At 43.3% G+C, this 53,452-nt stretch carries 44 protein-coding genes; 15 read left to right on the top strand and 29 right to left on the bottom strand.

The window, feature by feature from the left end; all coding sequences use genetic code 11:
• Positions 1-174 precede the first annotated feature (174 nt).
• Entirely contained in the window at positions 175-1,935 is a 1,761-nt protein-coding gene (locus L4C32_RS10300; protein WP_428196792.1) for a formate--tetrahydrofolate ligase, read from the top strand.
• Between the two features lie 91 nt (positions 1,936-2,026).
• On the top strand, positions 2,027-2,527 hold the full coding sequence (locus L4C32_RS10295) for a YfbU family protein (protein WP_428196791.1): 501 nt from the start codon (positions 2,027-2,029) through the stop codon (positions 2,525-2,527).
• 119 nt (positions 2,528-2,646) lie between these two features.
• Here the strand turns inward: L4C32_RS10295 and pyk are convergent, their stop codons facing one another.
• Complete coding sequence (gene pyk, locus L4C32_RS10290) at positions 2,647-4,122, bottom strand: pyruvate kinase (RefSeq protein ID WP_428196790.1); 1,476 nt, start codon at positions 4,120-4,122, stop codon at positions 2,647-2,649.
• A gap of 144 nt (positions 4,123-4,266) precedes the next feature.
• The gene (locus L4C32_RS10285) at positions 4,267-5,607 is read right to left on the bottom strand and encodes an MFS transporter (RefSeq protein ID WP_428196789.1); all 1,341 of its coding nucleotides are present in this window, start codon (positions 5,605-5,607) and stop codon (positions 4,267-4,269) included.
• Between the two features lie 300 nt (positions 5,608-5,907).
• Here L4C32_RS10285 and L4C32_RS10280 point away from each other — a divergent pair, with 300 nt between their 5' ends.
• From L4C32_RS10280 to L4C32_RS10250, 7 genes are all read left to right on the top strand, one after another.
• Complete coding sequence (locus tag L4C32_RS10280) at positions 5,908-7,194, top strand: ABC transporter substrate-binding protein (protein ID WP_428196788.1); 1,287 nt, start codon at positions 5,908-5,910, stop codon at positions 7,192-7,194.
• Complete coding sequence (locus tag L4C32_RS10275) at positions 7,191-9,566, top strand: ATP-binding protein (protein WP_428196787.1); 2,376 nt, start codon at positions 7,191-7,193, stop codon at positions 9,564-9,566. The genes L4C32_RS10280 and L4C32_RS10275 overlap by 4 nt, the downstream gene beginning before the upstream one ends.
• A complete protein-coding gene (locus L4C32_RS10270; RefSeq protein WP_428196786.1) occupies positions 9,553-10,815 on the top strand; it encodes a sigma-54-dependent transcriptional regulator in 1,263 nt (420 codons plus the stop codon). Before L4C32_RS10275 ends, L4C32_RS10270 begins: the two co-directional genes overlap by 14 nt.
• Before the next feature lie 93 nt (positions 10,816-10,908).
• A complete protein-coding gene (gene rlmA, locus L4C32_RS10265; protein WP_428196785.1) occupies positions 10,909-11,748 on the top strand; it encodes a 23S rRNA (guanine(745)-N(1))-methyltransferase in 840 nt (279 codons plus the stop codon).
• Positions 11,749-11,800: 52 nt separating this feature from the next.
• On the top strand, positions 11,801-12,763 hold the full coding sequence (locus tag L4C32_RS10260; protein ID WP_428196784.1) for a ChaN family lipoprotein: 963 nt from the start codon (positions 11,801-11,803) through the stop codon (positions 12,761-12,763).
• A gap of 77 nt (positions 12,764-12,840) precedes the next feature.
• A complete protein-coding gene (locus L4C32_RS10255) occupies positions 12,841-13,314 on the top strand; it encodes a phosphate-starvation-inducible PsiE family protein (protein WP_428196783.1) in 474 nt (157 codons plus the stop codon).
• 74 nt (positions 13,315-13,388) lie between these two features.
• Positions 13,389-13,733, top strand: a complete 345-nt coding sequence (locus tag L4C32_RS10250) for a YajD family HNH nuclease (protein ID WP_428196782.1) — start codon at positions 13,389-13,391, stop codon at positions 13,731-13,733.
• 1 nt (position 13,734) lies between these two features.
• On the opposite strand, the gene clcA is transcribed toward L4C32_RS10250, so the two are convergent.
• The 5 genes from clcA to yfbV all read right to left on the bottom strand — a co-directional run bounded on the left by clcA (position 13,735) and on the right by yfbV (position 18,862).
• Positions 13,735-15,144 carry a H(+)/Cl(-) exchange transporter ClcA gene (clcA, locus tag L4C32_RS10245; RefSeq protein WP_428196781.1) on the bottom strand — a complete coding sequence of 470 codons (1,410 nt, stop codon included), beginning with the start codon at positions 15,142-15,144 and terminating at the stop codon, positions 13,735-13,737.
• Positions 15,145-15,340: 196 nt separating this feature from the next.
• Positions 15,341-16,135 carry an ABC transporter ATP-binding protein gene (locus L4C32_RS10240; protein ID WP_428196780.1) on the bottom strand — a complete coding sequence of 265 codons (795 nt, stop codon included), beginning with the start codon at positions 16,133-16,135 and terminating at the stop codon, positions 15,341-15,343.
• 16 nt (positions 16,136-16,151) lie between these two features.
• A complete protein-coding gene (locus L4C32_RS10235) occupies positions 16,152-17,051 on the bottom strand; it encodes an ABC transporter permease (protein ID WP_428196779.1) in 900 nt (299 codons plus the stop codon).
• A gap of 100 nt (positions 17,052-17,151) precedes the next feature.
• Complete coding sequence (locus tag L4C32_RS10230; RefSeq protein ID WP_428196778.1) at positions 17,152-18,120, bottom strand: ABC transporter substrate binding protein; 969 nt, start codon at positions 18,118-18,120, stop codon at positions 17,152-17,154.
• Between the two features lie 292 nt (positions 18,121-18,412).
• Positions 18,413-18,862: a terminus macrodomain insulation protein YfbV gene (yfbV, locus tag L4C32_RS10225; RefSeq protein ID WP_428196777.1), complete on the bottom strand. Its 450-nt coding sequence runs from the start codon at positions 18,860-18,862 to the stop codon at positions 18,413-18,415.
• Between the two features lie 325 nt (positions 18,863-19,187).
• Here yfbV and L4C32_RS10220 point away from each other — a divergent pair, with 325 nt between their 5' ends.
• Entirely contained in the window at positions 19,188-20,384 is a 1,197-nt protein-coding gene (locus L4C32_RS10220) for an acetate kinase (protein WP_428196776.1), read from the top strand.
• A gap of 58 nt (positions 20,385-20,442) precedes the next feature.
• A complete protein-coding gene (gene pta, locus L4C32_RS10215; RefSeq protein WP_428196775.1) occupies positions 20,443-22,605 on the top strand; it encodes a phosphate acetyltransferase in 2,163 nt (720 codons plus the stop codon).
• Between the two features lie 76 nt (positions 22,606-22,681).
• Here the strand turns inward: pta and recR are convergent, their stop codons facing one another.
• The 7 genes from recR to L4C32_RS10180 form a co-directional block, all read right to left on the bottom strand.
• Positions 22,682-23,281, bottom strand: coding sequence for a recombination mediator RecR (gene recR / locus L4C32_RS10210; RefSeq protein ID WP_428196774.1), 600 nt, complete (start codon positions 23,279-23,281; stop codon positions 22,682-22,684).
• Between the two features lie 3 nt (positions 23,282-23,284).
• Positions 23,285-23,617 carry a YbaB/EbfC family nucleoid-associated protein gene (locus L4C32_RS10205; protein ID WP_428196773.1) on the bottom strand — a complete coding sequence of 111 codons (333 nt, stop codon included), beginning with the start codon at positions 23,615-23,617 and terminating at the stop codon, positions 23,285-23,287.
• An 87-nt stretch (positions 23,618-23,704) separates the two neighbouring features.
• Positions 23,705-25,873, bottom strand: coding sequence for a DNA polymerase III subunit gamma/tau (gene dnaX / locus L4C32_RS10200; RefSeq protein WP_428196772.1), 2,169 nt, complete (start codon positions 25,871-25,873; stop codon positions 23,705-23,707).
• Between the two features lie 105 nt (positions 25,874-25,978).
• Positions 25,979-26,524, bottom strand: a complete 546-nt coding sequence (apt, locus tag L4C32_RS10195; RefSeq protein ID WP_428196771.1) for an adenine phosphoribosyltransferase — start codon at positions 26,522-26,524, stop codon at positions 25,979-25,981.
• Between the two features lie 50 nt (positions 26,525-26,574).
• Complete coding sequence (locus L4C32_RS10190) at positions 26,575-26,982, bottom strand: YbaN family protein (RefSeq protein ID WP_428196770.1); 408 nt, start codon at positions 26,980-26,982, stop codon at positions 26,575-26,577.
• Positions 26,983-27,007: 25 nt separating this feature from the next.
• The gene (locus L4C32_RS10185; RefSeq protein WP_428196769.1) at positions 27,008-27,148 is read right to left on the bottom strand and encodes a hypothetical protein; all 141 of its coding nucleotides are present in this window, start codon (positions 27,146-27,148) and stop codon (positions 27,008-27,010) included.
• 135 nt (positions 27,149-27,283) lie between these two features.
• Entirely contained in the window at positions 27,284-28,429 is a 1,146-nt protein-coding gene (locus L4C32_RS10180; RefSeq protein WP_428196768.1) for a response regulator, read from the bottom strand.
• A gap of 225 nt (positions 28,430-28,654) precedes the next feature.
• Between L4C32_RS10180 and L4C32_RS10175 the strand changes: the two genes are divergently transcribed.
• A complete protein-coding gene (locus L4C32_RS10175) occupies positions 28,655-29,518 on the top strand; it encodes a LysR family transcriptional regulator (RefSeq protein WP_428196795.1) in 864 nt (287 codons plus the stop codon).
• Here the strand turns inward: L4C32_RS10175 and L4C32_RS10170 are convergent.
• The 10 genes from L4C32_RS10170 to L4C32_RS10125 all read right to left on the bottom strand — a co-directional run bounded on the left by L4C32_RS10170 (position 29,505) and on the right by L4C32_RS10125 (position 42,528).
• Positions 29,505-30,707 (bottom strand): MFS transporter, encoded by a 1,203-nt coding sequence (locus tag L4C32_RS10170; protein ID WP_428196767.1) that lies wholly within the window; start codon positions 30,705-30,707, stop codon positions 29,505-29,507. The genes L4C32_RS10175 and L4C32_RS10170 overlap by 14 nt on opposite strands.
• Before the next feature lie 92 nt (positions 30,708-30,799).
• Positions 30,800-32,314, bottom strand: a complete 1,515-nt coding sequence (gene purF / locus L4C32_RS10165; RefSeq protein WP_428196766.1) for an amidophosphoribosyltransferase — start codon at positions 32,312-32,314, stop codon at positions 30,800-30,802.
• Between the two features lie 37 nt (positions 32,315-32,351).
• Positions 32,352-32,840, bottom strand: a complete 489-nt coding sequence (locus L4C32_RS10160) for a CvpA family protein (RefSeq protein ID WP_428196765.1) — start codon at positions 32,838-32,840, stop codon at positions 32,352-32,354.
• 63 nt (positions 32,841-32,903) lie between these two features.
• Positions 32,904-33,437: an SPOR domain-containing protein gene (locus tag L4C32_RS10155; RefSeq protein ID WP_428196764.1), complete on the bottom strand. Its 534-nt coding sequence runs from the start codon at positions 33,435-33,437 to the stop codon at positions 32,904-32,906.
• Positions 33,427-34,707 (bottom strand): bifunctional tetrahydrofolate synthase/dihydrofolate synthase, encoded by a 1,281-nt coding sequence (gene folC / locus L4C32_RS10150; RefSeq protein ID WP_428196763.1) that lies wholly within the window; start codon positions 34,705-34,707, stop codon positions 33,427-33,429. Before folC ends, L4C32_RS10155 begins: the two co-directional genes overlap by 11 nt.
• A 13-nt stretch (positions 34,708-34,720) precedes the next feature.
• Entirely contained in the window at positions 34,721-35,611 is an 891-nt protein-coding gene (accD, locus tag L4C32_RS10145) for an acetyl-CoA carboxylase, carboxyltransferase subunit beta (RefSeq protein WP_428196762.1), read from the bottom strand.
• 140 nt (positions 35,612-35,751) lie between these two features.
• Positions 35,752-36,555: a tRNA pseudouridine(38-40) synthase TruA gene (gene truA, locus L4C32_RS10140; protein ID WP_428196794.1), complete on the bottom strand. Its 804-nt coding sequence runs from the start codon at positions 36,553-36,555 to the stop codon at positions 35,752-35,754.
• A gap of 85 nt (positions 36,556-36,640) precedes the next feature.
• Entirely contained in the window at positions 36,641-40,228 is a 3,588-nt protein-coding gene (locus L4C32_RS10135) for a FimV/HubP family polar landmark protein (RefSeq protein ID WP_428196761.1), read from the bottom strand.
• 157 nt (positions 40,229-40,385) lie between these two features.
• Positions 40,386-41,399: an aspartate-semialdehyde dehydrogenase gene (locus L4C32_RS10130; protein ID WP_428196760.1), complete on the bottom strand. Its 1,014-nt coding sequence runs from the start codon at positions 41,397-41,399 to the stop codon at positions 40,386-40,388.
• Complete coding sequence (locus L4C32_RS10125; RefSeq protein WP_428196793.1) at positions 41,383-42,528, bottom strand: 4-phosphoerythronate dehydrogenase; 1,146 nt, start codon at positions 42,526-42,528, stop codon at positions 41,383-41,385. The genes L4C32_RS10130 and L4C32_RS10125 overlap by 17 nt, the downstream gene beginning before the upstream one ends.
• 110 nt (positions 42,529-42,638) lie before the next feature.
• Here L4C32_RS10125 and L4C32_RS10120 point away from each other — a divergent pair, with 110 nt between their 5' ends.
• Entirely contained in the window at positions 42,639-43,658 is a 1,020-nt protein-coding gene (locus L4C32_RS10120; RefSeq protein WP_428196759.1) for an acyltransferase, read from the top strand.
• Positions 43,659-43,721: 63 nt separating this feature from the next.
• Here the strand turns inward: L4C32_RS10120 and fabB are convergent, their stop codons facing one another.
• Complete coding sequence (gene fabB / locus L4C32_RS10115) at positions 43,722-44,933, bottom strand: beta-ketoacyl-ACP synthase I (protein ID WP_428196758.1); 1,212 nt, start codon at positions 44,931-44,933, stop codon at positions 43,722-43,724.
• 128 nt (positions 44,934-45,061) lie between these two features.
• Between fabB and mnmC the strand changes: the two genes are divergently transcribed.
• Positions 45,062-47,080 carry a bifunctional tRNA (5-methylaminomethyl-2-thiouridine)(34)-methyltransferase MnmC2/FAD-dependent 5-carboxymethylaminomethyl-2-thiouridine(34) oxidoreductase MnmC1 gene (gene mnmC / locus L4C32_RS10110; protein ID WP_428196757.1) on the top strand — a complete coding sequence of 673 codons (2,019 nt, stop codon included), beginning with the start codon at positions 45,062-45,064 and terminating at the stop codon, positions 47,078-47,080.
• 56 nt (positions 47,081-47,136) lie between these two features.
• Here the strand turns inward: mnmC and exaC are convergent, their stop codons facing one another.
• Positions 47,137-48,657 (bottom strand): acetaldehyde dehydrogenase ExaC, encoded by a 1,521-nt coding sequence (gene exaC / locus L4C32_RS10105; protein WP_428196756.1) that lies wholly within the window; start codon positions 48,655-48,657, stop codon positions 47,137-47,139.
• A 217-nt stretch (positions 48,658-48,874) separates the two neighbouring features.
• On the opposite strand from exaC, the gene L4C32_RS10100 reads away from it, so the two are divergent.
• Positions 48,875-50,671: a sigma-54-dependent Fis family transcriptional regulator gene (locus L4C32_RS10100; protein WP_428196755.1), complete on the top strand. Its 1,797-nt coding sequence runs from the start codon at positions 48,875-48,877 to the stop codon at positions 50,669-50,671.
• A 3-nt stretch (positions 50,672-50,674) separates the two neighbouring features.
• On the opposite strand, the gene nanQ is transcribed toward L4C32_RS10100, so the two are convergent.
• The 3 genes from nanQ to L4C32_RS10085 all read right to left on the bottom strand — a co-directional run bounded on the left by nanQ (position 50,675) and on the right by L4C32_RS10085 (position 53,451).
• The gene (nanQ, locus tag L4C32_RS10095; protein ID WP_428196754.1) at positions 50,675-51,142 is read right to left on the bottom strand and encodes an N-acetylneuraminate anomerase; all 468 of its coding nucleotides are present in this window, start codon (positions 51,140-51,142) and stop codon (positions 50,675-50,677) included.
• Between the two features lie 133 nt (positions 51,143-51,275).
• Positions 51,276-51,602, bottom strand: coding sequence for an EF-hand domain-containing protein (locus L4C32_RS10090; RefSeq protein ID WP_428196753.1), 327 nt, complete (start codon positions 51,600-51,602; stop codon positions 51,276-51,278).
• Between the two features lie 88 nt (positions 51,603-51,690).
• Complete coding sequence (locus L4C32_RS10085) at positions 51,691-53,451, bottom strand: methyl-accepting chemotaxis protein (RefSeq protein ID WP_428196752.1); 1,761 nt, start codon at positions 53,449-53,451, stop codon at positions 51,691-51,693.
• Position 53,452: the final 1 nt, after the last annotated feature.

Raw genomic sequence — 53,452 nt, 5'->3', positions numbered from 1 at the left:
GCTGTATCTTATACTCTACGCGCTGAAAATTGGATGATAAAATATACCGAGCAACATACTAATTATAGCGGTTTTTTTATATTTATTAACAAAAATTATCATAAAACACTCAACAAAACTGCTAATACCGCATAAAATATACCAATACTCTCTCCTCTTTTCTTTAAGGATACTATGGTGTTTATTAGCGATCTCGACATTAGTCAAAATACCCCACTCTCCAGGGTTGAAAAAATTGCATTAAACGCAGGTTTATCAGCAGATGAATTCACCCCGCAAGGCAAATTCAAAGCAAAGGTGAGTCTTGACGTGATAGATCGCTTAAAGCATAAAAAAAACGGAAAACTTGTATTGGTCACCGCGATCACTCCAACTCCTCTCGGTGAAGGAAAAACCGTCACCACGATTGGTCTAGCGCAAGGTTTAGCTAAGCAGAAACAGTCCGCCATAGCCTGCATACGTCAACCCTCAATGGGACCGGTATTTGGAATTAAAGGAGGTGCAGCCGGTGGAGGGTATAGCCAAGTTGCTCCTATGGAAGAGCTCAACTTACACTTAACAGGGGATATTCATGCTGTCACCTCTGCTCATAACCTTGCTTCCGCGGCGATAGATGCCCGTATCTATCACGAACAAAAACATGGTTATGACGCTTTCAGTGCAAAGACTGGGCTCAACGCCTTACAAATCGATACGAAGCAGGTAACTTGGCGGCGGGTGATAGATCACAATGACCGGGCGCTTAGAATGGTTACCGTTGGTAAAAATGCCCCTTCAAAAACCATCAATGGATATGAGCGAGAAGAGGGTTATGATATTACCGCCGCTTCAGAGCTTATGGCCATTCTTTCTCTGGCCACCGACCTTCAAGATCTGCGCAAACGAATCGGCAAAATAGTCATCGGTTTCAATCTCGATGGGCAGCCAGTTACTACTGAAGATCTCCAAGTCGCCGGTGCGATGACCGTCATCATGAAGTCAGCAATCGAACCCACACTAATGCAAACGTTAGAGGGCGTTCCTACTCTCATTCATTCGGGTCCTTTCGCTAATATTGCTCATGGTAACTCTTCAATTATTGCTGATAAAGTTGCCCTTAAGCTTGCCGACTATACCGTGACGGAAGGTGGCTTTGGTTCAGATATGGGTTTTGAAAAAGCCTGTAACATTAAAGCCCAATATGCTGGTTCTGGACCAGATTGTGCGGTATTAGTTGCCACTCTAAGAGGTTTAAAAGCCAACTCAGGAAAGTACGATTTAGCTCCAGGTCAACCCTTCCCAACATCAATTTCCGACCCCGATGAAGCCGCTCTGATCGCAGGGTTTGAAAATTTAAAATGGCACATTGATAATGTTCATAAATATGGTGTTCCCGTCGTAGTGGCGATTAACCGATTCCCGCAGGATTCTAGTGAAGAGCTTGAACAACTTAACGCCATGATCAACGACATTGATGCACCTTACTCCATCAACGTCGCTACCAGTGATGCCTTTTGTAAAGGGGGGGAAGGCGCGATAGACTTGGCTAACCAAGTCATTACGGCGTGTGAGCAGCCATCAAATTTCAAACCCATCTATCAGCTTGATCAGAGCTTGGAAGAAAAAATCATGGCAATATCAGAAATTGGTTATGGCGCAACGAACGTAACACTTTCTGAACAAGCCACTGCTCAACTCAACAAGTTCACAGCATTGGGCTTTTCTCATTTGGCATTATGCATGGCAAAAACCCCCCTCTCCATCACCTCCGATCCTTCAGTTAAAGGAGCACCCACAGATTTCACACTGCCAATTAGAGAGTTGAAGCTGTGTGCAGGCGCTGGATTCATCTATGCATTATGTGGGGAGGTCATGACGATGCCAGGGTTATCTGAAAAACCCGCCTTTATGAATTTGGATATAGACCAACAAGGAAATATAATTGGCCTATCCTAACAAATAGCTAGATACCTGTATCAAGATCAATTAATTTACATATGATTTACTGCTAATCTACCAGCAGATTTAGTTTTTAAGAGGTTACACAATGGAAATGACAAGCGCACAGCGTCTAATTTTATCAAATCAATACTACTTAATGTCACAAATGGACCCTAACAACGCTGATAAATACACGCGCTTACAGACAATTGTTGAACGCGGATATGGCCTTCAAATTCGAGAGCTTGATAAAGATTTTGGTTCTGTTACTGAAGCTGAATGTCGTGAAATCATCGACATTATGGAGATGTACCATGCCATGCAGGAGTCAAATAACCTGCTTAGCGATGATGATAAAAACAGTGTTGACCAACGTCGTTTAAACTTCTTAGGTTTTGATATTGCTACCGAAGCTCAACAAGTAAACTACGTGCGTTTTCTTAAGAATTCTGAAGGTTTATACCCTCAGTTTGATAGCAGTGATCATCAATTTAACAGCCAAGTTCCAATGCTTGATAAATACCGTCGTATGCTAGCAACATGGCGCGAATGTCCTCGACAGTATCATTTATGTCCAACGGAATTATTGCAGATCTTTAACGCTTAACACGTTTGAATCAGTATATTTAAAATCCTTGCTATTTATAGTGAGGATTTTTTATGTCTGTAAAAAAAGACCTACTGATTAGGTAGGCCAAACTCACAGGAGAACGGGTTTTTACAAAATTAAGCGGATACTTTTTCCTCTAAAACAACTTCAGATTCCAGTGTCACCAAACGGCACACATTGACATCTCCTACCCCTTCTAAAGACTCACACTGAGTGATGACCATATTCTTTACTTTGCATTTTTGTGCATCAGGTAAAAGATGTTTAATCACCTCAACTGACAGCTGTTCAGAGTTACACTGCTTGTGCTCAAAATAGACAGGTTTTACCCCTCTTAAAATTGATAGCTGCCTGAGCAGTACCGTTCTGTCAGAGAGTGCCCAAATCATAGATTGACTCTGGCATCGAGACATAATGAGCGGAGTATTTCCTTGCTCTGTCACGATCGCCACACCAAAGTCTGAACTTTCGCGTGCTGCAGAGATCATGGACGATAAGGCAAAACGTTTTTCAGGGTCCGTGCAGAGGTGCTGTAAACAGTCCCAACACTTTTTTACGCAGGGCGATTGCTCTTCAGCCCCCGTGGCGATACGCACCATCGCTTCAACCGCTTCGACTGGATAATCTCCAGCAGCAGATTCAGCAGATAACATCACGGCATCAGTCCCATCCATCACGGCATTAGCAACATCCAGCACTTCCGCTCGAGTTGGCAAAGGATTCTCAATCATGGACTCCATCATCTGAGTCGCGGTGATCACCGGTTTACCAAAATGACGTGAACGGGCAATAAGCTGCTTCTGAACAAATGGCAATCTTGCATCACCAATTTCTACCCCAAGATCGCCACGAGCAACCATGATGACATCTGACGCTTGCACCATCTCATCAATACTGTGTTCATTTTCTACCACTTCCGCACGTTCGACTTTCGCGACAATTTGTGCATTACAGCCCGCTTCAACCGCTTTACGACGTGCATAGTGAATGTCTTCAGCATTACGCGGGAACGAAATTGCTAAAAAGTCCGCATTTAACGCTGAAGCAATAGAGATATCGCTGATGTCTTTTTCCGTTAACGCCGGTGCCGATAAACCGCCGCCTAATAGATTGATGCCTTTTCTGTTTGACAGTTTGCCACTGTTCAAGACCAGGGTTTTTACCTTTTGTCGCTCTGTATCAACATTAGTGACTTCTAACTGAATACGTCCATCATCCAGTAATAGTGTATTGCCAACTCCTAGGTCATTGATTAACTGAGGGTAATCTAATCCAACACACTCTTTAGTGCCTTCATTGGCATCAAGTGTTGCATCTAGACTGAATTCTTGGCCTTTTTCTAGTTCTACAACACCGGTTTTAAAACAAGAGATACGAATCTTAGGGCCTTGTAGGTCAACTAAAACACCGACATGTTGATTCATTGAGCGTGAAATTGAGCGAACCAATGCAGCTTTTGCAATGTGCTCTTGTGCCGTACCGTGTGAGAAATTTAAACGTACAACATTAACGCCAGCTTGGATTAACTTTCTGATCATTGTTTCGCTTTGACTTGCGGGACCAAGAGTGGCCACTATTTTAGTTTTACACATAGATTCTTCCTATTATGAAAAGAGAGTTAAAAATGGTAATAAAAATGCTATGTAAGATATTTGCAGGTCAATCAAATGTTGAAAATTGTAGAGAGAGTTCAGAATATTCTGAGGGTACTGAACCTCTCTCTACGGGGGGAGCTGTTATTCTAACGTGGTAACTTTTTTAGCATTCCATACAGTTAATGCTAATATCAGAGACAATACTGCTGCACCTAACCAGAAATACTGAGCACTACTGAAGTCATACACTTCAACACCATCAACGACTTGAACATCAATTAATGACGCAGAAATCAATTCCTGAGCAGACGCTGCCATGTATGAACATAGACCAATGAATCCTTTCACCGCACCTACAGCTTTTTGAGGCATAAGGTCACATGCCGTTAGCCCTGCTAGGAAAACCACTAGGCCGCCAATAGCGAAACCAATCATGGTTAGTGCAACAGCATCTACCATTCGGCTAGATGGCCCAAAGAACATTAAGCACATACCAGCGATGTTGATGATACCGTAGATCAATGTTGGGATATGGCGATTAGATTTGAACAATTTATCAGACATCATTCCCGACAAAATTGCCCCAGCTAAACCAGCGATTGGGTAAGCAGACATTGCAAAACCTGCGTCTAATAAGTCGTAACCTTTTGACTCTTGCAGATACAAAACAGCCCATGATGACATTGCATAGCGAGAGATATACATCATGGCACATGCCGCTGCGATTAACCAAAGTGTAGGTTGCTTAAGGATAAACAATTGTGCTTTGCGAGTTTCAGCAGGCGAAGCTTTTACCTTATCTTCAACTTCTTCACCAAAAGCCGTTGCTGCATCAGGAAGTCCATATGTTTGTGGTCGATCTTTTAGAGCAACAAGCATACATAGCGCAGCTGCAACCGCTGCAATACCAGCACCGATGAAACCAGCGCGCCAACCAAAGTAGCTCACCAGTGATGCAGTAAGAATCCAAGTGATCGCCTCGCCAATGTTGCGTGAACCAGCCCATATCGAGTAGCGGCTACCACGCTGTTTGGGAGAGAACCACTGATATAGTGATACACACGAAGGAGCTGAACCGACTGATTGGAACCAACCGTTTAGTGCCCAGAGAATAACGAAGAATGCACTGGCTGTGTTCATCCCCATAGCTATTGCAGTTACCCCTGACAAAAGAAGGGAAATGGACATAAAGCGGCCGATATTGGCGTAGTCAGAAAGTAACCCGTTAGAGAACTTACCTATTGCATACGTAAAAAAGAAGGCCGAACCCATAATGCCGAGTTCTGCTAGTGTTACAATATCAGCATCAAGCATGGGTTTTTTAACCACACCTAAACTTAAACGAACTACGTAAAAAACCGCGTAACCAAAAACAAGCCCTAAAAACACTTGCCATTGGTAGGATTTAAATTTCTTTTGTATCTGTTCCGTCGAACCTTCCATGACAGGTAGGTCTTCCCGAGTTTTGAAGAATCCAAACATACTTCACCCTATTTCATTTTTAATTAAAATCTCGCTAACGTGCGATAATTTGTTGTCGGGGGCTATCTTCAGTGAAAAGGGGGATTGTGACAAAAGGACCATTTCGAGACAATTTTGACTCAAGCGTGGATAATTAGGTGTCAAAAGTGGCCGTTTTATTCAAATGCTAAGATTAAGATAGTGATAAAGTACCTTTTAGATTTTTTCGCTGTGTCATATTTGACTCACTTATAAAAACTGTTTTTATTTATCTATTTATCAACATTTGACTGAACGCACAAAACAGCCTTGGAATGAGACATGAGACCATTACTCTTTTTTGTTATCGCTATTTTCACCTCTCTAATACTGCCATTCACTTCCTTTACAGTAAGTGCAAAAAATGACAGCAATACATTGGTGATACTCACCACACTGTCAGAGAAACCTCTCCAGCCAATCTTAGATGGGTTCAAACAAAAATATAGCAGCGCGAAAGTAAAAGTGATTCATCGTCGTACCTCCACCAGCATCAAGCTGCTTAATCAAGGTTATATCGATGATATTGATGTCGTTATCTCCACATCCCCTTTTTTAATGAATAAGCTCAATGAATTACAGTTACTCAAAGCGGTTCCATCTAAATACAACCCACCCGCTTGGTTAGCTGCACATATTATGGTAGATGACAATCGAGCTGTCGCAGTTGGGTATTCCGGTGCAGTGATTCTCTGGAACAAAGATTATTTAGCGATGAACAAGCTGCCTCAACCTACCCGATGGGAAGATTTAGCCAAACCAGATTTCTTCCAACACATTACGATGAGTACTCCAACCCGCTCAGGAACCACTCAAATGATGATTGAGAGTATTCTTCAGCATTATGGTTGGGATGAGGGCTGGCGTTTGCTGCTTAATATCGGGGCCAACTTAGCCACCATCTCTTCACGCAGCTTTGGGGTCAGCGAATCTATTTCAAGGGGCATTGTTGGTGCTGGTCCCGTGATTGATAGTTACGCGCTCAATTTAACCAACTTATCATTCTTGAGTTATTCATACCTATCAAATGTGGCGCTGATGCCCTCCTTAGTTGGCGTGCTCAATACCCAAGATCAAAATAGACTGACGACACAGTTTCTTGATTACTTTCTGTCTAATAGCGTACAGAGTACAATTTCCAGTAATAGCTTTGCCAAACAACCTATCAATGACCCTAAACTCGCAAAAAATGTTCATTTCATCTTAGATAAAGAAGTAATGACTCGAAGAGAACAGTTGATCAATACCTTATTTGATTTGGCAATTACTCAGCAATTGCCACAACTGCAAGATACTTGGTTAAGCATTATAAAAGCGCAAAAGAGATACCAAGGTAGACCTGATATTCAACAGCAAATTGAGCAAGCGAAAAGTATTCTTTTTCATTTTCCCATTAATGAGGATGAAGCATTAAGTGCTCATCAAAAAACAGTTCGTTACGAAGGCGACCCTAAATACAACCCAGATCTTCTTAAAATTCAGCTTAAGTGGAACCAGAAATTTAACCTTAACCTCTCACGTGCTAGCCAGATAATTATTGATATTAATAAAAAAGAACATAACAAATGAGAACAATAAAATATCACACTATTGGTTCCAAACTCATGCTGGCCTTTGCAAGCTGTACTCTGTTGATCGCGGTGATCAGTGTGGTCGCACTGACCACTTGGAACAATCTCGATACGCATGTAAACACCATATTGAACTCCAGTGTTCCTACATTGAATACCAGCTATCAACTTGAGAATCACAGCGCACATTTACAGTCCTTTGTTACTCAAATCCAAGCCTCTGATAATAAAGCCGAACACAACAGTTTAAAGCTCTCGTTAAATACCGAGATCTCAACCATTAAAGAGGTCATGAAAAACCTTAAAAGAACGCCCGATACGTCGGAGCTTGATTTCGGTTATAAACAGCTGTCAATAGATATCGATATTTTGAGTAATCAACTATTAAGAAGAATTGACAATAGCCGTGTGATTAACACCACGGTAGAGAGATTGCATTGGATTCATCAAGATATCATTGATGAACTGCAACCCTTGAGGCAAGAACTGCAATGGCAGCTGACTCGAATTAACGACGATAATGCGCAGAAAAGTAATCTGAATAACATCAGTGAAGAGTTTTCCATTACTCAAAACATCATGGATAAAGAGACTGCACTCTATAATCAGATAGAGGAGCTGCCTCTTACACCTCATCAAATTCAAATAGACAATGCCTTTCAAGTCATTAAGTACAAGTTAGACGAAATTGAGTCATTAAGTCAGAAGCTATACTACCACTCATCTACGATTGCCTACCGCCAACTGTTAAAGGACCTTTCAACCATTATTCAGCCCAGTGGCGATTTTCAACAGAAGCTGAATGAAAATGTTCAACTGCAAAACGAAATTGATGCCACTAACTCCTCTATTCTCACGCAATTGGCGCTGCAGCATCAGCAAATAAAAAGAATGGTCGGTGATGCCGATTTAACCCTTAAAGAGGTTAAGTTGAGTACGCAAACAACCATTGCCGATGGAAACCGCTTACTCATCATCTGTTTTAGCATCTCACTGGCCATCAGTATTTTTCTTACCATCTACTTTGTCAAAATTCGAATTGTTAACCGACTTAACCAATTAAGTGACAGCTTAGAAGCGATTAACAAAGGTAAGATCGACTCTAAAATCACCGTATCAGGTAGCGATGAAATCGGACAAATTGGCGAGAAGTTACGTGAATTTAGAGCACAGATAAGAGAGATGGAACGTACTAATGCCCTCAACCTTATTAATAATACCCTTGCTAGTATCATCACCTGTGATCTGACCGGAATGATAGAGTCGGTAAACCCATCAGCCAAAAAACTGTTCGATAATAAGTGCTCTCCGGAAAGCAACATGGTGTGGGACTGTTTTATATCGCAAAATAAAGAGAAGCTAAAAGCGCAATTTGTACACACTGGCGATCTGCACCGTAAAGGTTCTTCCACCGTGACACTTTTCATACAACCAAAAAACAAACCGGAAGACATAATTTATCTCAGGCTCAACCTTAACTTATTTGAGCAAGGTCATAGTCAAAAAGTCATTATCACCATCTCCGATATTACTGAACATATTGAGACCAAGCGTATTCTTGAAATGCACGTGAATGAAAAAACCAACTCATTGACCCTTGCCAACCAAGAACTCAAAGGCGAGATACAAGAGCACCGCAGAACGGAGCAGAATCTCAGAGATACCCAAACAGAGCTGATACAAGCAGCCAAGATGGCAGTGGTAGGCCAAGCAATGACCAGTATGGCCCATGAGCTTAATCAGCCTCTCTCAGCTATCTCTACCTATCTGTTTAGCGCTAAAATGGCAGTCGATACTCAGCAGTATCACGCGCTACCAAGCTCATTAACTAAAATCGAAGAACTTGGGGTTCGCATGGGGAAAATCATTAAAAATCTTCGCCACTTTGCCAAGAAACACCCGGTAGATTGCCCTTTGATTGCCGTTGATCTTTTCGAAGTAACCGAACAAGCCTCTGCTATCGTGGCAAATAAAGCCAAACGCCAGCAGACAGAAATCATCAATCAGCTGTCGAAAGGACTTATCACTGAGGCAGACAGCATTCAATTAGAACAGATCATTATTAATTTACTGGTTAATGCTTGTGACGCTGTTGCCAGTGAACAGACCAAAAGCATCGAAATAGTCCATTTAGACTCAAACAATGATTTGCATACCATTGCAATAAAAGACAGTGGTAAAGGGTTCGAACCAGAGATCATTGAATCACTTTTCACACCATTTACTACCACCAAAGAGGTCGGTTTAGGATTAGGCTTGAGTATAAGTAGGTCTATAATTAAACGATTTAATGGTTCAATTTTTCTCGCTTCATCGATAAATGGTGGCGCAATGATCATCTTGGAATTACCTAAACATGACAACAAGTAACCCCTTAGAAATTTTATTGGTTGATGATGACCAAGACGTTTTAGACTCTTATCATCATCTACTCTCTATTGCGGGCTACCGCACTAAGCGCTTTACCGATCCGGTTTCTGCGTTAGCCTTCATTTCCCCTGATTGGCCAGGTATCGTCATCACAGACATGTACATGCCTCAACTGAGTGGCTTGGAGCTGTTAGTTAAATTAAAAGAGAAAGACCCACATCTGCCCGTTATTATGATTACTGGTCACGGTGATATTCCAATGGCAGTAAAAGCCGTCAAACATGGGGTATGTGACTTTTTAGAAAAACCGATTAACCCGCCAGAACTGCTGTCACTGATCAGTAAACATCTACTGCTGCGCGATCAATACTTAGAGCAGAAAAACTCATTGAGTAAAACGTTAAAGCGCGAGCTCATTGGTAAATCGGCACAAGTGAACAAAATTCGAGAGCATTTAACGGAGATTGCCCTATTAGATAACAATATCTGTATTTATGGTGAGTCTGGATCTGGACGCCATAATATTGCCTCTCTGATCCACGGTTTAAGTGCTCGTTCGACATCCTCGTATGTTCAAATAAATGGCAATCAGATTGCTGGTGAGTTCGAAGCGATCTTCACACAACACTCTCAAGCAACTATTGTACTCTCCTACCCTGAGCAACTCAGTGCGAAATCACAATACTGGCTGTCCGAGTTTTTACTCAACCAAGAACGCACTCAAATTAAGCCTATACGATTAATCACCATTTTTAACCACTCACCTGAGTCGTACATTAACGAACAAAAGTTATTACCAGAGCTTTATTATATTATCAATCAGAGCTTCTTAGAGCTTCCCGCGCTTAGGAACCGTCCTGATGACATCGCTCAACTGTTTCATCACTTTTTAAAACAGAGCTGCAAAAAAATTGGCAAACCACTGCCGACAGTAGATAAAAGCTACTTAGTGACTCTACGCTCTCATAATTGGCCAGGTAACGTACGTGAGCTACGTAATGTGGCAGAGCTATTTGCCATCGGCATTGTTAAGTTGATTGGACAGAACAGAACCCAGCCTATTGACCAAGCACACAGTCCTCTTGATGATTTGGTCGATGAGTTTGAGAAGCAGATTATTGAAGATGCTCTATATCTCTTTTCTGGCAAAGTGGCCGATGCAGCTAGCTACCTGCAAGTGCCACGAAAGAAACTCTATCTGAGAATGAAAAAACACGAAATTGATAAAAAAGATTACAAAAACCAATAAATTTGCTCACTCAGAGGGGAGAAACTCCCTCCCCTCTTGCAGCCAGCCAAGGCTCGAAGTACACTTGCGGCGCGTTTATCACAAGGTTATGTTATGTCTTATCTCTGCCCGTTATGTCACCAGCCCTTAGCCAGTAACAACAACCAACTTCGTTGCGACAATAACCATCAATTTGATGTCGCTAAAGAGGGGTATGTCAACTTAATGCCTGCTCACCATAAGCGCTCAAAGAGTCCGGGTGATAACAAAGAGATGATGCAAGCAAGGCGTCAATTTCTGGCCGCGAATCACTACCAACCGATGCAGCAAGCGGTTGCTCGATTATGCAAAAACCATATCGCTGATAATGCTACCGCTATTTTAGATATTGGGTGTGGCGAAGGATACTACACCGCAGAGATTGCCAATCAGTTCACTGACCATGATACGTTACACATTTTTGGATTAGACATTTCAAAGGTGGCAATTAAATACGCCGCGAAACGCTATCGTCACTGTCAGTTTAGCGTTGCATCAAGCCACAAGCTCCCCTTTGCGGATGAGTCACTGGATGCCATCGTCAGGATCTATGCGCCGTGTAAAGATCAAGAACTACAACGTACCCTAAAACCAACAGGCAAAGTGATTACCGTTACTCCTGCCAGTCGGCATCTCTATCAACTTCGTGACGCCGTCTACCAAGAAGTCCGGCTGCATCCGGAAGAGCCTGAAGTCATTGATGGATTTCAACTTGAGCTTGAAGAGAAGCTTTCATATCGCATGGACCTCACTGGTGAAGAAGCGTTAGCACTGCTGCAAATGACGCCATTCGCTTGGAAAGCAACTCAAGAGTACAAAGAGGCGCTACAATCTATGCCTACGTTCAACTGTGAAGCGGATTTTATGATTCGAGTATACAATAAATCAATTGGTATTGATTCTCATTTAGATTGACGAGAGTGCAATACTCCATTACTCTCTATACTCATTTTATGAGGTAACCCTATTGAATAGTAAAGCGGCACTAGCCATCACTCTCATTACCTTGCTGTCTGGATGCCTATCCACAGCCGATTCAGAGAGTGAGCACTCTTCCTCTATTGTTGAGACCTTCTACGACTATCAGCTTTTATCACCGAATCAACAAAAGATCGATGTGACACACTTTACTCAACAGATCAAAGATGCAGATGTGGTGTTAGTCGGTGAGTGGCATACGCACGCAGGGATTCATCGCTTCCAATCCGATCTACTTCGTTCCATGCATCAAATCCATCCAGACGTTGCCCTCTCTATGGAGCAATTCTCCCGTGACAAACAGAGTGTAGTCAATCAGTATCTCAGCAATGACATTGGTGAGCAGACGTTAATCTCTGAGGCTAACGCTTGGCCGAACTACGAAAGTGACTACCGCCCTTTAGTCGAGTTTGCTAAACAGAACAACCTGAATATTATTGCGTCTAATGCGCCAAAAAGCATTGTCAGATGCATTGGCCGGGAAGGCATTGATTACTTAAATAAATTACCTGAAACGCAGAGAGCGTGGTTGGCTACATCGATCTCACTGGCTGACTCCCCTTATCAACGTCACTTCCTCGCATCGATGCATCATGGTACTGAGACGCAAAACCTTAACCAGTATGCTGCACAAGTAACGTGGGATGACACCATGGCTGAAAGCATCGTTTCATACTTGACTGCTCACCCTAACTCTCAAGTCATGCATATTGCTGGAAAGTTCCATATTGAAAATGGTTTAGGTACAGCCGCCAGTATTTTAGCAAGAGCTCCGCACTTAAACGTTGTGGTGGTTTCTCCCATTTCGCCAGATCAAACCGTTGAAAGTGGCAATACCGATTACCGATTACAGGTCATGTCGCCACCAACGCGCTTTATAAAGAGAGAGAATATGATGGCATCATTTAAACAGTTGGCAGAACGCAACAGCGAACTGCAGTGTATCCCTTAAACAGGGCTCTCCCTCTATTCATATTTCTGACATCATTGCCGTGCACTCTATTTCCAAACACTACTTTGGGAATAGAGATGACCTCAACGACCGCAACAAGCAAGCGTCGCTACCACACCTTTTTATTAAATAGTGATTGGCACTCTCGAATTATCGGTTTTTTAGTCGGTATTTTAATGATTGCCATCTACCTTTGGATTTTTCTTGGTTTCTCTAACCTATTGGTTCATCTCTGTCACGCCTATCAGAACAACAGTTGGTCCCATGGCGCTGAAACCATGATTAAGGATGTGGTGATTCTGCTCGCATCACTAGAGTTAATCCGTCTGTTTCAATCCTACTTAATGCTTGGTCGAGTTAAAGTGACCTTTATTCTAGATGTGGCTTTAGTGGTTCTGATTGGTGAATTAATCAGTTTATGGTATCGAGAGTACGAAATTAATGAGGTACTGCTGAGTATATTTGTTATCACGATCCTTACGGCTTTGCGCATTGTTACCACGAAATTCTCTCCTGATAACGCCAACAGTGAGAGTGAGCTCGATAGATAAAACCACGATAAAACGATTACAACCACGAACAACAGCGGTAAACTAGAGCAAATTGACTGTAATAGGTAAGAAGTATGTCTTCTGATTTCTATGGCACCAGTGCCAGTTACGCTAAAAATGAACAGGGCTATCGTGAAAAAGCCCTCAAACTGTTTCCATGGGTCTGCGGCAATTGCGCTCGAGAGTTTGTCTACTCAAACCTCCGTGAATTAACCGTGCACCACAAAGATTCCGACCATACTAACAACCCTAACGATGGCAGCAATTGGGAACTCTTGTGTCTATTCTGTCATGATCATGAGCACTCTAAATATACTGAGCATGACCAATATGGCACAGAAATCAAAGCGGGAGAGGATGATCATCAAGCGGCCACTCATAACCCTTTTGCCGATTTAAAAGCGATGATGAAAAAGTAACTTAGCACTGTTCAGAGGTTGGTGTTGTTAATCCAGCCTCTTCATTTGCTTGTCGCTTCACCTCTTTATTGGTGATCAGAGAGAGTTTTAACAGTTCAGAGTAAAGAGGCTTACCTCCTAACGCTTGAGCAACAAAGGTCGCTCCCAAACAGGTCATTAATAGAGGTAGAATCAACTGGTAGTTATCCGTCATTTCCACCACTAAGATAATCCCTGTCACTGGTGCTCTTACGGTCGCGGCAAACAGTGCCCCCATCCCAGCAACCGCATATACCCCTGGTTCAGAAACCATATCTGGAAATAGAGTCGCGGCAATGGTGCCATACGCTAACCCTAATAGTGTTCCTAACGTCAACATAGGTGCAAATACACCACCGGGTGCTCCTGAGGCAAAACAAGCGACCGTACCAAACACTCGTACTACAAACAGCAACACCATAATCATCCAAGCCATAGGGCTTTGAAACAGTTCAGTGATGAGCTCGATCCCACTCCCCGAGACTTCTGGCCTTAGCAGATATAACAGTGTAAATATGCCCCCAAATACCGCTCCAGTAAGGACAATTCTCGACGTTTTATTCGCCTGCTTTGCTCTTAAGTATTCCGTACTTTTTAATATCCACTTATTGAAATTCACTCCGACAATACCAAAAATCGTGCCGAGCAACAGAAACAGCCACAATGAGTTCAACGGTGGCACGTCAAAATGAGGGATATCCATCACTGCCTCTTGTCCGTGCAGAGATCGCATAACAATAGTCGCCATTGCAGTGGCTAACGTGACGCACTTTATAGAGGTCATGTTATATTTAAATTGCGGACGCATCTCTTCGATCACAAACAGGATGCCTGCCAGTGGCGCATTAAAGGCGGCTGCCAACCCTGCCGCCGCACCTGCTGCCGTTAATATGTGCTTCCCATGTTTATAACGTTTAGCGGTATCCGCAAACATACGTCCGATAGAACCACCAATTTGTATTGAAGGGCCTTCTCTACCCAAAATCATGCCAGAGCCAATAGCCAATGTACCGGCAATGAATTTCACCGGAAGCACTCTCTTCCAGCGAATATCATGAATACCATCTAGTGCCCCTTCAATATGTTGGATACCGCTTCCCGCTACCTCTGGAGCCAATTTGCAGGTCATCCAAAAGGCAATCGCAACCATAACCGCCCCCACCAGCACCGCTAAAACAGTGGTCATAAAGTAGGGAAGTTGAAATCCATGCAGCAGCGACATTCTCTGCTCAGCGACCCACACAATCGCCCCTTCAAATAGAGCAACAATACACCCTGTGGTCGCTCCCACGAGTGCTGACAAAGCAAGAAGCACCATGTAGTCATATTTGGTGGTATAAAGCCGAGGGGATAACCGATGTTTTAGACGCTGAAATTGCTGTAATTTTGCCATTAAGTTTTGCGAACCAGAATTAGAGGTGAGGAGGTGGATGTACACTCTTATTATAGGCCTATGGTTTTGTGTGTGGTGACTTTGTACGCCTCATTTATGCAAAATTAGATTCTATAAGGTTCGCTTTTTATAGTATCGGCAATAAAAAAGGTAAGGCCAGCGCCTTACCTTGTTAATCATTACCGAAAAAGCATCTCTAATTTAACAGTAAACTATCGTCGGCAAGCTCTTCACCTCTGACCTTAGTAAACATTTCAAGCAGATCTTTGACATCCATATTAGCGCGCTGCTCACCAGCGACATCCAAAACAATCTTCCCCTGATGCAGCATGACCGTTCGATCACCACACGCTAAAGCATCTTTCATTGAGTGAGTCACCATCATTACCGTCAAATCAAAGTCTTTAACGACTTTTTTGGTTAAATCGATAACAAAAGCCGCCATACGAGGGTCGAGTGCCGCCGTGTGCTCATCCAGCAACAGTAACTTGCTGTCAGAAAGTGTGGCCATAACAAGGCTCACCGCTTGTCGCTGCCCACCTGACAACAAACCAATATTGTCACTCAACCTGTCCTCAAGCCCTAACCCTAAAATGCTGATTCGCTCTTGAAACAGTTTTCTACGATTGGTTGAGAGAGCCAGTTTCCATGTTCTGGTTTTACCTCGACTATAAGCCAACGCCATATTCTCTTCTATGGTCAATGCACCACACGTACCAGCAAGTGGATCTTGAAACACTCGAGCCGCATATCGAGCTCTTTGATAGACACTCTGACGGGTCACATCATGATCATCAATACAGACTCTGCCTGCGACCATAGGGGTTTCCCCTGTCACCGCACCTAATAATGTTGATTTACCCGCACCATTTGAGCCGATAACAGTTAAAAACTGGTGCTCGGGAACTTCAAGGGTAACACCACGTAATGCCTTGTTCTCAAGAATAGTACCTTCATTAAAGGTAACTTGGATATTATCTAACTGAATCATAATTTCTCCTCTTTACCTATGCTTGAGAGACGGTTTTTTTCGGACGTAGCTTGCCTTTCATTTTCGGGGCTACCAAGGCAACAGCAACAAGAACCGCGGTGACTAAATTAAGGTCAGACGCTTTCAATCCAAACATGCCACTACTTAAGGCAAACGCAACCGCTAATCGGTAAAGTACGGATCCTAAAATAACGGCAACGACTGCCACCCATATTTTTCTTCCTGGGATTAAGGTTTGCCCGAGAATCACCGCAGCAAGACCCACGACAATGGTTCCTACGCCAGACGTTACATCAGCAAAACTGTTAGTTTGAGCAAACAGTGCGCCGGAGAATCCGACAAAAGCATTGGACAGCGCTAAACCAAAATAGGTGTAGAATCCCGTGCTGCCACCTTGCGCATTCACCATACGGCTATTCACGCCAGTGGCACGAAGGGCTAAACCAAAATCACTGGCCAGTAAGCGAATAATGAACCACGCACTCAATAGCACAAGAACACCAACCACTAAGGGCCTTGCATACATAGGATCAAGCCCCATGTTTTCAAATGGTGTAAGAATAGTCTCTTCGCCTAACAAGGCGATGTTGGGACGTCCCATAATTCGAATGTTAATTGAGAAAGCGGCAATCATAGTTAAGATACTGGCAAGTAGATGCAAAATACCACAACGCACAGCCAAGAAACCTGTCACTAATCCAGTCATACCACCAGCAAGAATAGCAAAAACAGTCGCAATCCAAGGATTAACACCAGAAACAATCGCGGTAGCGGCAACAGCAGCGCCCATTGGAAAGCTGCCATCCACACTCAAATCGGGGAAATCAAGTACTCGGAAGGTTAAGTAAACACCCAGTGCCACTAACCCATATACCAACCCTATTTCTAAGGTTCCAAAAAAAGCAAAAGCAGACATTAAAACTCCCTTTATACTGCTAGCCTTACCACTGATTGACACATCAGCAGTAAGGGCGAGGGTAATAGTTCAAGCCGACATCCATCGTCAGCTTATTTGGTTACTCTACGATTTTTGTCGCACGAGATTCAACGCTACTAGGGAAGTTAATACCAAGTGTCGCTGCCGCTTTTTTGTTTAATACCAAGTCTGAACCTTCTGCGATTTTAACCGCAAGATCTCCAGGTTTTTTACCATTCAAAATAGCGGCTACATAATCGGCTGTTTGAACACCTACTTGGTAATAGTCGAAACCTAATGCCGCATAAGCACCATTTTCGATATAAGTTGTAGAACCACCAAATACAGGGGTTTTTGCCATGTTAGCAGCGACTATCATGCCATCAATTGCACTCGCCACTGTATTATCAACCGCGGCGTAAATCACATCGGATTTCTCAACAATGATCTGCGTTGCAGATTGAACATCAGCACTTTTCAGCGCCGTAGCTTCAACGACTTCTAAGCCTTTGGCCGCTGCCGCATCTTTTAATAGTTTCACTAACGTAACCGCATTCGCTTCACCTGGGTTGTAAACCACACCGATGGATTTCACTTCAGGCATAATTTCTAGAATCAAATCGACATGCTGCGCCACAGGCGATAAATCAGAAAGACCCGTTACATTGCCACCTGGTTTATCCGCATTTTTCACCAGTTTTGCTCCAACCGGATCAGTCACCGCGGTAAATACAACTGGCAGGTTACGGGTTGCAGCGACTAAGGCTTGAGCAGTTGGTGTCGCGATGCCAACTAATACATCTGGCTGTTCACCAACAAACTGACGTGCAATCTGTACTGCGATTGCTGGGTTACCTTGTGCCGTTTGAAAGACAAACTCTAAATTTTTTCCTTCAACAAACCCTTTCTCTTTCAACCCATCCAATAGACCCTGACGAGTAGCATCTAAAGCGGGGTGTTCAACGATTTGTGAAACCGCAACCTTTGCGACCTTAGCCACGACAGTCGTTGATGCGAATAGAAGCGATCCTGCTATACATGCTGCTGTAATGATATTCGAAGCTTTCATGCTATCTCCTTGATAGTATTCCGATGTTGTATTTATCCTTGGTCAATTTATTACTTTTAGTTATTAGCCAGCATCGACTAATTTATGACCTTCTCTATTTATCCCAAAAAAATGGCAGAAAATATACATTTTATTAACAATATTTGTCATTTTTTTGCTCTATTAACAGCATTCACCCGATATTTGGTTGCTATATGAATAATTTGCAGACGATTGCATATCGAATTTCAAGCAAAAAAAAGCACTCTAATAAAGAGTGCTCACAGTATTGGCTAGAGAATAACTATCGAAATTAGAACCAGCGTTCTAAGGCATTTTTATCGAGTTGTTTAAATGCTCTATTAAGAATTTTAGCTAACTCTTTATATCTCGGGTTCTTCCTCGCCGGCTCTAAAGCGATGCCTGATTCGACGATCTTTTGATGCAACTCTCGGTACCAACCGGCAAGTGCAGGGGGAAGCTGAGTATTGGAACGATTTCCTAACCACCAAAAACCCTGTAAAGGAAGACTCAGGGCGAACAGAGCCATAACAATCGCTTGAGGTATCGCGCCATAATTTTCAAAAACCATCTGCGTGAGAACACTAATTACCGCGACAGCAGGCATAACTTTGATGGCAAAACGAGTTGTCTTAATGACTCGTTGCTCTGGGAAGATTGGAGCTAACTCTTTTCGAACAGGCCAACTGTCCATGTATTTCTGACCATCACGAAAACGGAATAAAAATTGTTGTTCACTCATTTTAACTTCTCCCGCATTCAAAAAAGTTTGTAATTATTAAAAAATAGCTATAACAAACTTGATTAATATTAATTTTTTTACTGATTTTTTTGTTATCCTACGCACATTAATGCTCTTTAGCTATTTTACCCATTGTTGCTTTTATTTCTGAATAAGGCAACTCTGATTACTCTTCGCTAAAAAGTTCATCAAGCTCTATGTCTCTTTACATAGATTTTATGGCTATTTAATCAAGAATAGACGACGAGTCATAAATGTCGACTATTCTTGAAAATAGACTCTAAATACTACATTACATTTTCAGACAATTAATAGGTAAGCAAACATGTCTAAGCTGGTTTTAGTTTTAAATTGCGGTAGTTCCTCTCTTAAATTTGCTGTTGTCGACCCTGCTACTGGTGAAGAACACCTAACAGGTTTAGCTGAGTGTCTTCACCTTCCAGAAGCTCGCATTAAGTGGAAAATGGATGGCAAACACGAAGCTCAGCTAGGTAATGGCGCCGCTCACGAAGAAGCACTCGCATTTATGGTTGAATCAATCCTTGCTTCTAAGCCTGAGCTTGCACAAAACCTGACTTCAATTGGTCACCGTGTTGTTCACGGTGGTGAGAAGTTTACTAAATCTGCACTTATCACTGATGAAGTTCTACAAAACATTGAAGATTGTTGCGCACTAGCACCACTTCATAACCCTGCTCACATCATTGGTATCAAAGCAGCCCAGGCCGCATTCCCAGCACTTAAGAATGTTGCAGTGTTCGATACTGCTTTCCATCAGACAATGCCTGAAGAAGCGTATTTATACGCACTACCGTACAACTTATATACTGAGCACGCTATCCGTCGTTACGGCATGCACGGTACTTCTCACCTTTTCATCACTCGTGAGTGTGCCAATGTTCTCGATAAGCCAGTTGAAGAGCTAAACATCATCAACTGTCACTTAGGCAACGGCGCCTCTGTTTGTGCAATTAAAAACGGTCAATCTGTCGATACCTCGATGGGCCTGACACCTCTTGAAGGTCTTGTAATGGGAACTCGTTGTGGTGATATCGATCCTGCAATCATCTTCCATCTGCACGACTCTCTAGGTTACTCAATTGAAAAAATCAACACGATGCTGACTAAAGAGTCTGGTCTACAAGGCCTGACTGAAGTGACATCTGATTGCCGTTTTGTTGAAGATAACTACGGTGCAAAACCTGAAGCGACTCGTGCAATGGATGTATTCTGTCACCGCCTAGCAAAATACGTTGCTGGTTACACTGCAACACTTGAAGGCCGTTTAGACGCTATCGTATTCACTGGTGGTATCGGTGAAAACTCTGCACCTATCCGCGAAATGGTTCTTAACCGTTTAGCCATTCTTGGTGTTGAAGTCGATACTGAACGTAACCTTAAAGCTCGCTTTGGCAAAGAGGGTACTATCACCACTGATAGCAGCCGTGTTCCTTCACTGGTTATTTCAACCAACGAAGAGTTAGTGATTGCTGAAGATACAGCGCGTCTAACAAGCAACTAATTAAGCCGGCCAGCCAGTTGGGTTGGCCATTTTCACGTAACGTGTAGAGGAGTTTCTATTGTCTCGTACAATTATGCTTATCCCTGTGGGTGCTGGTGTTGGTTTAACATCAGTGAGTCTTGGTGTTCTTCGTGCAATGGAGCGTAAGGGTGTTAATGTTGCATTCTTCAAACCAATTGCTCAGCCGCGTTCAGGCAGTGAACAGCCGGATTTAACCACAACAATCATTCGTTCAAACAGCGACATGATGGTTGCAGAACCAACAACGATGGCCCGTGCTGAAAATTTGATCAGTAATGACCAAACAGACGTACTACTCGAAGAGATTGTTGCTCACTTTAAAGAAGCAACTAAAAACTCTGAAGTTAGCTTAATCGAAGGCTTAGTACCTACTCGCAAACACCCGTTTGCTAATCAGGTTAACTTTGAAATTGCTAAAACCTTAGGTGCAGAAATTGTCTTTGTTGCCGCACCAGGTACTGATAATCCATCACAGTTGAAAGAGCGCATTGAAGTGGCTTGTTCAAACTTTGGTGGGATAAAAAACAAACAGATTTCTGGCGTTATCATTAACAAATTGAATGCGCCTGTCGATGAAGATGGACGTACTCGTCCTGACCTGTCTGACGTCTTCCATGACGTTGAAAAAGATAATCAAACCAATCTCGAAGTGATGCAGATCTTCAACTCAAGTCCAATTCGAGTGCTTGGTTGTGTGCCTTGGAGCATCGAACTGATCGCCACTCGTACTATTGATATGGCTAAGCACTTAAATGCAACCATCATCAATGAAGGTGAGATCAATAGTCGTCGTATTAAGAGTATTACTTTCTGTGCTCGCTCAATTCCTCACATGGTTGAACACTTCAAGCCCGGTTCACTGCTCGTCACAGCGGCTGACCGTGGTGACGTTATCGTGTCTGCTTGTCTTGCGGCAATGAATGGCGTTGAAATTGGCGGTCTACTGCTAACTGGTGGCTACGAAATTCCTCACCAGATTCATACTCTGTGTGAGCGTGCTTTTGCCACTGGATTGCCTGTATTTACTGCAGAAACAAATACGTGGCAAACCTCTCTTAGCTTACAGAGCTTCAGCCTTGAAGTTCCTGCTGATGATAAAGAGCGTGTTGAACACGTTAACGAACATGTTGCAGGTCACATTGATGGCCAGTGGATTGACTCTCTATCTGAAGGCACTACGGGATCTCGTCGTCTTAGCCCACCAGCATTCCGTTACCAGTTAACGGAATTTGCTCGTCGCGCTGCTAAACGTGTTGTTCTTCCGGAAGGTGATGAGCCACGTACCGTTAAAGCGGCTGCTATCTGTGCTGAACGAGGCATTGCAAACTGTGTTCTTATCGGTAACCCTGCTGAGATTCACCGTGTGGCAGAGCTACAAGGCGTAGAGCTTGGCCCTGGTGTTGATATTGTTGACCCTGAAGAAGTTCGTGAGAAGTATGTTGCGCGCTTGGTTGAGCTGCGTGCCAATAAAGGCATGACTGAAGTTGTTGCTAGAGAGAAACTGGAAGATTCAGTATTCCTTGGCACTATGATGCTTGAACGTGGTGAAGTTGATGGTCTTGTTTCTGGTGCGGTTCACACCACCGCTAACACCATTGTTCCACCATTCCAAATCATCAAAACAGCACCTGATGCTTCCATCGTATCTTCTATCTTCTTCATGCTTCTGCCTGATCAAGTTCTCGTATACGGTGACTGTGCGATTAACCCAGATCCAACCGCTGAGCAACTAGCTGAAATCGCGATTCAATCTGCTGACTCTGCAATTGCATTTGGTATCGACCCTCGCGTAGCAATGATTTCGTACTCTACCGGTGAGTCAGGTAAAGGCGCAGACGTTGATAAAGTTCGTGAAGCGACCAAACTTGCTCAAGCCAAACGCCCTGATCTTATTATTGATGGGCCTCTTCAGTACGATGCCGCTATCATGGAGAACGTTGCTGCTTCTAAAGCACCGAACTCTCCAGTGGCTGGTAAAGCTACCGTATTCATCTTCCCAGATTTGAATACAGGTAATACGACGTACAAAGCGGTACAGCGTTCAGCAGATCTTGTCTCAATTGGTCCTATGCTTCAAGGCATGCGTAAACCAGTTAATGACTTATCTCGTGGCGCTCTGGTAGACGATATTGTTTACACCATCGCTCTAACGGCGATTCAGGCTGATCAAGCCGCTACTGCTGAAAAATCAGTGAACTAATACTGATTATTCACTCGCAATAAAAACGGCCGCTGATTTTCATCAGCGGCCGTTTTTTTATCTTCAATGGTGAAAGCTAAAGTTTTAATCGACCTAGAATCGAGTGTGATAGCGTTGTTCCATCTACTAACTCTAACTCTCCACCCATAGGTACACCATGGGCAATTCGACTTGCTGGGACTTCATGCTCTTGGCATAACTCAGCGATGTAGTGGGCAGTAGCTTCCCCTTCTACCGTTGGGTTCGTCGCTAGAATCACTTCAGTAATGCCACCACGAGACAGACGGTGATCTAATGTATCCAGACCAATATCACTTGGCCCAATGCCATCCAATGGTGACAAGTGCCCCATTAACACAAAGTAACAACCTGAAAATTGTCCCGTCGCTTCAACGGCAACAATATCAGCAGGGCTTTCAACCACGCATAGCTGACCGTTCTCTTTGCGCTTATAGTTCAAGCAAATGGCGCACGTCTCTTCTTCAGTAAACGTTCGGCATTCGCTACAGTGACCAATATCAGTCATTGCTTGGGCCAGAGCCTCGGCCAATTTCAAACCACCTTGGCGGTTTCGCTGTAACAGATGAAAGGCCATACGTTGAGCCGACTTGGGACCCACCCCAGGTAGACAACGTAAGGCCTCCATCATCTGTTCCAGTAAATTACTGGTACGCATTGATTAGAATGGCATCTTAAAACCTGGAGGCATTTGCATTCCACCAGTGACATCACCCATTTTCTCTTTTTGAGTCTCTTCTACACGACGTGCTGCATCGTTAAAAGCTGCTGCGATAAGATCTTCAAGCATATCTTTATCATCTTCCATCAAGCTTTCATCAATCTCAACACGACGAACACTGTGACTACCATTGATGGTGATTTTTACAAGACCTGCTCCAGACTCACCCGTCACTTCCATCTTAGCTATCTCTTCTTGCATCTTTGCCATGCGATCTTGCATTTGCTGGGCTTGTTTCATCAAGTTGCCCATTCCGCCTTTACCACCAAACATATGATTCTCTCTTGTGTGTTGTAGAGTTATAAACTAACAATTAATAGATGGGGCTATTGAACAACAAATTCAAGCCCCGATAACGTGTTAAATTGGGCGTACACTTTCATTATCAATGGATGCTGCATAACGCTCCATCATGGTATTAACATGCTCATCGGCCTGTAAGTTTTGATACGCCACTTGTAATTTTCGTTGATAGAGGCTCTCTCGAAGTTCTAACGGAGTGACACCATCACCGCCTAACTGAACCGTTATTTGACAAGGCTTCCCAGTCACTTCAGAGATACCCTCAGCTAACAGTTGCTGCGCTTTTTCACTATTTAAATGTGCTTGATCACTGCGCAATATCAGCATAATTTGTTCACCCTGTTCATTAGATGATTGCAGCTGATAAGCGGAGTTTAACGCGAGTTGTTGTACCAATTTAGCCACGTTCAAACGATTAACCGTTGATGACCAACCATCTTGTTGCGCTGACTCTTCAACCAGCAGATCGATCATCTCCGGTGTCTTCTCATGCTCCAGAGCCTGTTTCAATAGTGTTGGTGTCACTTGTTCTTTTTCTACTTCAACTTCTGGCTGAGTCGGCTTCCACTGATAACTGTTATCGTTGTTATCATGTGCAGCCAGCCCTTGTTGAGGAGCATCTACATTAATATCTACACCATGAGAAATATCAGTTCGCGACGACTGCGCAACATACGAAGACGGGTGTTTTTGAGCCAGTCGCTCCACCGCCGACGATGCTGTAGTAGTAACAGAAGTCGCTTCACCCTTTTTTGGTGCTGTACCCGGTCTGGTCAACCCTTTTTTTCTGCTTCGTAGCTGATTCAATGCGCCTAAAGCACCTGACTGACCAAAGTTAGCAGGCGTAGACCCTGCCATCGGAGCTGAAACCGGTGACTGTGTGTTGATTGGCGGGGGGGGTGTGGGTTCTCTATTTGCAGCTTCTTGCTCTGCTTGTGCGTATTCGTGATACTCATTACCCTGCTGCTCAATATCGGCTTTAGATGGTTCCTCTGTCGCCATTGATTGCAAAGTCGGTGTTACATCTGTCTTTATAGGCGCTGCCGTCACGTGTTCTGCCTTCGAAGTTGCCTGAACGGGTTCCTGAACCACAGGCTCAGAACTGGGCACTTGAATCGATTCCGGCGAGAACTCAACCGTTGCAACGGGTCTAAACGCTAACATGCGAAGCAAGATCATTTCGACCCCACTTTTTCCATTCGGTGCGAAAGGCAGATCTTTTCGTCCCTGCAGAGCAATTTGATAGCAGAGTTGAATATCTTGTGGGTTTAACACCCGACTCAATAACTCAATACGTCCTGCATCAGGTTGAGTGTTATCTAAACTCGCAGGGAGTGCTTGATACATGGCAACACGGTGTAACTGAAGGGCCAACTCTTTGATTAACCCATCCCATTCAACACCAATATTCGCCAACTCATTCAAACAGTTCATGGTCTGCTGAGCCTGCTTACTGCTCATCGCTTCTAATAAACGCAACGCTTGATCCGTATCAAGTGTACCAAGCATCGCTGCGACGGTATCACTGTTGACGACTCCATTCCCTAAAGCGATCGCTTGATCCGTTAGGCTCATGGCATCACGCATACTTCCCTCTGCCGCGTGCGAGATCAAACTCAATGCGCGAGAATCTGAACTGACTTGCTCTTGTTGCAGCACAAAGTCAAGTTGAGCGTGTATCTGATCCACATTGATATGCTTTAGATGAAACTGCAGACAACGAGACAATATTGTCACGGGGAGTTTTTGAGGATCTGTCGTGGCAAGTAGGAACTTCACATACTCGGGCGGCTCTTCAAGCGTTTTTAATAACGCATTAAAGCTATGCCTTGATAGCATGTGAACTTCATCAATCAGGTAGACTTTAAAGCGGCCTCGTGCAGGTTTGTACTGCACATTATCTAGCAGCTCTCTGGTGTCTTCTACTTTGGTGCGTGAAGCGGCATCTATTTCAAGCAGGTCAACAAAGCGGCCTTCATCAATCTCTTTGCAAGTATTACAGATGCCACAAGGCGTAGCAGTAATACCCGTTTCGCAGTTTAATCCCTTAGCAAAAAGGCGACCTATGGTGGTTTTCCCCACCCCACGAGTACCGCTAAATAGATAAGCATGATGTAGACGGTTGTGTTCCAACGCATTTTCTAGCGCGGTAAGCACGTGAGCTTGACCAACCACATCTTTAAAACGATGCGGTCGCCATTTTCGTGCTAATACTTGATAACTCATAGATTAGTGCCCTACCAAATTAAGGCATTTATCCTAGCATATGAGGCAAAAAGAGACGAGTATTAACAGACTATACGAGCACTCTATAACCAATCCAGGTCTGCTTTAGTGCCCTTCAAATTCACAAATGCTGTAAACATCGATACCTAAAGCAACTAAACGTTGTTCACCGCCAATTTCAGGTAGATTAATAACAAAAGCCGCATGGTCAGCACTACCACCCAACTGACGGATCAGCTTAGTCGTCGCTTCTATGGTTCCACCCGTTGCAAGCAGATCATCAACCATTAGCACTTTGTCACCTTCTACAATGGCGTCCGTGTGGATCTCTAACGTGTCGGTACCGTATTCCAGCTCATAATCTTGAGATACCGTAGCGCGTGGTAATTTCCCAGGTTTTCTTACTGGAATAAAACCTACACCTAACTCTAATGCGAGTGGTGCTCCAAATAGGAACCCTCTCGCTTCAGTACCAACGATTTTAGTGAATCCCATATCGCGGTATTTATCCGCTAGATTTTTAATAGTGGCTTGATAAGCCTGCGGGATTTCCATCAAACTAGTGACATCTCTAAACAGAATGCCCGGCTTCGGATAATCAGGAATGGATTTAATGCTATTTTTTATTAAAGCTAATGCTTCTACATTCATGTTAATACCAATTTATTGAAATGATTTAATTCCAAAACATGGTAGTGACATTATTCTTTTTCAGCAACCGTTTGAATCAAGTTTAGGTCAACTTCTTTACGGCTCGGTAAACGAATAAACCAAAAAAGCAGCATTGATGCGAATAAAAACAGCAACGCTTTCAGCCACAGCAGAGGAACAAACCAAATTGAGAGGCTAAAGCTGAAAATAATCAATATTACCGCTTTCAGTTTCACTCTCTTTGATACTGCGCGATGCTGATTCCAATCCAAGATGATAGGACCAAAAGTCGGATGGCGAGTCAACCAATGATAGAAACGCGTTGAGCCTTTCATAAAACAGCTACTGGCTAATAGTAAGAATGGGGTCGTCGGTAGCAGAGGAAGAAAAATGCCTAATACCGCGATACAGACAAAAATCCAGCCCAGTGCGATATAAATGAAACGTTTTATTGTCATTTTACCTCCCTCTTATCAAGTTTGGTTAAAAATGACCACCTGATAACACTTTATACATGGTCAGACTTGCTACTATCGTCGCAGGCACTAAGGCAACCAACAATCCAATGAAATAGAATATATTGTACGGGTCTTTAAACTCTTGCTCTGTGGTTCCATGTTCCATTATTCACTCATCCCTAATACAGGTGCAACTTTAAAAGAGAGAGGAATATATAGGAAAAATTTAGAAACAAAAACCGACAAAATGTAAGGTTTTTAGCTAACTTAATGAAAAATCGTTAACTACACGTTAAAACAACTATTTTAATACTCTTTTTATGGTACAACTGAAGCTGCTTGAACCAATTTTGTGCAAATGAAGTGTGCCATTATATTGAGTAAGATTAAACGTATATAGTTGGTTTTTTTGGCTGTTCTTTCCCAGTTTGTTCAATACCGGTATACTCATAGATGAGAGATTATTGGTTGTAGCGCCTGGCTGCCAAATTGCAGAAAGCCCAACCGGTAAGATATCAATCTCCTGATCGGCGACATTTATGATACCAAATAACCCTTCAATCGCATCGGCATAGCCTGAATGACTCATCCCTCGCTCAATACGGGCGACTAAATGCTCGAGATTATTCTCATTGGCTTCGGTGTTACGAATATAGTCGTCAAAGAAAGCTCTCACTAATAACGAGGTGCCAACACTGTTCTCCCCACCCGTTGCAGAGTCTAAAATATAGAATACCAAGCGACCATCAATCAGCCATGAGTAATCAAACACAATAGGAAGTTCATCGGTTGACTGCAAAACACGGTAGTTTAACCACCAAGATCCACAATTAGAGTCTCGCTCTGGTAATAGGCCGACCAACAACTCACGTGCTGCATTCGGATTCTCTTTTAGCTGTTGTAGATGCCATTGTAACTCTTGGTCTTCCGGTTGCTCTTCAGAGTCATCGGTTTTAAACCACTGCCCCGAAAAGTCTCGAACCATATAATCGGTTGAATCTGCGTCTTTCAAGGCAGAGGTGAGTGATGAGATGAGCGTGGTTAAACTGTCTAACGGCTTTACTAAAAAATCTTTCACACCATATCGCAGCATTTTAGCCACATCTTTCATGTCACCCGTACCTGAAACAACAATCATTGGCAGCATAGGGTATTGTTGACTCACCTCTTCAACAAACTCTCCGCCGGACATCACTGGCATTGAGAGGTCACACAACAAGATGTCTGGGATACCTTCACGCAGTGATTTAAGACCTTCTAAACCATTTTCAGCAACTCTCACTCGACATGAGAATTTTTCCAAACAATTAGAAACTAATGTTCTAAAAACGGGATCATCATCTACGATAAGAACTTCTTTTTTTGACAGGGAAAGCTCAACATCTTGAGAAAAGGTTGACGGTTTTATGGCGTTATCATCACGAATATGTTCTTGTTTAATTGACATATCTCCTCTCTCGTTCCAACGAACAACAACTTATTTATTATGTACAATACTATTAAAAGTAGTCCTATTTTGTCTTCTCAGCAACCCGAGAACACTCGATTTCACCAAGGAGTCACTAAACTTTTGATGTGAAACAACACACTTTTTATAAGTAAATATAGACTTAAGCATCCTAACCATCTTTATATAAAAATATGGCTAAAAATAGACATGTCAAAACACTCTATGAAATTAGATGATCTTAACCTTTTCCGTCTTGTCGTTAAATATGGCAGCTTTACTTCTGCCTCACGCAAAACATCGGTCCCTGTCGCAACGATCACTCGTCGTATTCAAGCCCTTGAGGAATCATTGGAGATTCGCTTATTAAATCGACATGCCAGAAAACTCTCTCTCACTGAATCTGGCCAAAAGTTTCATGACGCATGTGGCCCTATTTTAAAAGCGTTAATCGATGCCAGTGAACAGATCAGTGATGAGTGCAAAGGTGCTGCTGGTAAGCTAAAAATTGCTGCGCCCGCGAATCTGACGAAAATGATGTTACAGCCAATTCTTAACCAATTCATGCTGCACTATCCAGACATCAATATCGAACTCTTCATGAGCAGCCAACCTGAGCTATTAGACCCAACTGAATGGGATCTCATTTTTAGAATTGGACCACAAAGAGACTCAAGTTTAATCGCAAAAAAAGTAGGCTCATTAGAAGATATTCTAGTGGCTAGTCCACACTACTTAGCCCATTCAGCTCCTTTAACGCACGCCAATGATCTCCACAAACATAACCTACTTAAAGGCCGCCCATTGATAAAGTGGGTACTCAATAATCAGCAAGGTGAAAGCGTAACTATCAATGATGCGGCACGCTTTGAAGCCAGCGAGTTAAATGTAGTTCGTCATGCTTGTGCTGACGGTTTAGGGATCACCCTCATGCCTAATATCATGATTCACAACTACATTGAAAATGGTACTTTGGTTAGAGTATTAAATGATTGGTCTGCCAACCCAAGAGCCGTTTATTTAATCTATAACCACAAAGCGCATCAGCCGGAAAAGGTAAGACTATTTATCGATTTTATGAGTCAATAAACCGGTCAGGCATAGGGTAACGTCTATAGAGCAGAAAATTAATGAATAACATCAAGGCGCTAAAACAGGAGACCCCAATCGCTGCATATTGAAACGAGATATCATGCATATAAGCAATAAAATAGGCAATAACTACGTTACCCAGTGCCAGCATGACATTTTGAACGGCGGAGGTTCGACCCGCAATATCCTCAGTAACGCTATACTGCAAAAATGTCGACAATCGAATCGCAGATAATGAAGAGCTGACACCAAAACAGAGCAATAGCGCAGGCATAGCACCTAATGAGTCAAAATAGCCATAACAGAAAAAAACCGCTGTTGCGATAATTTGATTAACATACATCATATTATCGGAGCAGATTCGCTGCACCTGCTTCTGATAAAATTTGCCCATTACACCACCAGCAATGACCCCTAACGCATAACTCGTTCCCAAAATGGACTGCCAACTCGAGTCACCACCAAATTTCGCACTGACTGTAGGGGTCAATAACACATAGAATGCCCCCAGAGAAATCGCAATGGAGAAGCTACTCATAAGGCGAGTCGTGAAGGCTTTATGATGGTTGCAATAGGTAAAAAACTCACGCCAACTGGTATTCAGGTTAGTGTTGCTGTACGCCTTCTCACTTTGCAGATCACTGTCTAGGTCAGCCCATTTAATCAGTATAAAGCAGAGTATAAAAATGACGGTGATCAGCTCAAATAGGTAGATAACCGAATAGGTCGCTAATACAAAACCCGTAAATGAGAGTCCAATAATGTGGCCAAGCTGTGAGCCTGCACTGATTCGACTGTTTACTCTAGCAAGATCTTTTTTATCCACACTATTTCGAACAAACACATACAATGCACTTCGATAAAAGGGCCGGCTAACAAAAATAGTTAACGCACCTAACAGCAAGGTTACTGTTGGCTCATACTCATAAGTAAATACAAATAGGGTAAAAATGGCGATGGAAAAGAAGTTACACAGTAGCAAAATTTTAATTGGAGAGAAGGTATCTGACGCTCTACTGGCATAATACTGCATGCCAGAAACAATGAGAAACTCACTACCAAACGCCGTCGCAAACGCCCACAAACTGCCAGTATGATCAAACAGTAACTTGCCTAACATTAAGGTAAAGATTGCACTGGTCATTTTGGTAAACAGTTCAATATAAGCGGGTAGATATTGCTTCAATCAGCACTCCTTGCTGTCCATATGTAACAAAGCCAGAGTATCTTACTCTGGCTTTCTATTTTTTAGATTAAACCATCAAACCGTTGAGAGAATTACGCCCCTTCGTTGTGGATCTCTAAATTAGCAAGATCCTGAAGTTCCAACTGAGTTTTTGCGTCATCACCACGCAGGCTTTCAAGGTACTCTAGATAGGCTTGGTCGACATCTTTTGTCACATAATGTGCGTTAAACACGGAGGTTTCAAACTCTTTAATGTCTGAATTACCCGCTCGGACGGCATCAACTAAGTCTTCCAAATCCTGAAAAATCAACTCATCCGCACCGATAATTTTACAGATTTCGTCCACTTCGCGGCCATGGGCGATTAGCTCATTGGCACTCGGCATGTCAATACCGTACACGTTCGGGAAGCGAACTTCGGGAGCAGCTGAGACCATGTAAACATTGTTAGCACCTGAGTCACGAGCCATCTGAATAATCTGCTCAGAGGTTGTGCCTCGAACGATGGAGTCATCGACCAACAGGACATTTTTGCCCTTAAACTCACTTCGAATCGCATTCAGCTTGCGACGAACCGATTTTTTACGCTCTTGCTGACCCGGCATAATAAACGTACGGCCAACATAACGGTTTTTAACAAATCCTTGGCGATAGGGTTTATCAATAATCTGTGCAATTTCTAAAGCAATATCACATGAGGTTTCAGGAATAGGGATGACAACATCTATGTCGAGATCATCCCACTCACGCTTGATTTTATCACCCAGTTTTTTACCCATTTCTAAACGAGCGCTGTAGACAGAAATTTTATCAAGAAAAGAGTCAGGGCGTGCAAAGTAGACAAACTCAAAAATACATGGGTTTAATGTCGGATTTTCAGCACACTGCTGAGTAAACAGCTCACCCTCAAACGTAACATAAATGGCTTCGCCTGGTGCGACATCTCTAACAAAGTCAAACCCCACTGCATCTAAAGCAACCGACTCAGAAGCGACCATATATTCGGTACGTTCAGCCGTTTCGCGCTTGCCTAAGCAGAGTGGACGAATGCCATTAGGATCACGAAACGCCACCATGCCGTGATCGATAATCATAGCGGCAACAGCGTAAGCACCTTTCACTAATGAGTGCACATTTTTAACGGCATCAAAAATGTCGACGGAAGTCAGTGGATAGTGCTCTGTTAAATCTATTTGACGAGCCAACACATTAAGCAACACTTCAGAATCAGACGTGGTGTTCAAATGACGGCGATCTTGCTCAAATAAATTCTTACGGATTTCATTAGCATTGGTTAAATTACCGTTGTGTGCCAACGTAATACCAAAAGGTGAATTCACATAGAAAGGCTGCGCTTCAGAAGCGCTTGAGCTTCCCGCTGTTGGGTATCGTACATGGCCAATACCAACATTTCCTTGAAGTCGTTGCATGTGTTTTGCTTCAAACACATCTTTCACCAATCCGTTCGCTTTTCGCAAACGAAAACGATTGCTTTCTATGGTAACAATACCCGCAGCATCTTGGCCACGATGTTGTAAAACAGTCAGGGCATCATAAATAGACTGATTTACTGGTGTTGCACCCACGATTCCAACAATACCACACATGTATTTTAACCCTCGATTGTCAACAATACTGGTATCGTTAGATACCAGGTAAGAAGCTTGATGTCTCTTTTATGTAAGTGAAAAACCACTCAATAATCACTCTAAAGTTAGGAATTAATTGAGACTGTTTCCACCACTGTGAATCAGATAGAGTTGTAAATGCATCGATAAAAAACAGGACGGCGGCAACGATCAATACTCCGCGTAAGCCGCCAAAAACAATGCCTAACACACGGTCCGTTCCTGATAGGCCTGTTTTATGTACCAATTGACCGATAACATAGTTGACCAATGCACCAACGATAAGTGTTGCTACAAACAGTGCAGCGATAGCACTGCCATTTCGAATCATCTCATCATGGATATTGGTAAAGTAAACCGCAAGCTTAGGGTAAAAATTACTGGCGATAAAAAAAGCACCAAACCATATCACTAAAGAGAGCGCTTCTTTTACAAAACCACGTACCAAACTAATCAGTGCGGAGAGACAAATGATGCCTAAAATTACAAAGTCGATCCAAATCATGTTATCTATTACATCTCAGTTGGCGCGCAGTTTACCAGAAAATAGAGCTACGCAAACGTTTGTTTAAGGATTTAGTGGATTAAATTTCAACATTTGGCCTTTTAACTTGAATTTCTTTTCAATTTTAGCCATTTGCTGTTCAAGTTGCTCTTTGGAAATATTGGGGCCTACAACCACTCGAGAGAACTCCCCCTCTTTAGGCTGTTTTGGATATATGTGGGCTTGAAAACCCTCTTTCCTTAACTTCTTAACTAAGTTTTTCGCATTATCCAGATTGCTGAAGGTGGCCAATTGAATCACCCAAGCATTTTTATCATACTCATTTTTTGACTCCACCTTATTCTCTGTCACTACTGTCGTATCGTTCTCATCGACAGTGACGGTAACAGGTTCACTCGGCAGTTCAACGGAGAACTCAACCGGCTCAACAATATCAGCGATCTCCGTTTCAGGAAGCGCTTCGGGTTTAATTGGGATGCTGGCAAACTCTTCTTGAAAGCGTTGTTTCTTACCATCGAAGACATCAGGCAATACAATAATGCCTATTGCAACCACAATAATGGTTCCGACTAAACGGCTCTGAAATTTACTTGCCATTTACACTCCTAATATGACTGTGTTGCCAGTAATCCCATACTTGTCCAACTGTATGAAAAGAACCAAACACAAGAACCAAATCATCGGTTCCTGCCTGCGCTAGCGCAGATTCAAATGCACTGATAGGCTCTAGGTAACTGCTAACAGTAGTTGAGACATAGGGCTCTAATTCACTCGCCGTTGCTGCTCTTGGTCCCTCTAATGAAGCGAGGTACCATGAATCAACTAACGATTGAAAAGGTGCCAATGTCGACGGTATGTCTTTATCATGCAACATACCGACCACTGCATGTAGTCTCTTGTTCGGATAGTGAGAGGTTAACTGATTAATAAGATATTCAGCAGAGTGAGGATTATGTGCGACATCCAATATAATCAAAGGCTTATCGTTTATTCGTTGCATTCGACCCGGTAGCCGTGCACTTCTCAAACCATTCACTATGTTCTCATCACTCAATGCTAACCCTGAACAGCCTAAAGCCATAAGTGCAGTTGCTGCATTAGGCATTGGCAGTGACGGGATCGGTAGCTCAGTCAGCTCAAAAGCACCACAGCTCCATTGCCAGCTTTCATCACCTTGTTGGTATTGAAACTGGTAGCCAACTTGATGAAACTCGGCACCAATGTCATCGGCATGAGCAGATACCGTTGCTGGGGGGTTCGGCTGACCACAGATAGCCGGTTTTCCACTGCGAAAGATACCCGCTTTCTCAAATCCAATCACATTAATGTCGTCGCCAAGCCAATCAACATGATCGACCGCCAAACTCGTAATAACAGAAACATCATGGTCAACAACGTTAGTCGCATCAAGGCGGCCACCAAGGCCAACCTCAAGTAGAACGACATCAACTTGCTGTTGCTTAAACTGATAGAGTGCCGCTAAAGTACCGAATTCGAACAGACTCAGCGTAACGTCTTCTCGTTGAGACTCAATCTCAAAAAAAGCCTTGCTGTGCTCTTCATCACTGGCGTCAACGCCATTAATACGAACACGTTCATTATATTTAATCAGATGGGGAGAACTATAGACGCCTACTTTATAGCCGGCATCTAATAGAATTGACTCCATCAACGCGCACGTTGAACCTTTTCCATTAGTGCCTGCAACAGTAATCACGCAGGGAGCGGGTTTGGTTAATCCAGCACGCCTAGCAACACGTTCAGCACGTTCTAAGCCAAGATCGATACTGCTTGAGTGCAGCTGTTCTAAATAAGCAAGCCACGTCGCAAGAGGCGAAGTGGCTTGTGGTGTAATAAGTTGTGACATCTATACTACTTAGTTATTGTGCATCAGGGCCATCAACAGAAACAACTAACGGAGAAGTTTGATTGGTCATTTTAGCAATTAACCCTCCAATACGTTGACGCATCTCTCTACGATCAACAATCATATCGATTGCGCCGTGCTCAAGTAAAAACTCACTACGCTGGAAGCCTTCTGGTAGTTTTTCACGCACAGTTTGCTCTATAACACGTTGACCAGCAAAACCAATTAGTGCACGTGGTTCACCAATATTAATGTCTCCTAGCATCGCCAAGCTTGCTGAAACACCGCCCATTGTTGGGTCAGTCAATACAGAGAAGAATGGAAGCCCTTTTTGAGAAAGTCGCTCTAACGCAGCACTGGTTTTTGCCATCTGCATTAACGACATCAGAGCTTCTTGCATACGAGCGCCGCCACTGGCTGAAAAACAGATCAACGCACAGTTATTCTCAATCGCCGCATCAACAGCTCGAACAAAACGTGCGCCAACAACCGAACCCATTGAACCGCCCATGAACTTAAACTCAAACGCACAAGCGACTACTGGCATCTCCAATAAGTTGCCTTTCATGACAACCAGAGCGTCTGTTTCACCACTTGATTTTTGGGCCGCAGTAATACGATCTTTATACTTTTTAGAGTCTCTAAACTTTAATAAATCTTTCGGTTCAAGTTCAGTTCCGATCTCTTCACGACCTTCTGCATCTAAAAAGCTCTCAAGACGTTTACGAGCCATCATACGCATATGATGGTCACATTTTGGACATACATTCATGTTACGTTCTAGTTCTACTTGATATAGAACCTGATCACAGGCTGTACATTTTGTCCAAACACCTTCAGGAATCGACGCTTTACGGGTGTTTACGATGTTACTTTTATTTAATATTTTCTCAAGCCAACTCATGGAAGACCTTTTGTTTGATTCCCCCGCAACAACAGCAGAGGATAAATTATTCATAAGATTGAGGATTAAACCACAATATAAGTAATCTGTAGATAAAAAACTGGTTGTACCTATTTTAATTTATGACATTCGCCGAATTATTACTCTACATTCAGTAAATCATCAGGCAAGAATAACGGCCCTTTGGGTACATCAGGAAAGCCTAACTCTTCGGGGTAGTCCACATCAATTAAATACAAACCGTCAGCCTTTGCTGTGGCCGACGCTAAACTGCGATCACGAGCTTCTAACAGCCATTTAATCCATTCTGGTTTTTGATCACCTTTGCCCACACTGATCAAGCTTCCCGCGATATTACGGACCATATGGTGGACAAACGCATTGGCCTTAACATCAATCACAATAAAGCCACCAAATTGAGCGACATTGAGGTGCATCATATTACGCCATGGAGTTCGCGACTGACAGTGAGCTGCTCTAAAAGAAGAGAAATCATTCTCTCCAAGTAAGTATTGCCCAGCCTGGTGCATTTTATTCGCATCTAACGCTTCATGATAATGGCTCACGCCGTTACCTAAAATAGCAGGGCGTAATGCATGATTATAGATAATGTAACGGTAACGTCTTGCTGTGGCACTGAAACGGGCATTAAACGAGTCATCGACAGGTTTGGACCAACGTACGGCAATATCTTTCGGTAAATTGGCATTCACGCCCATCGTCCAAGCGGCAACTTTACGAACAGCCGTTGTATCAAAATGTACGACCTGACCAGTACCATGGACACCGGAATCGGTTCGACCAGCACATTGAACATCTACCGGATGATTTGCGACAATTGACAGCGCGTTTTCCAGCTTCTCTTGCACACTAACAACGTCTTTTTGACGTTGCCAGCCATAATAATTAGTACCGTCGTACTCTATGCCTAAGGCAATGCGCATCATTGATTCACTACTCTACTTGTTCGTTGACAACCATTATAAAAAAAGGTGCCGTTCATAGCACCTTTTTATTTAAGCATTCACACTATTTAGCGATCATTTTTAATAAAAGTGTCGCTTCTGTTTTGAGCTTCTCATCGCTGCTACTCAACACATCTTCCAATAGTTCACGAGCACCGTCGCTATCACTCATCTCAAGATACGCCTTTGCAAGATCTAATTTACTCTGTGACTCTTTATCAATGTCTACATCAAAATCATCAACGTCCCCGATCACATCTGGGAACTCATTAAGCCCGACATTAAGGTCTCTCTGTTCATCAACCTCTTTTAATTCGCCTGATTCACTCTGAGCAATTAAGGTATCGATACTAATGAATTTACTTTCATCTTGTACCGAGTTTTCAAATTCGGGTTGATTAGACCAATCTTCTTGCTCAATCTCTGGCTCTGGAGTCGGCTCAGTCCCCCAAGCACCACTCTCATCCGCAGGGATCTCATGACCATCATCAGTCACGTTCTCTGATTGAAATTTAAAACCACTCCAATCGTCACCCACATCACTAGCGGTTAAACCAACGTCGGATTTCGCTTCTTCTTCACCAAACTGACCCAATTCGGAATCTGAAATAACAAAAGGCTGATCGCTTTTCACTTCTGGTTCTTCACTTGATACAAGGTCAGAGTCGATTTGTGCATCAGCAAGCGCTTCATCTTCACCGTAAACAGGGAAATCAAGTTCATTGAACAGTTGCGTTCTATCCTCAATATCCTGATCGTCTTCCAGCTCGGCAAGCGCTTCATCAACGGAGAGTCCATCCATTGATGCTTCTTCCGCTTCTATTACCTCTTCGTCAGCATCGACTAACCAATCTTCATCTCTTGGTTGGTCTTCATTCAATTGAGCAGGTTCAGCTTGAGGCTCACTTTCACTCTCTTCAATCACCTCTTGTAATGTGGCGACCTCATCACTTTCACTTTCAACATCATCCGTTAACAACTCGTCGAGTAACTCTGCGCTCTGCTCATCGATTCCAAGTGAACTCTCTGAAACAGTGTCTTGTAGAGAAGAGGTCTCTAACGCACTGTCGCTCTCTTGTGGTTCAGTTAACAATTCGTCCAGCAGATCAGTGCTCTGCTCGTCAACGTCTACTGTCTCTTCGGCACTCTCAGCTTCAAGGTTAAGTAGATCAGCTTCACTGTCACTCTCTTCGGATTCCGCTAACAATTCGTCCAGCAGACCAGTGCTCTGCTCGTCAACGTCTACCGTCTCTTCATCACTTTGTGCTTCAAGATTAAGCAGATCTGACTCACTGTCACTCTCTTCGGGTTCCGCTAACAATTCGTCCAGCAGTTCAGTGCTCTGCTCGTCAAGGTTTAACGCCTCTTCATCACTTTGTGCTTCAAGATTAAGCAGATCTGACTCACTGTCACTCTCTTCGGGTTCCGCTAGCAGCTCATCCAATAGGTCAGTGCTTTGCTCATCAATCTCGAACGTATCGTCATCACTTTGTGTTTCAATATTAAGTGCTTCTGATTCGCTGTCATTCTCTACGGGTTCAGCTAGCAGCTCATCCAATAGGTCAGTGCTTTGCTCATCAATCTCGAACGTATCGTCATCGCTTTGCTGTTCAATATTAAGCGCTTCTGCTTCACTGTCACTCACTTGAGTATCAGCCAACAGCTCATCTAATAACTCAGTACTCTCTGCTTCAATTTCAAACTCTGGCTCTTGTTTGTTACTTTCATCGCCGTTCTCAGCCAATAGCTCATCAAGTAATTCTGTATTTTGTTGATCAATTTCAAACAGATCGCTATCACTATTCTCTTCATTCGATTGCTCCACAACCTCATCAAGCAACTTCGTGCTGTCTGCAGATAATTCGAAGCTATCTTCTTCACTCGACTCACTGGTTTCAGTGAATGCTGAAGCAAAGAGGTCATCATGAATGTCGCTGTCTAAATCAAACTCTGTACTCTCGCTCTCTGAACGAACAGGAGAGTCTTGCTCACTGCCTAGAAGAGTATCAAAATCTAAATCATCACTGTTGACTTCAACTTCATCGGTTGCTTCAAGCGAAAACGTATCCTCTTCAGATTCTGGGGTATCCCACTCGATGTCACTGCTTTCATCGTCGAGAGAGATACTTGCATCATTCTCTTCTCCCCCAGAAAGATCAATGCTCTCTGATTCGCCCTCTCCTGAAAGGTCGATACTCAGGGCGTCATCTTCACCTTCGCCAGAAAGATCGATTCCACTTTCATCGTCTATTCCCTCAATTGAGGAGAGCGAAAGATCGAAGTCTTCATCCGTGTCATCATCTGTATCCAAGCCTGAGTCAATTTCATCCAGCGCTCTCTCCATCTCTTCTAAACCAAGCGCTTTAACACCGGCATCGACAGAGAAATTATTAGAGGTCACTTCTGTCTCTTCACTGAGTAACTCTTCTGCCAACGCGTCATCAACAACAGCAGCAAACGGGTCTTCATCTTCTAGAGTACTATCATCAAACGCAGCTTCTTCTGTTGAAGCAAATGGATCGTCACTGTCATCACCAAATGCGGCATTAGGGTCAAATTCAAACTCTTCCGCTTCGCCTTCACTCTCTAAATCAATATCGAGATCATCATCGTCATCAGAAAGCGTCAACTCAGGGATATCGTCATCCATATTGATGATAGGTTCATCTTCAACAACTGTCTGTTGCTCTGGTTCGTCTTCAACCACTTGCTTTTTACGTCGGAACAGTAAGAAAGCAATAAGTCCTGCAATCATTGAGCCCGGAATAAGAGCTAATGCTGCAACCATTGTTGGAGAATCCGCAATGCTATCGATAAGACTAGTTTCGACAGGTTGTTCTTCTTCTTTTAATGCTAGTTTTTGCTCTTCAATGAACTTTTGAACTTCATCTCGAATCCTATCGTCATCGCTAATAGCGTCTTTTAATGCTTCAACTTCGTATTGAACATTGGCTAATTTCAATCTCAGAGCATGATTGCTCTCTTCTAATGCTGAATATTCAACCTCATTGCTCTCTAATTCTTTCTTCAGCGCAACTAAGTCATCATCACTGACCGTTGACTTATCGACAGTAGGAGGGGTGATAGGTGTTACGTCTTTAGGTTTAACCACAGGGGCAACAGATTCAGGTGCGGCACGCTCCACTATGGTTGGAGTGACAGGCACAGGGGTCGCCACAACCACAGGGGCATTCGCTTGATCTAACAGTGCTTGGTGTTCTCTTAGCACTCTTACTGCTGTTGCTTGGCTCTCATTTCGAACTTGAGCTAGGGTTGGGATTCTCAGTGTGCTGTTTGAGTTCAAGCTATGAATATTATTATCGTCAAAGGCTTGTGGGTTCAGTTTATAAATAGCCAATACGGTCTGCTGAACACTGGTGTTCGCTGACGGTCTAAGCCTAGTAGCAATGGACCACAAGGTATCGGTTGTTGAGGTTGGCCCATATACTCGTGTAGTGGCTTGAATTCCACTCGAGACTGTAGAGGGAGTAACTCGAGCTGGATTAACGACTTGTGTGGGAGAAGTGGGTTGTTCTGCTTTTTGTTCGCCATCAGGGCCTACAATTTTTATCGATGCCGCTAAGGTCTGAGTTGCCATGACCATGACAATCGGAGTAAGCGCTCGACGGATGTACTTTAAAACGTTAGACACTAGTGATGCCTCTATCTGCAAATAAAATGGTGATCTTTAAACTATATCGGATAATGAGCACAATACTGTAGCTTTGATTCAAAAATGTGTAATGTAATCAATAAAAAAAACGCTCTAAGAATTACTTAGAGCGTTTTTTTGATTTATGTGCTAGAAATCAAAAGTAATCTCTAATCAGTACTTCGGCAATCTGTACTGTGTTAGTGGCTGCTCCTTTTCGCACGTTATCTGCAACTACCCACATATTTATTCCGGTTGGATGACTGATGTCTTGACGAATTCGTGACACCATCACGTGATCTTTTCCGGTTGCATCTTCCACTTGAGTTGGGTATTCATTGTTATGGAATACTTCAATGCCTTCAGACGCTTCTAACAAACGAACCACTTCTTCAGCATCAATTGGCGCACTGGTCTCAATGTGAACCGCTTCAGCATGACCGTAAAAAACGGGAACACGTACACAAGTAGGGTTAACCGTTACCGATTGGTCAGCTAATATCTTCTGGGTTTCCCACACCATCTTCATCTCTTCTCTGGTGTAGCCATTGTCCATAAACTCATCAATATGCGGCAGGCAGTTAAAAGCTATTTGCTTATCATATGCCTTATTTTCAGCAGGTAGCCCATTTAACAACTTAGCCGTTTGACCAGCTAACTCATCAATGCCAGCTTTGCCAGATCCCGATACTGATTGGTAAGTAGATACATTAATACGATCGATACCTACTGCATCATAAATCGGCTTAATAGCCACTAACATCTGAATGGTTGAGCAATTCGGATTCGAGATGATATTACGATTTCTAAAATCAGCAATCGCTTCTGGGTTCACTTCAGGCACTACCAGAGGTACATCAATGTCGTTGCGGAAGCATGAGGTATTATCAATAATCACCACGCCTTCATCAGCGGCAATCGGCGCCCAACGCTCTGATAAGGCGCTGCCCGCAGAAAACATAGCAATTTGAACTTGAGTCCAATCAAAGTCTTCCACATTTTGTACTCGTACCGATTTTCCATTAAATCGAATTGTGGTCCCTTCGCTGTTTTCACTCGCCAATAGGTATAAGTTGCGAACAGGGAAGTTACGTTCGGCTAAAACGTCGATAATTGTTCTGCCAACAGCGCCAGTTGCGCCGAGTATGGCAATATCAAATTCTTGACTCATGGGTGTCCTCGGTTGTAAATCCTAAATTTGCCAGCGGAGTTAAGTTACTCTCCTCTCCACCAACAACAGTGACTGCACTATACTCTCTTCGGTTCCAATATGCTTTACGCATTGCATCAAATGAACCTTGCTCACCAATTTGGCGACGAAAGAGAGCGTCATCTTTTCGTACATCATAAATCAACTGAATCAAATTGTGCAGCACTGCTTCATCCCATGGGCCATTTAGTCGAACCTCGGGAATTGGCGCAATGGGTAATAAACTGGAAGCCTCGACGCTTTCATGCCGCTTTAAAAAGGAGCAATAGCGATTGAATATCATCGTGGTTCCTCGAGCTTTCCCTTCAAGGCCATATCCTGCAATATGCGGGGTAGCAAAGGAGAGCAGAGGCAGTAGCTCTAGATCAACGTCAGGTTCAAACTCAAACACATCCAATACGGCGCAAAACCCATCTGATCGCTGTAACCGCTGTTTCAATGCTTGATTATTTACCACTCCCCCTCTTGCTGCATTGATAAGAATTTGGTTCGACCTTAATTCTTTCAACTCTATATGGTCAATTAAGTGGTGTGTTGGATGCTCTCCATCTTTTGTTATAGGAGTATGCAGACTAATAATATCCGCTTGGTGTAATAATTCTGATAGCTCAGTAAACTGACGTGGGTCCCCTTCACCCTGTTTGATTGGGTCATTAAGGAGATAGGAAATATTGAGAGCATCGAGACATTGCGCCAAATAACTACCGACTTGACCTGCGCCTACAATACCGACGGTTTTATCAAAGATTGAAAAACCCTGTTGCTGCGCCAATACCATGACACAGCTCAACACATATTCTGCGACACCTACTTTATTGCAACCTGGGGCGGCAGTAAAAAAAATGCCCCTTTTCTGCAACAGACGTTGGTCTACATGATCCATACCCGCCGTAGCCGTTCCCACAAATGCTAATCGATTTGCCTTAGTTAGCAATGCTTCATTAACCTTAGTGACAGAGCGAATCATCAGTGCATCCACATCAATCAGATCATTGGCGTTTAAGTCTCTACCAGACTTAACCACCACATCACCAACTTGACTGAATAACTCTAAGGCATATGGCATATTTTCATCAATTACAATTTTCATCGGCTTACCACGTAAATTCATGTTCACAGAAGGCTTAATTGCTCCTATCATACTCTCTGCGCCCCACGAAACACAAAGATTATGAGCTGAGGCAACCCACTGGAGTAATCATGAGTAAAGAGAGAGTATTTTTCTTCGATTTAATGCGTTGTGTTGCAGCGGTTGCCGTTATTTCAATCCATGTATTGGCGCCCTATCGTCACCTGTATGGTGAGATTCCCTTTGATCAATGGGCGACTGCCGTATCAATTAACAGTATTAGTCGCTGGGCCGTCCCAGTGTTTATTCTGATCACTGGGGCATTAATGTTAAGTGATCAACGTCCTTTTGACCCCAAAAACTACATTCAACGACGCTTTGGGAAAGTACTTATACCCTTCTTAGTCTGGTCATGTTTCTATGCTCTTTTTTCAGGACTCTCCGCAGAGGGCTTTAGTACTAGTCACGCGGTATCAACACTCAAAGCGATGCCTGAACACGAAACCTACTACCACCTAGGATTTTTCTACTACTTCTTACCTCTCTATTTTGTGATTCCTTTTTTCCAACAGTTGGTAAGACGCTATGACGACTTTGCACTCTATGCACTGTTAGGGTTATGGTTTATTTCAACACTGATCTACCTATTCAAAGGTATCGAAGGTTTTTGGAGTTCGAATCTGTGGCTCTACAGTGGTTATCTACTTTTGGGTTATGTGCTCTATCAAAAAATTCCGCTAACGGCCAAATCAACATGGGTAATCGTTACCGCCGGCGCTGCTGCTTTGGGGCTTACCGTTTACTCTGTTATCACGTTAAGCCTTGATGCGGGAGGGTACACAGTCCAACGTTGGTTATCCTACAAAACATTGAATACGGTGCTTGCCGCTGCGTTGGTGTTTGCATTGTGTCGCTATTTTGCAGACTCCCTGCCAGAAAAAGCAAAATCTGCAGTGAGTTTTGTCAGTACACACAGCTTAGGTATCTATCTGCTGCATCCAATATTTTTATGGCCAATGAAGAGTTACGGTTGGTATGACGGCCACCCTGGTTGGGTTATTCCGTTGTGGGTCGTTGTGGCTGGGGCAGCCTCATTGATAAGCAGTTGGGTGATCTCTAAATCGACAAAGACTCAATGGCTATTACCCTAAAAATAACGGACATAAAAAAACAGGCGCTTGAATCAAGCGCCTGTTTTACTTTTATTAAGCTTATTATGCTTGGTATTTCTTGATGACCAATGTTGCGTTAGTGCCACCAAATCCGAAGCTGTTTGACATAACCGTTGTCAACTCTTGCTCACGCATCTCTGTGACAATATCTAGTCCTTTACCCGCTTCATCTAGGGTCTCAACGTTAATGCTTGGGGCGATAAAGTTATTGTCTAACATCAGCGTTGAATAGATAGCTTCGTGAACGCCTGCTGCACCTAGAGAGTGACCCGTCATCGCTTTTGTTGCCGAGATTGCAGGGCAGTTTTCAGAGAATAACTCTTGAATCGCACCTAACTCTTTCACATCACCAACAGGTGTTGATGTGCCGTGAGTATTGACATAATCCACGCCATCAACATCTTGCATTGCCATCTTCATACAGCGCACTGCGCCTTCACCAGATGGGGCAACCATGTCATAACCATCTGAAGTAGCACCGTAACCTACAATTTCACCGTAGATTTTTGCGCCACGAGCTAATGCGTGTTCAAGCTCTTCAATGACCATCATGCCGCCACCACCAGAGATAACAAAACCATCACGGTCGGCATCATAGGTACGAGACGCTTTGCTTGGATCATCATTATACTTAGTTGAAAGTGCGCCCATCGCATCAAACATCATGGTTAGGGTCCAATCGAGCTCTTCACCACCACCAGCAAAAACAACATCTTGTTTACCAAGTTGGATTAACTCCATCGCATGGCCAATACAGTGAGCTGACGTGGCACAAGCGGAACTCATTGAGTAGTTCACACCGCGAATTTTAAACGGGGTTGCCAAACAGGCAGAAACTGTTGAAGACATAGTACGAGGTACCATGTATGGTCCAACACGCTTCACGCCACGGCTCTCTAAGGTCGCCACTGCGTTATACTGGTTGAATGAAGATGCACCACCAGAACCTGCAACAATACCAGTACGGTCGTTGGACACTTGATCTTCAGTTAAACCAGAATCAGCAATTGCCTGCTCCATTGAGAGGTAAGCATAAGCAGCTGCATCGCCCATAAAACGTTTGATCTTGCGGTCAATATGTTCCATTGGGTCCATTTTTAAATCACCCCACACGTTGCTGCGAAGACCTTTGTCTGCAAACTGCTGTGAATAGGTAATTCCTGACTTCCCTGCCTTTAGAGATTCGAGTACTTCTTCGGCATTGTTACCGATACTAGAAACGATCCCCATGCCCGTAATAACGGCTCTTTTCATGATACTTTCCTATATTCATAGACCACTAAGATAATACAGAACTTATACACCGAAAGTGGTCAGCTTTCCAATATCTAGGTACAATCTGACCAAATCTTACTAAAAATTGACTCAATATTGGGGTTTATGTGTCTAAACACACTATTAATAACGCAATTTTAGACTGGAATGATATCGGCACGCCTGTCTCAAATAATTTTGATGATGTCTATTTCTCCAACGCCAATGGATTAGAGGAGGCTCGCTACGTTTTCATTCAGCAAAACCACCTTCCTGAACGCTGGCCTCAATACGATCAACGACGCTTCACCATTGCTGAGACGGGATTTGGCACCGGCCTAAATTTTTTAGCCGCTTGGCAACAATTCAGACAGTTTCGAAACGAACACCCTAATGCGCCTCTGCAAGAGTTGCATTTCATCAGCTTTGAGAAATTTCCTGTCACTAAAACAGATCTTGAGAAAGCTCATCAATATTGGCCTGAACTCGCCGAACTTGCCCAAGAGTTGCGCGATAACTACCCCGTCGCGGTTGCCGATTGCCAACGGATTATTTTAGACGAAGGATTGGTCACTCTGGATCTTTGGTTTGGTGATATCAAAGATTGCATGCCACAAATCTGGATGGATAACTCTGGTGTCGTTGATGCCTGGTTTCTTGATGGTTTTGCCCCGAGTAAAAATCCGGAAATGTGGAATCAGGATTTGTTCAATAATATGGCATCACTCTCCAAAGCGAATTGCAGTTGCGCCACGTTTACTGCCGCAGGTTTTGTGCGACGAGGGCTCATAGAATCAGGCTTTGACATGAAAAAAGTCAAAGGGTTCGGCACCAAACGTGAAATGATTGCGGGTACGCTACTCACACGCACTCATACCGCTAATCACTCACCTTGGTTGGCAGTAACTCGCACAGAAAACATCGATGACATTGCCATTATTGGTGGGGGCATTGCCAGTGCAACTCTGGCTCAGTCACTGGTTCGACGAAAAAAACGGGTCACACTCTACTGCTGTGACAGTCAAGCTGCGATGGGCGCATCTGGGAATAAACAGGGGGCAGTCTATCCACTTCTCCATGGTAATCTAGACTCATTGGCTCGCTTTTTTGCTCCTGCATTTGTCTACGCAAGGCACTACTATCAACAAGCGGCTAATCAAATAGCGTTTGATCATGAATGGTGCGGTGTTACTCAGCTCTCTTGGGATGAAAAGTCTGCCCGAAAAAACGACAAAATCATCGATAAAGGATTCACTTCCGATCTAGTGACTCCGCTCACTCCACAGCAAACCAACCAAACCGCCGGGGTAGAGTGCAACGTTAGTAGTATTCACTATCCAATCGGGGGTTGGTTATGCCCACAACAACTGACTCAAGGGTTGTTCAAAGAGCTAGAACAGTCGGATTACTTTTCTGTGGTTTACGACTGCGATATTACCAAGATGATCCAGCATGATAATCACTGGATCTTAGAGGATAGCCATGGTTCATCGTATCCACACTCCGTTGCTGTCGTGGCAAATGGTCACAAAATTGGCGAGTTTGAGCAGAGTAAAAAGATCCCAGGCACTCCTGTACGCGGTCAAGTTAGCCACATTGCAACGACGAAAGCATTGTCAGAAATAAAAACAGTACTCTGTTATGACGGCTACCTAACACCCGCCAATAAACACAATCAGAATCACTGTATTGGCGCCAGTTATGACCGATTTGATCTCGCGTTGACGTTATCCGAACATGACCAACAAGACAATCAACAGCGACTTGAAAAATGCCTACCGGATGCCAAATGGGTGCACGATGTGGACACCTCCACCAATCAAGCAAGAGTGAGCATTCGCTGTGCCAGTCGTGATCATATGCCTTTTGTGGGCAATGTGTGTCGATTTGACGATTTGGTGGATCAGTACCGTGATTTGCAGAACAACCAAAGCGGCGCAGAAAATGTGCCGGTTTATCAAGGGTTATACGCGTTGGTTGGGCTAGGCTCTCGAGGGTTAAGTTCAGCGCCTCTGCTTGGCGAAATGCTGGCGTCACAAATCTGTGGCGATCCGCTTCCTATGCCGATCTCTGTGATTGAAGCGCTGCACCCTGGTAGGATGTGGGTGAGAAAGCTACTAAAAGGTAAAGCGATAGTCTCTCTTTAAGAGACAGCAGTAGGGGAGTCCGAAAACTCTCCTACTCTGCCGTTAAGCGTTAAATGTTAAAAGAAGCCCAATGGATTAATATCGTAGCTCACTAGGACATTTTTGGTATTTTGATAATGGTCCAACATCATCTTGTGCGTTTCTCGGCCAATACCTGATTTCTTATAACCACCAAATGCTGCGTGTGCAGGGTACGCGTGGTAACAGTTGACCCAAATACGACCCGCCTCAATGGTTCGTGATGCCTTATAAGCAAGATTGCTGTCACGAGTCCATACACCAGCACCCAGTCCAAACTCAGTGTCATTGGCAATGGCTAACGCTTCATCGTTATCTTTAAAGGTCGTCACCGCAATCACGGGACCAAAAATCTCCTCTTGGAAGATCCTCATTTTATTGTCACCTTTAAACATGGTTGGTTGGACATAGAAGCCGCTGTTTAGGTCACCTCCTGGTTTTGCCACTTCACCGCCGATAAGCAGTTCAGCGCCCTCTTGTTTACCCACCTCCATGTAACCCATTATTTTATCAAACTGTTCGCTGGACGCTTGAGCACCAACTTGAGTATCGGTATCCAGTGGATTGCCTTGCTTGATCGTTTTAGCTCTCTCAATCACTTTAGCAATAAAGGCATCATAGATATCTTCGTGGATCAGCACCCTTGAAGGACAAGTACATACCTCTCCTTGGTTAAAGAAAGCCAACAACATACCTTCAACACACTTATCTAGATATTCATCTTCATGATCCATAATGTCTTTAAAGTAGACATTTGGGGATTTGCCTCCCAGCTCAACTGTCGATGGGATGAGGTTCTCAGCGGCACATTTTAAGATATGGTGACCGACTTGAGTTGATCCTGTAAACGCCAACTTTGCAATTCGTTTACTGGTGGCTAATGCTTGACCCGCATCTGCACCATAACCATTAACCACATTAATGACACCCGGTGGGATCAGATCGCCAATCACTTCCATTAACACCAAAATTGAGGCTGGTGTCTGTTCAGCAGGTTTTAGCACCACACAGCAACCAGCGGCCATTGCCGGAGCTAATTTCCACGCCGCCATCAACATTGGGAAGTTCCATGGGATTATTTGACCAACCACACCAACGGGTTCAGGAAAGTGATACGCTGCCGTATTGGCATCTAGCTCAGCGGCACTGCCCTCTTGCGAACGCAAACAGCCAGCAAAATAGCGAAAGTGATCCACCACTAAAGGAAGATCCGCAGCCAGAGTTTCTCGAATGCCTTTACCGTTATCCCAAGTCTCAACCAAGGCTAAGGTTTCAATATTCTGTTCAATACGATCCGCTATCTTAAGCAACGTATTCGAGCGTTCGGTGACAGAGGTTGACCCCCATGCTGCTCTTGCTGCGTGCGCGGCATCAAGGGCGAGATTAATGTCCTTTTCATTGGATGCCGGGATTTTGCAAAATGTCTGGCCATTGACTGGTGAACTGTTATCAAAATATTCACCATCGACTGGCGCGACCCATTGGCCACCAATGTAGTTTTCATATTGAGATTTAAAGTTAACAATTGAATCTGCTGTTCCAGGTTGAGCATAAATCATAACTATATCCTTGTTGATTAAAGTATTTCTGTCACCACTACTAAGGCAAACCTCGGGCCAAAGAGAAACACTTGATGTTAATGAAATGTAAAACTATGATTAGTGAACCAAAATAGGGATAGCGGTTTTACTTTCGCAGGATCAGGGAGCTGTTCAACACTGTTCATCTGTTCCGTTTTGGTACACCCAAAGTGTAACGATATGGAACAGGGATAAAATGAATATACAAATCGACAAAGAACAAAATTCTTGGTTAGACTCCTCATGGCAACGCAGTCGATTTGCCGGGCTTGAAGAGAGCGTGACCCCCGAGCACTTTCGCCTAACAAATTCTGATTTAAAACAGCGCCGCCATGACGCTACTTTGCTCATTCAAGCAATAGAACAGTATGCCTTGCCTCTTTTCGACCAAACCTTGGCTCGAACTCACAGCCGCTTAATTCTTGCTGATACCAAAGGGGTGATCCTTGCCTCATGGGGACAAGAGCACTTTGCTCATAAACTTACTGACATCGCTTTAGAATCCGGTGTCTGTTGGCAAGAGGAGCAAAAAGGTACCAATGCAATAGGCACAGCACTTAACAATCAACAACTGACCAGTATCATCGGTAATCAACACTTCATCACTCAACACCGCTTCTTAAGTTGTACTGCTAGCCCTATCTATTCGGCTACTAATGAACTGTTAGGTGTGTTAGACATTACCAGTGAACAGCAAATACACACTCAACAGATAACTCTCTTAGTACAATCGATGGTGCAGCAGATAGAAGCGGCTTTGATGAACCACATCCCGCATGGCAGCTACCGTTTTGACGTAGCTCTTACACCAAACTTATTACAGTCAGGTTGGCAAGGAGTCATTGTCACCAACGAAAATGGCAACGTCCTTGCTTGTAATCCAATGGCCAAAAAATTGCTCAATCAAAACAGCATGATCGGTAATAATTTTGAACCTTTTTTACCTAAGAAGTGGCCACCTGAGATGAACCAACCCACCACGCTGCTTACTGACAACCAAGACTTGATATTTACTTGTCAGCCACTCAACCGATCCAAACGAACCCTGTTCTCGTCATCAACATTGCATTTGGGTGACAACCGAGTCGAACAGGTATGGCAACAGGCTTGCAGAGTGATCAATAAAGAGATCCCTCTACTGGTTTTTGGTGAAACGGGAACAGGGAAGGAGGAGTTCATCAAACAACTTCACCGTTGTAGCGCGAGAAAAAACAGTCCATTAGTGGCGGTAAACTGCGGCTCACTGCCTCATGATCTGCTTGAGTCTGAACTGTTTGGGTATGCGGCAGGAGCCTTCACCGGTGCGAATCGACAAGGTTACTTAGGGAAAATTCGACAAGCCGACGGCGGTATTCTATTTCTGGATGAGATTGCGGAGATGCCCTTGTCAGCGCAGTGTCGACTACTTCGAGTTCTGCAGGAAAAAGAGGTGGCTCCCGTGGGGAGCAACAGTATCGTCAATGTGGATATTCAGATCATTGCTGCCACCCACAAAGATTTACAACAGCAGGTTGAGCTAGGACTATTTAGGCAAGATCTCTATTACCGTCTCAATGGATTGGCGATTAACCTACCGCCATTACGAGAACGAAGAGACATAAAAGCGTTGATCTCCTCACTGCACCGTAAGTATGCACCTACTCACCAAACACTTTCAACACGTTTACTTGCGACCTTAACCCGCTATGGATGGCCTGGTAATCTACGAGAGCTCGATAACTTAATGAAAGTCACCACACTGCTTGCCGATGAAAAACAGAGCTTAGATATTGATGATCTGCCTGACCATCTAAAGACTCAACTCCTTGACGTTGAACCTTCCAATCTCGTTGGCGATGAACCGGAAGCGACCATTACGTTAAAGCACTCCCTAACCACAAAGTTAGTTAACACATTCAAAGAGAATCAAGGCAATATTAGCAAAACCGCCCGACAGCTGGGGATCAGCAGAAATACACTCTATCGACAGCTGAAGAAATTGAACTTGAAATAGGGGTTAAAGCACCGTTTTATGTACTTTGATCACTATCTTTTTGATCACCTGCGTGGAGCTGACTATGCAGCCAGGTTTATGCGGCTGTTGTGGAAAAAAGATCGCAAACATATTCGGCTCTAGTATCAATTCACACTGATTTCTCATGCTTTCAACTAGGTAGTAATCATTTTCTTTATCATACTCTTGAGCAACAGGATTGCGTTTATCGTACAGAGCAAACTCAATTTTCTCTTCGCCAAAAATCAGGCACTGCACATCAACATACTCTTCATGCACTTCCGCCATTTTTTTGTTTGACTCTCCCGTTTCAAACTCCATGACATTGGCGTAAATATTATCCCCTTCAATCTCATGACGCCCTACCTCAAGCTCCGAAAGATCATTATTACGTAAAAACGCTAAACTACGGGCTAGACCTCCGCTAAGAAGTTGATCTCTGCTGCTGTCGTTTATATGTCCAAATATCATAATTTCTCCTTTTAAGTCACACCGTTTATAGTGAATTTAACTTCACTAATGATTATATTCATGGAGTTTAACTTCAAATGAAGACAATAAAAATGGGAGATAACTCCCATTTTATTCGATGTCATGAAAGCAGTTACCAGAATTTACGATTGTTCTTCTGGTGCTGATTAAACTCTGCTGAGCTAATCACTCCATCACCATTACTGTCTATCACTGTAAACATGGTGTTCTGATTCATATTTTTCATTCTACGCCCTTCAGCCTTTCGTTCGCTGATTCTCTGCTCACGAAATAGATCAAACTCAGTCACATCGATCATCTCGTCACTATTATTATCAATTTGAGCAAAGTTTGGCATATTATTATTCTGCTGAAACCCATTTTTTGCTACTGCTACATTAGCAGCCAACAAACAAGTAGTAGTTAGAGCAATGATTACATAAGCGTTAATGTTCATCATATATCCTCCGTTTTGGATGCTCTTTAATACTACTACTTTATAGGTAATACAGCGTCAACCCGAGTAAATATGTGTAAAGAAATATTGATTAGCTCAATTTAAATCTACCTACAATTTCATGCAGGCTATCACTTGTCTCCGCTAGCTGTTTGGTACTGTTCACCGTCTCACTACCATTATTGTTTAATTGAGAAATCATATCTTGAATCGCCAACATATTGCGGTCGATCTCTTCGGTGACTGAGTTTTGCTCTTCTGCAGATGTCGCTATCTGTACCGTTAGATCGTTCACTTCAACCACTGACTGAATCATTGAGTCAAGTGACACCATCACTTGATTGTTATTATCAACCGTATCTTGACAGCTAACTTTAGTGGTCTCCATCGCATTCACGACATTACCACTCCCTTCTCTAAGCTTCGCTAGCATCTCATTTATCTCAGAAGTGCTCTGTTGCGTACGCTCCGCTAACGCTCTAACTTCATCGGCAACAACTGCAAAGCCACGACCCTGCTCTCCCGCTCTGGCCGCTTCAATCGCCGCATTCAAAGCGAGTAAGTTAGTTTGGCCTGCGATATCGCCAATCACTTCTAGAACCGACCCAATTTGCTCAGTATCTTTACTCATGGTTGAGATAGATAGAGACATACTATCTACTTCACTAACTAGCGCAGATACGCTGTTTGCAGCTTGCTGTACGACCCCTTTCGACGTTTCTGCTTCATCCGTTGCTTGCTGGGTCAACTTAGCAGCACAAGCTGCACTTTCAGCCACCGAGTCAGCGGTAGAACTCATCTCTGTGATTGCAGTAACAATCTGTTCAGTTTCATTTGAGTGTGCCACCAATAAAGCCTGATTAGAGCTCGTCTGTTCACTCAGTTGATTACTCTCAGATTCAATCTGTTTATTCGCTTTATCAACGTCTAACATCATGTTCTGCAAGTTATCAATGAACTGGTTAATACTAGCGGCAATTTTTCCTAAATCATCATTACTCTGAACATCGACACGACGAGTTAAATCACCCTCGCCTTGGGACAGATCGGTCACAATATCTCGTAACGTAGCGATAGGCTTAAATGCCATGTTAATAAAGAAAATACCTAATGGAATAAGCACAAATGCCGAGATGAGCAGAGCAATGGTAATCGCGTTATTCAGACTGTTAGTATTTTTTTGAATAAAACCTTGATCGATAAAGCCATTCAATTGCCACTGCTTTCCTCTCACTTCAAATGTACCAGGGAGCTCAATCAAATCGCCTGATGACTTATTAGAGAACAGAACCGTTTGGTTTGGAGAGATAAGTTCAACGTAGCTGCCCTCAACCGCAGAGCTGCTAAGCTGTTGTTGAATCATACTTAAATCGAGAACAAAGATATCACCTTCAGTATTTGAGCGGGGTACCGTAATGCTGATAAGAGGCTTATCCCCTTCTAGGTAGACGTCACTTAATTTAATCACGCCACCCGCAGAGGCCACCTGATCAACATACTTCTTAGTACGCGTAGCATCTTCAACTTCACCATTCTGGTCAAACACCATACCAAAACTGACTTTCATCACTTCATGGGATTGTGTTTTTTCTTGAATTGATTTTACTTCTAGAAGTCCAAAGTTAATGTTTTCTACCATTAATATTTTATTATTAAGATCAGTGATTAAGTTGTTTTTAACCAGCTGTAGCTGAGCATGGATGTTTTTGGTATCACTCTTGAAGATGTAGTCACTAATATAGTGATTCACACTCATATATGACGTTAAAATGGTAATGGATATAATGGCGCAAAGCGCACCAAATATGACGTTAAAATGGTAATGGATATAATGGCGCAAAGCGCACCAAATA

The sequence above is a fragment of the Aliivibrio kagoshimensis genome, from assembly GCF_050337105.1.
GTDB lineage: Bacteria > Pseudomonadota > Gammaproteobacteria > Enterobacterales > Vibrionaceae > Aliivibrio_A > Aliivibrio_A kagoshimensis.
Note: the sequence above shows the minus strand (reverse complement) of the source record. Positions and strands in the feature narration are given on the sequence as shown.

Coding starts and splice junctions, on each gene's coding strand:
- L4C32_RS10280 (WP_428196788.1), top strand. CDS start 5,908: ATGAGACCATTACTCTTTTTTGTTATCGCTATTTTCACCTCTCTAATA.
- fabB (WP_428196758.1), bottom strand. CDS start 44,933: ATGAAAAGAGCCGTTATTACGGGCATGGGGATCGTTTCTAGTATCGGT.
- L4C32_RS10175 (WP_428196795.1), top strand. CDS start 28,655: ATGAAATTAGATGATCTTAACCTTTTCCGTCTTGTCGTTAAATATGGC.
- L4C32_RS10125 (WP_428196793.1), bottom strand. CDS start 42,528: ATGAAAATTGTAATTGATGAAAATATGCCATATGCCTTAGAGTTATTC.
- L4C32_RS10285 (WP_428196789.1), bottom strand. CDS start 5,607: ATGTTTGGATTCTTCAAAACTCGGGAAGACCTACCTGTCATGGAAGGT.
- L4C32_RS10160 (WP_428196765.1), bottom strand. CDS start 32,840: ATGATTTGGATCGACTTTGTAATTTTAGGCATCATTTGTCTCTCCGCA.
- L4C32_RS10230 (WP_428196778.1), bottom strand. CDS start 18,120: ATGAAAGCTTCGAATATCATTACAGCAGCATGTATAGCAGGATCGCTT.
- pyk (WP_428196790.1), bottom strand. CDS start 4,122: ATGTGTAAAACTAAAATAGTGGCCACTCTTGGTCCCGCAAGTCAAAGC.
- L4C32_RS10130 (WP_428196760.1), bottom strand. CDS start 41,399: ATGAGTCAAGAATTTGATATTGCCATACTCGGCGCAACTGGCGCTGTT.
- nanQ (WP_428196754.1), bottom strand. CDS start 51,142: ATGATATTTGGACATATAAACGACAGCAGCAGAGATCAACTTCTTAGC.
- L4C32_RS10275 (WP_428196787.1), top strand. CDS start 7,191: ATGAGAACAATAAAATATCACACTATTGGTTCCAAACTCATGCTGGCC.
- L4C32_RS10155 (WP_428196764.1), bottom strand. CDS start 33,437: ATGGCAAGTAAATTTCAGAGCCGTTTAGTCGGAACCATTATTGTGGTT.
- dnaX (WP_428196772.1), bottom strand. CDS start 25,873: ATGAGTTATCAAGTATTAGCACGAAAATGGCGACCGCATCGTTTTAAA.
- folC (WP_428196763.1), bottom strand. CDS start 34,707: ATGTCACAACTTATTACACCACAAGCCACTTCGCCTCTTGCGACGTGG.
- rlmA (WP_428196785.1), top strand. CDS start 10,909: ATGTCTTATCTCTGCCCGTTATGTCACCAGCCCTTAGCCAGTAACAAC.
- L4C32_RS10270 (WP_428196786.1), top strand. CDS start 9,553: ATGACAACAAGTAACCCCTTAGAAATTTTATTGGTTGATGATGACCAA.
- truA (WP_428196794.1), bottom strand. CDS start 36,555: ATGCGCATTGCCTTAGGCATAGAGTACGACGGTACTAATTATTATGGC.
- L4C32_RS10100 (WP_428196755.1), top strand. CDS start 48,875: ATGAATATACAAATCGACAAAGAACAAAATTCTTGGTTAGACTCCTCA.
- L4C32_RS10185 (WP_428196769.1), bottom strand. CDS start 27,148: ATGGAACATGGAACCACAGAGCAAGAGTTTAAAGACCCGTACAATATA.
- L4C32_RS10300 (WP_428196792.1), top strand. CDS start 175: ATGGTGTTTATTAGCGATCTCGACATTAGTCAAAATACCCCACTCTCC.
- recR (WP_428196774.1), bottom strand. CDS start 23,281: ATGCGTACCAGTAATTTACTGGAACAGATGATGGAGGCCTTACGTTGT.
- L4C32_RS10190 (WP_428196770.1), bottom strand. CDS start 26,982: ATGACAATAAAACGTTTCATTTATATCGCACTGGGCTGGATTTTTGTC.
- L4C32_RS10180 (WP_428196768.1), bottom strand. CDS start 28,429: ATGTCAATTAAACAAGAACATATTCGTGATGATAACGCCATAAAACCG.
- L4C32_RS10090 (WP_428196753.1), bottom strand. CDS start 51,602: ATGATGAACATTAACGCTTATGTAATCATTGCTCTAACTACTACTTGT.
- L4C32_RS10205 (WP_428196773.1), bottom strand. CDS start 23,617: ATGTTTGGTGGTAAAGGCGGAATGGGCAACTTGATGAAACAAGCCCAG.
- clcA (WP_428196781.1), bottom strand. CDS start 15,144: ATGGCAAAATTACAGCAATTTCAGCGTCTAAAACATCGGTTATCCCCT.
- apt (WP_428196771.1), bottom strand. CDS start 26,524: ATGAATGTAGAAGCATTAGCTTTAATAAAAAATAGCATTAAATCCATT.
- L4C32_RS10220 (WP_428196776.1), top strand. CDS start 19,188: ATGTCTAAGCTGGTTTTAGTTTTAAATTGCGGTAGTTCCTCTCTTAAA.
- L4C32_RS10250 (WP_428196782.1), top strand. CDS start 13,389: ATGTCTTCTGATTTCTATGGCACCAGTGCCAGTTACGCTAAAAATGAA.
- L4C32_RS10255 (WP_428196783.1), top strand. CDS start 12,841: ATGACCTCAACGACCGCAACAAGCAAGCGTCGCTACCACACCTTTTTA.
- yfbV (WP_428196777.1), bottom strand. CDS start 18,862: ATGAGTGAACAACAATTTTTATTCCGTTTTCGTGATGGTCAGAAATAC.
- L4C32_RS10235 (WP_428196779.1), bottom strand. CDS start 17,051: ATGTCTGCTTTTGCTTTTTTTGGAACCTTAGAAATAGGGTTGGTATAT.
- L4C32_RS10120 (WP_428196759.1), top strand. CDS start 42,639: ATGAGTAAAGAGAGAGTATTTTTCTTCGATTTAATGCGTTGTGTTGCA.
- accD (WP_428196762.1), bottom strand. CDS start 35,611: ATGAGTTGGCTTGAGAAAATATTAAATAAAAGTAACATCGTAAACACC.
- L4C32_RS10295 (WP_428196791.1), top strand. CDS start 2,027: ATGGAAATGACAAGCGCACAGCGTCTAATTTTATCAAATCAATACTAC.
- purF (WP_428196766.1), bottom strand. CDS start 32,314: ATGTGTGGTATTGTTGGAATCGTGGGTGCAACACCAGTAAATCAGTCT.
- exaC (WP_428196756.1), bottom strand. CDS start 48,657: ATGATTTATGCTCAACCTGGAACAGCAGATTCAATTGTTAACTTTAAA.
- L4C32_RS10240 (WP_428196780.1), bottom strand. CDS start 16,135: ATGATTCAGTTAGATAATATCCAAGTTACCTTTAATGAAGGTACTATT.